49 protein-coding genes and 1 tRNA gene (1 of these 50 only partly in view) are annotated in these 56733 nt (G+C 69.4%); 21 read left to right on the top strand and 29 right to left on the bottom strand.

What is annotated here, in order from left to right; genetic code table 11:
• The 3 genes from EVS83_RS10000 to EVS83_RS09990 all read right to left on the bottom strand — a co-directional run.
• Positions 1–182, bottom strand: the 5' portion of a protein-coding gene (locus EVS83_RS10000; protein ID WP_166636871.1) for an alpha/beta hydrolase. Its footprint begins 550 nt before the window's first position; only the first 182 of its 732 coding nucleotides appear in the window; the start codon lies at positions 180–182; its stop codon lies beyond the left edge, outside the window.
• A 77-nt stretch (positions 183–259) separates the two neighbouring features.
• Positions 260–775, bottom strand: a complete 516-nt coding sequence (locus EVS83_RS09995; RefSeq protein WP_133500904.1) for a c-type cytochrome — start codon at positions 773–775, stop codon at positions 260–262.
• Between the two features lie 128 nt (positions 776–903).
• Positions 904–1797 (bottom strand): pirin family protein, encoded by an 894-nt coding sequence (locus EVS83_RS09990; RefSeq protein ID WP_133500903.1) that lies wholly within the window; start codon positions 1795–1797, stop codon positions 904–906.
• A gap of 150 nt (positions 1798–1947) precedes the next feature.
• On the opposite strand from EVS83_RS09990, the gene EVS83_RS09985 reads away from it, so the two are divergent.
• Both EVS83_RS09985 and EVS83_RS09980 read left to right on the top strand, forming a co-directional pair.
• Positions 1948–2685 carry an ABC transporter ATP-binding protein gene (locus EVS83_RS09985; RefSeq protein WP_133500902.1) on the top strand — a complete coding sequence of 246 codons (738 nt, stop codon included), beginning with the start codon at positions 1948–1950 and terminating at the stop codon, positions 2683–2685.
• Positions 2682–4421 (top strand): putative ABC exporter domain-containing protein, encoded by a 1740-nt coding sequence (locus tag EVS83_RS09980; RefSeq protein WP_133500901.1) that lies wholly within the window; start codon positions 2682–2684, stop codon positions 4419–4421. The genes EVS83_RS09985 and EVS83_RS09980 overlap by 4 nt, the downstream gene beginning before the upstream one ends.
• 11 nt (positions 4422–4432) lie before the next feature.
• On the opposite strand, the gene EVS83_RS09975 is transcribed toward EVS83_RS09980, so the two are convergent.
• Genes EVS83_RS09975 through EVS83_RS09965 form a run of 3 tightly spaced genes read right to left on the bottom strand, consistent with a single transcriptional unit; the run spans position 4433 to position 6326 of the window.
• On the bottom strand, positions 4433–5317 hold the full coding sequence (locus tag EVS83_RS09975; protein WP_133500900.1) for a carbon-nitrogen hydrolase family protein: 885 nt from the start codon (positions 5315–5317) through the stop codon (positions 4433–4435).
• On the bottom strand, positions 5314–5925 hold the full coding sequence (locus EVS83_RS09970; RefSeq protein ID WP_133500899.1) for a GNAT family N-acetyltransferase: 612 nt from the start codon (positions 5923–5925) through the stop codon (positions 5314–5316). Before EVS83_RS09970 ends, EVS83_RS09975 begins: the two co-directional genes overlap by 4 nt.
• Positions 5925–6326 carry a ketosteroid isomerase-related protein gene (locus tag EVS83_RS09965; protein ID WP_133500898.1) on the bottom strand — a complete coding sequence of 134 codons (402 nt, stop codon included), beginning with the start codon at positions 6324–6326 and terminating at the stop codon, positions 5925–5927. Before EVS83_RS09965 ends, EVS83_RS09970 begins: the two co-directional genes overlap by 1 nt.
• A 128-nt stretch (positions 6327–6454) precedes the next feature.
• On the opposite strand from EVS83_RS09965, the gene EVS83_RS09960 reads away from it, so the two are divergent.
• Positions 6455–7006 (top strand): DUF1003 domain-containing protein, encoded by a 552-nt coding sequence (locus EVS83_RS09960; protein WP_133500897.1) that lies wholly within the window; start codon positions 6455–6457, stop codon positions 7004–7006.
• Positions 7007–7015: 9 nt separating this feature from the next.
• On the opposite strand, the gene EVS83_RS09955 is transcribed toward EVS83_RS09960, so the two are convergent.
• The 5 genes from EVS83_RS09955 to EVS83_RS09935 form a co-directional block, all read right to left on the bottom strand.
• Positions 7016–8266: a hypothetical protein gene (locus tag EVS83_RS09955; RefSeq protein ID WP_133500896.1), complete on the bottom strand. Its 1251-nt coding sequence runs from the start codon at positions 8264–8266 to the stop codon at positions 7016–7018.
• Positions 8263–10593 (bottom strand): putative bifunctional diguanylate cyclase/phosphodiesterase, encoded by a 2331-nt coding sequence (locus EVS83_RS09950; protein WP_133500895.1) that lies wholly within the window; start codon positions 10591–10593, stop codon positions 8263–8265. The genes EVS83_RS09955 and EVS83_RS09950 overlap by 4 nt, the downstream gene beginning before the upstream one ends.
• Positions 10594–10597: 4 nt before the next feature.
• A complete protein-coding gene (locus EVS83_RS09945) occupies positions 10598–11248 on the bottom strand; it encodes a carboxypeptidase regulatory-like domain-containing protein (protein ID WP_133500894.1) in 651 nt (216 codons plus the stop codon).
• A gap of 149 nt (positions 11249–11397) precedes the next feature.
• On the bottom strand, positions 11398–11793 hold the full coding sequence (locus tag EVS83_RS09940) for a group III truncated hemoglobin (RefSeq protein ID WP_166636870.1): 396 nt from the start codon (positions 11791–11793) through the stop codon (positions 11398–11400).
• Between the two features lie 115 nt (positions 11794–11908).
• Positions 11909–11985 (bottom strand) — tRNA-Arg (locus tag EVS83_RS09935).
• A 149-nt stretch (positions 11986–12134) separates the two neighbouring features.
• Here EVS83_RS09935 and ubiA point away from each other — a divergent pair.
• A complete protein-coding gene (gene ubiA / locus EVS83_RS09930) occupies positions 12135–13025 on the top strand; it encodes a 4-hydroxybenzoate octaprenyltransferase (protein ID WP_246022858.1) in 891 nt (296 codons plus the stop codon).
• Here the strand turns inward: ubiA and EVS83_RS09925 are convergent, their stop codons facing one another.
• Together EVS83_RS09925 and EVS83_RS09920 are read right to left on the bottom strand one after the other, a co-directional pair.
• Entirely contained in the window at positions 13026–13742 is a 717-nt protein-coding gene (locus EVS83_RS09925; RefSeq protein WP_133500891.1) for a rhomboid family intramembrane serine protease, read from the bottom strand. It lies immediately after the preceding gene.
• A 53-nt stretch (positions 13743–13795) separates the two neighbouring features.
• Positions 13796–14755, bottom strand: coding sequence for a TerC family protein (locus EVS83_RS09920; RefSeq protein ID WP_133500890.1), 960 nt, complete (start codon positions 14753–14755; stop codon positions 13796–13798).
• 213 nt (positions 14756–14968) lie between these two features.
• Here EVS83_RS09920 and EVS83_RS09915 point away from each other — a divergent pair, with 213 nt between their 5' ends.
• A complete protein-coding gene (locus EVS83_RS09915) occupies positions 14969–16135 on the top strand; it encodes a class I SAM-dependent rRNA methyltransferase (protein ID WP_133500889.1) in 1167 nt (388 codons plus the stop codon).
• A gap of 9 nt (positions 16136–16144) precedes the next feature.
• On the opposite strand, the gene EVS83_RS09910 is transcribed toward EVS83_RS09915, so the two are convergent.
• The gene (locus EVS83_RS09910) at positions 16145–16720 is read right to left on the bottom strand and encodes a BLUF domain-containing protein (RefSeq protein WP_133500888.1); all 576 of its coding nucleotides are present in this window, start codon (positions 16718–16720) and stop codon (positions 16145–16147) included.
• 175 nt (positions 16721–16895) lie between these two features.
• Positions 16896–17597, bottom strand: coding sequence for a glycosyltransferase (locus EVS83_RS09905; RefSeq protein WP_133500887.1), 702 nt, complete (start codon positions 17595–17597; stop codon positions 16896–16898).
• A 143-nt stretch (positions 17598–17740) separates the two neighbouring features.
• Here EVS83_RS09905 and EVS83_RS09900 point away from each other — a divergent pair, with 143 nt between their 5' ends.
• On the top strand, positions 17741–19312 hold the full coding sequence (locus EVS83_RS09900; protein WP_133500886.1) for a DNA recombination protein RmuC: 1572 nt from the start codon (positions 17741–17743) through the stop codon (positions 19310–19312).
• Between the two features lie 16 nt (positions 19313–19328).
• On the opposite strand, the gene EVS83_RS09895 is transcribed toward EVS83_RS09900, so the two are convergent.
• From EVS83_RS09895 to EVS83_RS09870, 6 genes are all read right to left on the bottom strand, one after another.
• Positions 19329–20330 carry an MlaA family lipoprotein gene (locus EVS83_RS09895; RefSeq protein WP_133500927.1) on the bottom strand — a complete coding sequence of 334 codons (1002 nt, stop codon included), beginning with the start codon at positions 20328–20330 and terminating at the stop codon, positions 19329–19331.
• A 226-nt stretch (positions 20331–20556) separates the two neighbouring features.
• Positions 20557–20832: an STAS domain-containing protein gene (locus EVS83_RS09890; protein WP_133500885.1), complete on the bottom strand. Its 276-nt coding sequence runs from the start codon at positions 20830–20832 to the stop codon at positions 20557–20559.
• Entirely contained in the window at positions 20829–21476 is a 648-nt protein-coding gene (locus EVS83_RS09885) for an MlaC/ttg2D family ABC transporter substrate-binding protein (RefSeq protein WP_133500884.1), read from the bottom strand. The genes EVS83_RS09890 and EVS83_RS09885 overlap by 4 nt, the downstream gene beginning before the upstream one ends.
• A gap of 4 nt (positions 21477–21480) precedes the next feature.
• Positions 21481–21984 (bottom strand): outer membrane lipid asymmetry maintenance protein MlaD, encoded by a 504-nt coding sequence (gene mlaD, locus EVS83_RS09880; protein ID WP_133500883.1) that lies wholly within the window; start codon positions 21982–21984, stop codon positions 21481–21483.
• Between the two features lie 63 nt (positions 21985–22047).
• Positions 22048–22797 (bottom strand): MlaE family lipid ABC transporter permease subunit, encoded by a 750-nt coding sequence (locus EVS83_RS09875; protein WP_425456094.1) that lies wholly within the window; start codon positions 22795–22797, stop codon positions 22048–22050.
• Entirely contained in the window at positions 22794–23585 is a 792-nt protein-coding gene (locus EVS83_RS09870; protein WP_133500881.1) for an ABC transporter ATP-binding protein, read from the bottom strand. Before EVS83_RS09870 ends, EVS83_RS09875 begins: the two co-directional genes overlap by 4 nt.
• Before the next feature lie 215 nt (positions 23586–23800).
• Between EVS83_RS09870 and recC the strand changes: the two genes are divergently transcribed.
• The 6 genes from recC to EVS83_RS09840 all read left to right on the top strand — a co-directional run bounded on the left by recC (position 23801) and on the right by EVS83_RS09840 (position 35260).
• The gene (gene recC, locus EVS83_RS09865; protein WP_133500880.1) at positions 23801–27118 is read left to right on the top strand and encodes an exodeoxyribonuclease V subunit gamma; all 3318 of its coding nucleotides are present in this window, start codon (positions 23801–23803) and stop codon (positions 27116–27118) included.
• Complete coding sequence (locus EVS83_RS09860; protein WP_133500879.1) at positions 27115–30720, top strand: UvrD-helicase domain-containing protein; 3606 nt, start codon at positions 27115–27117, stop codon at positions 30718–30720. The genes recC and EVS83_RS09860 overlap by 4 nt, the downstream gene beginning before the upstream one ends.
• The gene (gene recD, locus EVS83_RS09855) at positions 30717–32462 is read left to right on the top strand and encodes an exodeoxyribonuclease V subunit alpha (protein WP_133500878.1); all 1746 of its coding nucleotides are present in this window, start codon (positions 30717–30719) and stop codon (positions 32460–32462) included. Before EVS83_RS09860 ends, recD begins: the two co-directional genes overlap by 4 nt.
• A 180-nt stretch (positions 32463–32642) precedes the next feature.
• Positions 32643–33104, top strand: coding sequence for a glycine zipper domain-containing protein (locus EVS83_RS09850; protein ID WP_133500877.1), 462 nt, complete (start codon positions 32643–32645; stop codon positions 33102–33104).
• Positions 33105–33452: 348 nt separating this feature from the next.
• On the top strand, positions 33453–34046 hold the full coding sequence (gene folE / locus EVS83_RS09845) for a GTP cyclohydrolase I FolE (RefSeq protein WP_133500876.1): 594 nt from the start codon (positions 33453–33455) through the stop codon (positions 34044–34046).
• Between the two features lie 92 nt (positions 34047–34138).
• Positions 34139–35260 (top strand): flavodoxin family protein, encoded by a 1122-nt coding sequence (locus tag EVS83_RS09840; protein ID WP_133500875.1) that lies wholly within the window; start codon positions 34139–34141, stop codon positions 35258–35260.
• A 3-nt stretch (positions 35261–35263) separates the two neighbouring features.
• Here the strand turns inward: EVS83_RS09840 and EVS83_RS09835 are convergent, their stop codons facing one another.
• Positions 35264–36412 (bottom strand): aminotransferase class V-fold PLP-dependent enzyme, encoded by a 1149-nt coding sequence (locus EVS83_RS09835; RefSeq protein ID WP_133500874.1) that lies wholly within the window; start codon positions 36410–36412, stop codon positions 35264–35266.
• An 89-nt stretch (positions 36413–36501) separates the two neighbouring features.
• Here EVS83_RS09835 and egtB point away from each other — a divergent pair, with 89 nt between their 5' ends.
• From egtB to EVS83_RS09805, 6 genes are all read left to right on the top strand, one after another.
• Entirely contained in the window at positions 36502–37794 is a 1293-nt protein-coding gene (gene egtB, locus EVS83_RS16080) for an ergothioneine biosynthesis protein EgtB (RefSeq protein ID WP_133500873.1), read from the top strand.
• Positions 37791–38783, top strand: coding sequence for an L-histidine N(alpha)-methyltransferase (egtD, locus tag EVS83_RS09825; RefSeq protein WP_166636868.1), 993 nt, complete (start codon positions 37791–37793; stop codon positions 38781–38783). Before egtB ends, egtD begins: the two co-directional genes overlap by 4 nt.
• Positions 38780–39778, top strand: coding sequence for an NAD(P)/FAD-dependent oxidoreductase (locus EVS83_RS09820; protein ID WP_133500871.1), 999 nt, complete (start codon positions 38780–38782; stop codon positions 39776–39778). Before egtD ends, EVS83_RS09820 begins: the two co-directional genes overlap by 4 nt.
• A gap of 71 nt (positions 39779–39849) precedes the next feature.
• Positions 39850–40341 carry a TspO/MBR family protein gene (locus tag EVS83_RS09815; RefSeq protein ID WP_133500870.1) on the top strand — a complete coding sequence of 164 codons (492 nt, stop codon included), beginning with the start codon at positions 39850–39852 and terminating at the stop codon, positions 40339–40341.
• A gap of 55 nt (positions 40342–40396) precedes the next feature.
• Complete coding sequence (locus EVS83_RS09810; protein ID WP_133500869.1) at positions 40397–41647, top strand: TCR/Tet family MFS transporter; 1251 nt, start codon at positions 40397–40399, stop codon at positions 41645–41647.
• Entirely contained in the window at positions 41604–42902 is a 1299-nt protein-coding gene (locus EVS83_RS09805; protein WP_133500868.1) for a DNA topoisomerase IB, read from the top strand. The genes EVS83_RS09810 and EVS83_RS09805 overlap by 44 nt, the downstream gene beginning before the upstream one ends.
• Positions 42903–42992: 90 nt before the next feature.
• Here the strand turns inward: EVS83_RS09805 and EVS83_RS09800 are convergent, their stop codons facing one another.
• The 4 genes from EVS83_RS09800 to EVS83_RS09785 all read right to left on the bottom strand — a co-directional run bounded on the left by EVS83_RS09800 (position 42993) and on the right by EVS83_RS09785 (position 47324).
• Complete coding sequence (locus EVS83_RS09800) at positions 42993–43307, bottom strand: I78 family peptidase inhibitor (protein WP_133500867.1); 315 nt, start codon at positions 43305–43307, stop codon at positions 42993–42995.
• Positions 43308–43385: 78 nt separating this feature from the next.
• Positions 43386–43706, bottom strand: coding sequence for a hypothetical protein (locus tag EVS83_RS09795; protein WP_133500866.1), 321 nt, complete (start codon positions 43704–43706; stop codon positions 43386–43388).
• Positions 43707–43770: 64 nt separating this feature from the next.
• Entirely contained in the window at positions 43771–44868 is a 1098-nt protein-coding gene (locus tag EVS83_RS09790; protein ID WP_133500865.1) for a ribonuclease H-like domain-containing protein, read from the bottom strand.
• A complete protein-coding gene (locus EVS83_RS09785) occupies positions 44865–47324 on the bottom strand; it encodes a DEAD/DEAH box helicase (RefSeq protein ID WP_133500864.1) in 2460 nt (819 codons plus the stop codon). The genes EVS83_RS09790 and EVS83_RS09785 overlap by 4 nt, the downstream gene beginning before the upstream one ends.
• 110 nt (positions 47325–47434) lie before the next feature.
• Between EVS83_RS09785 and EVS83_RS09780 the strand changes: the two genes are divergently transcribed.
• Positions 47435–49090 carry a putative capsular polysaccharide synthesis family protein gene (locus EVS83_RS09780; protein ID WP_166636867.1) on the top strand — a complete coding sequence of 552 codons (1656 nt, stop codon included), beginning with the start codon at positions 47435–47437 and terminating at the stop codon, positions 49088–49090.
• On the opposite strand, the gene EVS83_RS09775 is transcribed toward EVS83_RS09780, so the two are convergent.
• Entirely contained in the window at positions 49054–49536 is a 483-nt protein-coding gene (locus EVS83_RS09775; protein ID WP_133500862.1) for a hypothetical protein, read from the bottom strand. The two genes, EVS83_RS09780 and EVS83_RS09775, sit on opposite strands and share 37 nt — an antisense overlap.
• Positions 49537–49751: 215 nt before the next feature.
• Here EVS83_RS09775 and EVS83_RS09770 point away from each other — a divergent pair, with 215 nt between their 5' ends.
• On the top strand, positions 49752–50513 hold the full coding sequence (locus tag EVS83_RS09770; protein WP_133500861.1) for a L,D-transpeptidase family protein: 762 nt from the start codon (positions 49752–49754) through the stop codon (positions 50511–50513).
• A gap of 21 nt (positions 50514–50534) precedes the next feature.
• Here EVS83_RS09770 and EVS83_RS09765 read toward each other — a convergent pair whose 3' ends face one another.
• Positions 50535–52433, bottom strand: coding sequence for a beta-propeller domain-containing protein (locus EVS83_RS09765; RefSeq protein ID WP_166636866.1), 1899 nt, complete (start codon positions 52431–52433; stop codon positions 50535–50537).
• A 131-nt stretch (positions 52434–52564) separates the two neighbouring features.
• A complete protein-coding gene (locus EVS83_RS09760) occupies positions 52565–56248 on the bottom strand; it encodes an indolepyruvate ferredoxin oxidoreductase family protein (protein WP_133500859.1) in 3684 nt (1227 codons plus the stop codon).
• A gap of 217 nt (positions 56249–56465) precedes the next feature.
• On the opposite strand from EVS83_RS09760, the gene EVS83_RS09755 reads away from it, so the two are divergent.
• Positions 56466–56733, top strand: a 268-nt coding sequence (locus EVS83_RS09755) for a hypothetical protein (RefSeq protein ID WP_425456093.1), incomplete at its 3' end; no start/stop codon positions are given.

The following is a 56733-nucleotide window of genomic DNA, read 5'->3' as shown; positions in this document are numbered from 1 at the left end:
ACCTTGTTGGTCAGGCTGCCGCCTTCGGTCGACAGCGGGTGGCAGACGATCGCGACGACGTCGCGCGGGGCGACGTCCGCATCCGGCGCATCGACGACGGCTTCGATCGGGCCGGCCGGGCCGTCGAGCGTGAGGGCCTGGGTGCCACCGGGCGGCAGCTGGGGGACTGCGGGATTCGACATGCGCGGCAGCGTACGCGGCGGGGCGTGGAAACGACGACGCCGCCCGGAGGCGGCGTCGTGGCGGAAGGCGCGGGGCCTTACTTGAGGTTGGCCAGCATCCAGTCGACGGTGGCGATGACCTGCTCGTCCGTCAGCGCCGGGTTGCCGCCCTTGGCCGGCATCACGCCCGCCGCGCCCTGGAAGCCCTCGATCGCGTGCTTGTGCAGCGTGTCCTTGCCCTTGGCGAGGCGCGCATCCCAGTGCGAGTGGTCCAGCGTCGGCGCGCCGCCGGCGCCCGAGCCGTGGCAGCCCGAGCACAGGTTGCCGAAGATGACCGAGCCGTCCTTCGTGCCGCCGTAAGCGACCTGCGAGGCGGCAGCGGCTGCAGCGGCGGCGGACGCGGCGGCCTGCTGCGCGGCGCCGGTCTGGCCCGCGTAGACCGCGCCGGTCGGCGCGATGCGCTCGCCGGTGATGCGCACCACCGACGGATCGCGGTCGTGCGGCAGCGAGCCGTTGATGTAGAGCGCCGCGAGGATGAGGCTCAGCATGATCAGCACGAGGAAGCCGATCACCATCGAAAACTTCTTGAGGAACACCAGGTCGTAATTGCGCACGATCCACCTTGTGCGCGCTTGCGGGCGCGCGGGGCCGAAATTGGGTCGGAGCGGTGGACGTCGCGGGGCGCCGCCACCAGGCGCGGCAGTTTATCACCGGCCCCGTGGCGACGGACCTGCACGGTGCCTCAGGACATCGGATTCGCCGGCGGCGGCGGGTCCGGCGGCAGCGGGATGAACTCGCCGTCGTCGAGGTCCGGCAGCTTCATGCGCCCGGCGCGCCAGTCGGCCTTGGCCTCCTCGATGCGTTCCTTGCGCGAGGACACGAAGTTCCATTCGATGAATCGCGGCCCGACCGCCTCGCCGCCGAGCGCCATCACCGTGGCCGGCCCGCGTGCGACGACTTCGGCGGTTCGGCCCGGCGTCAGCACCGCCATCTGGCCGACGCCGAAGCGCTGGCCGTCGATCTCCGCCTCGCCCCGGGCGACATAGAACGCGCGTTCCGGATGATCGGGCGGCAGCACGAAGCGCGCGCCGTCCTCGAGGTCGAGGTGCAGGTAGAACAGCGGCGACGCCCCGGGCACCGGCGCGACCAGCCCCAGCGCCGTACCCGCGATCAGCCGCCCGCGCACGCCGGCCTCGTCGAACGCCGGCAGCTGCGCGGCGTCGACGTGCACGAAGCCGGGGTCGGTTTCTTCGAGATGGTCCGGCAGCGCGACCCACGCCTGCAGCCCGTCCAGCCGGTCGCCCTGCGCGCGCGCCTTCTCGAAGCGTTCCGAATGGGTGATGCCGCGCCCCGCCGTCATCCAGTTCACCTCGCCCGGGCGGATCGCCTGCTCGGAGCCGACGCTGTCGCGATGCATGATCTCGCCGTCGAGCAGGTAGGTGACCGTCGACAGCCCGATGTGGGGATGCGGGCGTACGTCGACGGTGCGCGGGATGCCCGGCGGGAAGTCGGCCGGCCCCATGTGGTCGAAGAAGATGAAGGGCCCGACCATGCGATGCAGCGGCGCGGGCAGCACGCGGCCGACCTCGAAGCCGCCGAGATCGCGACGGCGGGCGGGAATGACGAGCTGGATCATGGGCGCGGCTCCGGTGCGGACGTCGTCGTTATAGGCGCGATGCGCCGTGCCGGCGAGGTCGATGGATGGAACGGGCCGGTGCGGCATTACGACCGGCGGTTGCACGCGGGCGCGTCCGCTCCACAATCGCGTGACTACAGGGGAGCGGACATGATCGAGGTCGAAGGCCTGACCAAGCGCTACGGCGAGTTCACCGCCGTGGACCAGTTGTCGTTCGCGGTGCGCCCCGGCGAGGTGATGGGGCTGGTCGGCCCCAACGGCGCCGGCAAGACGACGACGCTGCGCTGCGTCGCCGGCATCATCCCCGCGTCGCTGGGCACGATCCGCCTCGGCGGCGTCGATCTCGCGAAGGATCCGGTTGGCGCCAAGCGCACGATGGCGTTCATTCCCGACGAACCGCGGCTGTTCGACTACCTCACCGTCGCGCAGCACCTCACCTTCGTCGCGCGGTTGTACGGCGTGGCCGACTACAAGGCGCGCGGCGACCAACTGCTGGCCGACCTCGAGATGGCCGACAAGCAGGACCTGCTGCCGACCGAACTCTCGCGCGGCATGAAGCAGAAGCTCGCGATCGCCTGCGGCCTGCTGCACGGGCCGAAGGCGGTGATCTTCGACGAACCGCTCACCGGCCTCGACCCGCGCGGCATGCGGCGCATGAAGGACATGATGCGCAGCCTCGCCGCGAGCGGCGCGTCGATCATCCTGAGCTCGCACCTGCTCGGCCTCGTCGAGGAAGTCTGCACGCACCTGCTCATCCTGAAGGACGGGCGTGCGATGGCGAATGGGCCAGTCGCCGACATTCGCGCGAAGTTCGCCGGCGACGGCGCCACGCTCGAAGACGTGTTCTTCCTCGCCACCGAAGACGCACCCGGCGCGACGCGCGCATGAACGGCGTCGTCCGTGCGTTGGCCTACATGCAGACGGTGTCGCTCGCCAACCGCGTGCGCCAGCGTGTTCGCCGGCTGAAGCAGCCGAAGTACCTGATCGGTGCGATCGCGGGCGTCGCGTATTTCTACGGCGTCGTGTTCCGCCACATGATCGGGCCGAACAGCAACCACGTGCGTTTCATGGCGATGCCGGACGGCATGGGCACCGTCATCGCTTCGCTCGCAGCGCTGGGCACGCTGCTGTTCATGTTGTCGGCGTGGATCTTCCCGAGCGATCGCGCGGTGCTGCGTTTCAACGAAGCCGAAGCCGCGTTCCTGTTTCCCGCGCCGATCTCGCGCACCGGCCTGATCCACTTCAGCGTGATCCGCTCGCAGCTGATGCTGTTCGTGTCGGTGTTCCTCCTGTCGCTGCTGCTGCAGCGCGGGCGGGCGATGGGCATCAACCCGTTCCAGTACGCGACCGCGCTGTGGGTCATCGTCGCGACGACACGCCTGCACTTCCTCGGCGCGTCGTTCACGCGCGAACGTCTGCTCGATCTCGGCGTGCGGCCGATCTGGCGTCGCATCGCGGGTGTCGCGCTGCTGGTCGCGCTCGTCGCCGTCTGCGTCGTCTGGGCGCGCGACCACGCACCGCTGCCGGGCAACCTCGAGGGGCCGCGCCAAGTGACGGCGTACGTCGCCTCGGTGCTCGACGCCGGCCCCGCGCACTCGGTGCTGATGCCGTTCCGTGCGCTGACCGCGCCGATGGTCGCGACGTCCACCGCCGCGTTCATGCGCGCGATGCCGTGGGCGCTGCTGCTGTTCGCGCTGCATTACGCGTGGGTCGTGCGTTCGCAGGTGTCGTTCGAAGAGGCGAGCATGGCGCTCGCGACGCGCCGCGCCGAATCGGCCGCAGCCAAGCGCGACGGTCGCAATGCGCTGCGTGCGCCGCCCAAGCGTGCGCGCAAGGCGCCGTTCAAGCTCGCGCCGCGCGGCTTCGCGCCGGTCGCGTTCCTGTGGAAAGGCCTGATTGCCGCGGGCCCGTTGTGGCGTGCGCGCTCGCTGCTCATCGCCGTCGTGGTTGTGCTCATCGCGACGCAGGCGTTGAGTGCGAATCCGGTCGGCGCGGCGTTCCTGAAGGTCATCGGCATCGTCAGCCTCGCGATCGCCGGGTGGAGCGCGATGGTCGGCCCGATGTTCGTGCAGGGCAGCCTGCGCACCACGCTCGACCAGCTCGACGTGCTGCGCGCGACGCCGCTGCGCGGCTGGCAGATCGCGCTCGGCCAGCTGCTCGCGCCGATCGCGATGCTGGTGCCGGTGCAGTGGCTGATGCTGCTCACCGCCGAACGCGCGTTCTCGAACGTCGCGTGGTTGACGCCCGGTCTCGTCGCCGCATTCGCGATCGCCGCGATCGTGCTCGCACCGGCGGTATGCGCGGTGATGCTATGCGTGCCGTTCGCGGGCCTGCTCGTCTTCCCGGGATGGAACCCCGGCGGCCGCGGCGGCGGCGTCGAGGTGATGGGCCAGCGCATGATCTTCGGCGGCGTCTACCTGATCACGCTCGCGATTTCGCTGGTGCCGGCGACCATCGTCGGCGGTGCGTTGCTGTGGGGCGTCAAGCTGGTCGCTGGCTGGCCGCCCGCGATCGCCGTGGCCGCGATTGCCGGTGCGGCGGTGCTCGGTGGCGAAGCGATGCTGATGGTGCGCTGGCTCGGCGGCCGCATCGAACGCTTCGACGTGTCGACCGAGCTGCGCTGAGCGATGTGTCCTCAGCGTCCGTCGTCGAGGCGTGCGTGCGTGAGTGAGGGTTTCGATTGCGCGGGCCAGTCGCGATCGTTCGCGACCTGCGCGTCCCGTCGGCTCGCGTCCAGCGCATCGACATCGAGATCCGCGATCGCCCACAGCGCATCGCCGCGCGTGCGCGCCACGATGCCGTCGGCCGGCAGGCCGCGATCCATCGGTGCGTAGAGCGTCGCTTCGCCCGTGTTGACGTCGAGCGCCGGGCTCCATGGCGCCTCGCCGGCCGTCACCGACTGCGCGACGAACATGCGGTTTTCCAGCGCACGCGCAAGGCAACCGACTTCGACGCGACGTGCGCCGGCATCGGTGTCGGTGCAGCTCGGCACCAGCAGCAAGCGGGCGCCGGCTTCGGCCTGCGCACGCACAGGCAACGGGAACTCGCTGTCGTAGCAGACCGCGATACCGGCCCGGACGCCGTCGACGTCGATCACGCGCAGCGCGTCGCCACCGTCGATCACACCGGTCTGCTTTTCGAACGCGGTGAGCTGCAACTTGTCCTGGAACCCGCGGCGACCGTCCGGCGCGAACCACCACGCACGGTTTCGATAACGCCCGTTGCCGATGTCCGTGAGAAACGTGCCGGGCTGGATGACGAGGTCGAGCTCGCGCGACAGCGCGGCGTAAAGATCGAGCCACGCATCGCGATAAGCCTGGATCGCGGCGAGCGATGCATGCAGGTCGCCGGCGATTGACGGTTCGAACGTCGCCGCGAGCTCGAGTGCGAGGTATTCGGGCAGCACGGCGATGCGTGCACCGCCGCGTGCTGCCTCCTCGAGTACCGCGCGCTGTCGTGCCACGAACACCTCGAAGTCGGCCGGCGTGCCGATCGGATACTTGGCGACGGCGACTTTCATGCGGCCTCCAGCGGGCGCAGCCAGAACGTCAGCGGCTTTTCGCTTTCGTGGTGGTCGCCGACTTCTTTCCACGACAGCCGCATCGTCATCTCCGGCTGGCGAACATAACCGCGCTTCGTCCAGAACCCCTCGTTGCCGCGATGGTCGCGGGGACGACGTGGGTCCGCCGCGTCGCGATCGACCGCCGCGAATGCGGTCCAGTCGAAGCGACCCAGCGCGCGCGCATGCGCTTCGCGCCGGTCGAAGAACGCATGGCCGAGCCCACGGCCGCGATACGCCGGCAGCAGCACCGACTCGCCGCAGTAGAAGACCTGCGACGCATCGATCCCGCGCTCTGCGAACGGCGCGAGGAATGCGGGTTCCTCGTCGGCGAGAGGCAGCCCCGTCGACGCACCGACGACGCGGTCGCCATCGACCGCCAGCACGAACACGCTGTCGGTGCTGCGCACGTACGTTGACAGGTACTGCGCCTCGTAGTCTTCGTCGCCGTCGTAGAGATACGGCCAGTCGCGGAAGACGGCGATGCGCAGGCGTGCGACGTCGGCCAGGCGGGCGCCGATATCCGGCCCGCGCACGGCCTCGACGCGCACGTCGCCGACGAACGTCATCAGCCGCCCACCTGCGCGATCCAGTCTTCCAGGTTGTAGTAGTTGGTGACGCGTGCGATGCGGCCGTCGCGGATGTCGAAGAACGCGCCGCCCGGCAGCACGTAGGTCTGGCCCGTCGCCTTCGGCAGGCCTTCGTCGTCCGCCTTGTAGGTGCCGTGCACGACGTACTCGGCGCCCGCGCGCGTGCCGTCGGCGTTCGCGAGCACAACGATGTCGGTCAACCGCTCGCTGTAGCTGCGGTCCATGCGCTGCATGAAGGCGCGGAACGCGTCGCGGCCCACTTCGCGCGCGCCCTGGTTGAGGTGGTGCACGACATCGTCGGTGAGCATGGCGAGCATGGCCTCGCGATCGCCGCGGTTGAACGCGTCGTAATAGGCGTGGATGAGGTCGACCGTCGTCATCGAAACGCTTCGCAGGGGAGACGCCGCAGTCTAGCCAGCACCGGCGTGCGCAGCGGCGACGATCCTGCGACGGCGCATTGCATGCGCGCGCCGGCTACAGTCGGCCTATCGCCCGCCGGAGCCGCGTCATGTCGACCGCCCACACCGACCTCACCGCGCACCGTTGGTTCGGCCGCGCCTATGCGGAGTTGCGCGAAAGCGAGCGACGCGTGATCGACCTGGCGACGGAGCGGCGCCTGCTCAGCGCGGACACGAACCTCGCCTTCGACGGCCGGCTGACGCTGGGCGACCGGCTCGCCGATCGCGTCGCGAAGTTCGGCGGCTCGTGGACCTTCATCATCATCTTCGCGTTGGTGCTCGTCGCCTGGGCCGCGCTCAACACGCGCATGCTCGCGCACCCCTTCGATCCCTACCCCTTCATCTTCCTCAACCTGATGCTGTCCATGCTCGCCGCCGTGCAGGCGCCGATCATCATGATGAGCCAGAACCGGCAGGCGTCGAAGGACCGGCTCGACGCCGCGCACGACTACGAGGTCAACCTCAAGTCGGAGATGGAGATCATGGCGCTGCACGAGAAGCTCGACGCGATGCGCGACGCGCAACTGGCCGATCTGCTGCGGCGTCAGGAGGAGCAGCTGGCGATGATCCGCGCGATCGTCGAACGACTGGACGCGCGCTGAGTCGTTCGCTCAGAACAGCCAGCGCACGTTCGCCTGCACCAGCAGTTCGCGCTGGTGCGGGTCGAGGCCGTCGAAGCGACGCTGGTTGCGCGTGCTGTCGATGTGCAGCACTTCGCCGGTCACGCGCCAGCGATCGTCGGGGCGCCAGTTGAGCGCGAGCGTCACCGCATGGCCGTGTTCGTCACGCGCCTGCGGGCCGCCGCCGGGCGTCTGCTTCGCCTGGAACAGGTCGAAGCGCGCCGCGGGCCGCCATCGCCCAACGTCGCGCGCCGCCAGCACGTAGCCGGCGGCGAAGTGCGTGTCCAACTGGAAGCCCGGCAACGGCTCGATGATCGTGCTGCCGCGCATGACCTGCGCGATGACGACGGTGTCGCCTACGCGATGCTGCGCGCCGACGTTCCAGAACCTCGTGCGCCAGCCGTACAGCTCGCGACCGGCGTAGTCGACTTCGCGCGCGGGATCGGCGCGGTTGTCGTAGACGATCGCAGTGACGCGACTCTGCGCCGGTGACTGCCAGTCCACCGCCGCATACGCGCCCAGGCGATGGTCGAGCTCCAGGTACGGACGGAAGCGGATCGGCGGCGCGGTGCCGAACACGGCCGCGACCGCGTCGGGCTCGCGCAGGCTGCCGTCGAGGCCGGAGACGATGTCGTGCATCGCCCAGCCGCGCGTGGCGAGCAGTTCGCCTGCGGGATCGTTCTTCTGGAACACCGCGAGACTCGCGCTCAACGTGCCGCGCGCGCCGCGATGTTCGACCTGCCCTTCGACGCCGAGCGTGCGCAGTTCTTCGCCCACCCAGGTGTTCACCGCGGACGGCGTGATCGTGTACGGGCTGGTCCAGCCGATCGCGTCGTTCTCCAGCGAGATCGGCGGGAAGAACATGCCGGCCTTGACCGAACCGCGCCATGCGCTCGTAGACACCGGCCGCCACCGCAGCCAGGCGTCGAGCACGTCGAACGGCTTGCGCGATTCCGGCGTGTAGCGCACTTCCGCGGAGGCCAGCAGCGTCGGCGCAAGTTGCCAGTCGGCGAGCAACGCACCATGCACGTCGAAGTGGCCGTCGTCTGCACCGAGGCGCGCCTTCCCGAAGCCGCCATCGAAGCCACTGGCGCTGTCGGACGTCGTGGCGCCGACGCGCGCATCGATCGCGCCCTGCACGTGGAACGACTGTGCGAGCGCTGCGGGGCCGAAGGCGCTCGCGAACACCAGCGCGGCGAGCGACAGCCGGCGCCGGCGAACGATGTGTCTTCCGAACCTCATGCCGACGCCCCCACCGCACGCGTCGCGACGAACGCATCGAACGCCGCCGCGTTCATCGGCCGCGCGATCAGAAAGCCCTGCGCGTGGTCGCAGCCGATGCCGGCGAGATAGTCGAGTGCCGTCGGATCTTCCACGCCTTCCGCGGTGACGTGATAGCCGAGCGCATGCGCGAGCTCGACGATCGACTTTACGATCATGCGGTCCTCGCGCGACTGCGCGAGCGGCGCGACGAACGCGCGGTCGATCTTCAGCTCGCGCACCGGCAGGCGGCGCAGGTAGGCGAACGACGACTGGCCGACGCCGAAGTCATCGATCGACAACGCGATGCCGGCGTCGGCGAGGCGATGCAGAACGGGCAACGCGGCGTCGGGATCGCGCATCAGCGCGCTTTCGGTGATTTCCAGCACGATGCGTTCGGCCGGGACCTGATGCGTCGCGAGCAACGCGGCGATGCGGCGCGGCAGTTCGGTGTCCTCGAGATCGCGCGCCGAGACGTTGATCGCCACGCGCACGGCATGGCCCGCGGCCTGCCAGCGACTGGCCTGCGCGATGCCGGCGTCGAGCACCCAGCGCGTGAGGCGACGGATGTTGCCGGTCTCTTCCGCGAGCCCGATGAACAGGTCCGGCGCGAGCGGGCCGCGGTCGGGATGCGACCAGCGCACCAGCCCTTCCGCACCGTCGATGCGGCCGCTCGCGAGATGCAGCTTCGGCTGGTAATGCAGTGCCAGCGAATCGCCGCCCAGCGCGCGTTGCAGATCGCCCATCAGCGACAGGCGTTCCGGGCGATGTGGATCCGTCGCGGCGTCGTACACGGCGACCGGTTCGTCCGCGCCGAGCGCCGCGATCAGCGCGACATCCGCACGACGCAACAGCGTCGCCGCATCGCGACCGTGCAACGGCGACAGCGCGATACCGACCGCGGGTGCGAGATCGAGCCGCAGTTCCGCTTCGCGATACGGATCCGACAGCACGTCGATCAGGCGCAGCGCGAGATGGTGGACGTCCCGGTGCGAAGCGTTCGGCAGGAACACCGCGAACTGACTGTCGGTGACGCGCGCGATGAGCGCGGCGCCCGCGGGCGCGCGCAGGCGCTGGCCGACGTCGTGCATCAGGCGGTCGCCGACGCCATGCCCGAGCGTCTTCACGATCGCCGGTGCGCGCTCGAGACCGATCATCAGCAGCGCGGCCTCGCCGCCGGCATCGTCGAGTGCGCGCTGGATCGACGCTTCCGCCGCGCTGCGATTGGCGAGGCCGGTGACGGGATCGTGCGTCGCCTGATGGACGATGTGCGCCTCGCGTTCGCGGATCGCCTGCGTCATCGAATCGAACGCCGCGGCGAGCGCGCCGATCTCGTCGTCGCGCGCCGGCGCATCGACCGGCGCGTAGTCGCCCGACTCGATGCGGCGTGCGGACGCGGCGAGGCGTTCGACCGGACGCGATACACCGCGTGCGATCAGCCAGGCGCCGGCAAGGCCGACCGCAAGACCGAAACCGAGCAGGCCGGCCCATGCGATCGCGACCGCGCGATACGGCTGCAAGGCGGCGTCGACCGAATAACCGAGCACGGCTGCGACCGCGGGACTGTCGCGCGAATGATCGAGTGCGACCGCCTGCACCACGTATTCGCGGCCGTCGAGCGTGGCGAGCTCGGGCGACGTCGGCAGCGTGTCGCCGTGCGCCGCGAGAGCGGGCGTCAGCGCACCTTCGCCGCTGCCGTGCGCGATCGTGCGCCAGCGTCCACCGTCGCGCGCGGCGAGTTCGACTTCCTTGGGCAGCGCCGACTGCGCCTGCAGTTTCGCGAGCAACGCGTCGTCGACCGGGATCGCCGCGGCGATGAAGCCCACGAGATCCGGCGCGAACACCGGCACCACCACCATCCAGCTCGCATGTCCGTTCGCTGCGACCACCGCGGATGCCGGCTGCTGCGGCGCGCGCGCGACGAGGTCGGCGTACGGAAATGGCGTGCCTTGGGCAAAGCGTCCCGCGGTGTCGGCTTCGACGCGGCCGTCGAGGCCGACCAGCAGCATCTGCGTCGCACCGACGCGGCGCCCGTGATTGCGCAGCGCGGACAGCACGGTGTCGCGATCGCGCTGCGCGATCGCCGAACGCAACGCGAAGTCGAGCGAAAGCACCTGCACGCTCGACGCGACGCGCGCCGACAGGTCGTCGAGCTGGCGGGCGAACGCACCGGACGCGATGTCGAGCTGGCGACGGCCTTCGTCGATCAGCGCGCGGCGCGTGACGCCGTAGACCAGCCCGGCGGTCAGCGCCTGCACCGCGATCAGGATCGCGACGAGGAACAGCGCGAGGCGCGTGCGGAAAGTCATCGGCTCAGTACCGCGTGCGCTCGCGGTCGAACTGGAAGCGCAGGTCGGGGAGCAGCGTCACCGTGAACGGCGCGCGGCGGCGATCGTCGGCAGCGAGCGCGACGTTGGCCTGCACGAGATCGGGTTTCGCGGGCGGCAGGCGCGGATGCCAGACGCGCACGTCGTAGGCGCCCGCGGGCAGGCCGTCGAACACCACGTGGCCGGTCGCATCGGTGCGCGCGGTCCACGGCGCATCGGTGACGTAGAGGTAGGCGATCATGCCGTCGTGGATGTTGCAGCCGATGGCGACCACGCCCGTGCGCGGCAGCTTCACCGCGGGCGCGCTCGCGTTCGGCGCGATCACGTATTCGAACTGCTTCACCGGCGAGAACGAATAGACGTGGTGGCGCGTCGTGTCGCTGTTGCGGAACACGACCGAATCGCCCGGCCGCGCGACCTCGACGTAGGGCCGGAACATCAGCTGCTTCTGGTCGATCGAATGCGTCGTCGACGCGCCCGGCTTCGGGCCGGCGCCGTCGCGACGCAGCAGCGTGACCACCGCATCGGCAACGGGCTTGCCCTGCCGATCCGCGACGTCCACCGTCAGTTGCGCTGCCATCGCCTGGCCGCCGGCGATCATCGCCAGCAACGCGCCCAGTCCCGCACGAATCCGCATGCCGTCCCCTCCGGCGTCGCTCGGGCCGCAGCCCGCGTCCAGCCTACACCCGCCTCCGGTGCGGCGACGGTTCTCGATCAGGCGTTATCGGCGCGTGGCGGCGAACCTTGATCACGCAAGCGATGCGACACGCGTCGCGGCCAACGCGTTCAGCCGAGGAGGGGCAGGCCCAGCGGGCGCCGGTTCGCGTCCATGCCGAGCCCGTACATCAGCGATCGCGCGATGCGCTGCGCATGCTCGACGAATCGATCCGCCTGCGCCGGCGTGAGTTCCTCGCGCGCGGTGGTCTCCCACAGCGCCAACCAGTCGGCGAAGTGCGACGCCTGGATCGGATGCGGTCGGTGCATCGCCATCGGCCGCCCGCGATAGCGCGAGGTCGTGAGTTCGATCGACGACCAGAAGTCGACCAGCGTCGCCTTGTGCGCGGGCCAGTCGTGGATCGCGGGATTGAACACGGCGCCGAGCGTCGGATGCGCCTGCACGCGCTCGTAGAAGCGGTCGACGAGCCGGGCGATGTCGGCTTCGGTGAGTGCGGTGTCGGTCATCCGGACAGTGTCGCCCGGCGCGGCTGCATCCGGGCTGGATCGAAGCGGCAGGCGAGGTGCGTGGGACATGCACATGCGTTCGACGAATCGAAAGCGGCGAATGCGCACGTGGGAATGGCGCGCCTGGAGGGATTCGAACCCCCGACCAACGGCTTCGGAAGCCGCTACTCTATCCGGCTGAGCTACAGGCGCACTGCGTGACCGCACGCGGCCGGGCCGCGCGGGACGGGCATTCTAGCTGCAATCGCCCGGGCCGGGGCCGCCCGCCGTGAATGCGACATACGCGCCTCGACGCTTACCCTGTCCTGCCGCGAGCGCGGCGTCGCGATGATCCGATGAGCGTGTCGTCTCCTGCCCGATCCGAGCCCACCGGCTGGCGCCGGAAGCTGTCGCTGTACTGGGCGCTGGTGCGTGGCGATCGCCCGATCGGCTGGCTGCTGCTGCTGTGGCCGACGTGGTGGGGCCTGTGGCTCGCGGCGCGTGGTTTGCCGCCGCTGTGGACGCTCGTGGTGTTCTCGCTCGGCGTCTGGCTCACGCGTTCGGCCGGCTGCGTGATCAACGACTACGCCGATCGCTGGCTCGATCCGCATGTCGAGCGCACGAAGAACCGTCCCCTCGCGACCGGCGAAGTGCGCGGTCGCGAAGCACTCGCGGTGTTCGCGGTGCTGATGCTCGTCGCGTTCGCGCTCGTGCTCACCATGAACGGGCTGACGATCGCGATGAGCATCGTCGGCGTCGTGCTCGCCGCGAGCTATCCGTATCTGAAGCGCTACACGTATTTCCCGCAGGTGTATCTCGGGATGGCGTTCGGCTGGGGCATTCCGATGGCGTTCGCGGCGATTCGCGGCCATGTGCCGACGGTCGCGTGGGTGCTGTACGCGGCGAACATCGTGTGGTCGACCGCCTACGACACCTGGTACGCGATGGTGGATCGCGAGGACGACCTGCGCATGGGCAGCAAGTCGACGGCGATCCTGTTCGGTCGGCACGACCTGCTCGCGCAGTCCATCCTGTATGCGCTGTTCTTCGTGCTGCTCGCGGCGGTCGGCGTGATGGGTGCGCTCGGGCCCGCCTACGTCATCGGGCTCGCCGTCGCGATCGCGCTGGTGGTGTGGGAATTCCGCATCGCGCGGCATCGCGAGCGCGACGCCTGCTTCCGCGCATTCCTGCACAACCACTGGGTCGGCCTCGCGGTCTTCGCGGGGCTCGCGCTCGATCTGGCGTCGCGCTGATCAGCCCCAGGTGACGCGCGAGGCGTCGCGATGCGTCGTGTCGACAGGCGCATCGACAGCGTCGTCGATCGTGGCGTCTTCCTCGTCTTCCCAGCTGTAGCGCACGCGCGGCGGCATCGGGTCGGCATGTCGTGCCCACAGTCCGCCGATCACGCCACCCACGGCGCCGCCGAGATGCGACTGCCACGAGATGCCCGGCTCGTGCGGCAGCACCGACATCAATGCGCCGCCAAACAGCGTGAGGCCGAGCATCGCCGCCGCGACGGCCGGACGATCGCGGCGCACGAGTCCGAGCGTCAGCACCATGAAGAGCAGGCCGTTGATCACGCCGCTCGCGCCCAGATGGAACGAGCCGGTCTCGCCCAGCCACCACGCGCCCAGCCCGGAGCCGATCCATGCCAGCGGCACCGTGCGCATCAGCGCACGCGGGTACTGCGCGATCGTCAGCGTGCCGAGCAGCAGCAAGGCGATCGCGTTGCTCGCGATGTGGTCGACCGACCCGTGCAGCAGCGGCGCGGTCAGCACGCCGCGCAGGCCGTCGACGACGTGCGGCCGCACGGTCCACGCGCCGACGTCGAACGTCGACTGCGCGGAATAGACCGCGAGAAGCGCCAGCACGGCCGCCAGCGATAGGTTGAAGGCCCGTCGCCAGCGGCGCCGGTCGAGCTGGCGTTGCTGCGCGGGGTCGACGGGCGGTGCAGGCGTGTGCAGGTGCATTCAGGCGACGTGGCGCCGCCGGCCGGGGTTTGCAAGGCCGGCGGCGCGCTCCGTCAGGCGGCAGGCGTGGAACGCTGTGGGCGCAGCAACGACAGCGCAACCGTCGCACCGATAATCGCGACGACCACGCCGAGCGACACCATCACCGGCAGGTGGATGACGTCGATCGCCAGCATCTTCGCGCCGATGAAGACCAGCACGACCGCGAGGCCATACGGCAGCAGGTGGAAGCGATCGGCGAGACCCGCAAGCAGGAAGAACATCGCGCGCAGGCCGAGCACGGCGAACACGTTCGACGTCAGCACCACGAACGGATCCTTGGTGATCGCGAAGATCGCCGGGATCGAGTCGACCGCGAAGATCACATCGGTCACCGCGATCAGCGCCATCACCACGAACAGCGGCGTGTAACGGCGGATGCCGCCTTCGCGCACGACGAATGCATCGCCGCGGTAGCCGTCGGTGAGCGCAAGGTGGCGGCGCATCCAGCGCAGCACCGGATTCGCCTCGAGGTCGGGCTGCTTGCCCGCGGCCGCCCACATCTTGAAGCCCGTGAGCAGCAGGAACGCGCCGAACACGTAGAGAATCCAGTGGAACTTCGCGAGCAGCACCGCGCCGGCGAAGATCATCACGCCGCGCAGCACGATCGCGCCGAGCACGCCCAGCACCAGCACCTTCTGCCGCTGCGGCTCGGGCACGGCGAAGTAGGTGAACAGCATCAGGAACACGAAGATGTTGTCGACCGCCAGCGACTTCTCGATGAGATAGCCGGTGAGGTATTCGAGCGCGATGCGCTGGCCTTCGGCGTCGCCGTAGCGCTGTGCGGCGATCCACCACAGCCAGCCGCCGAAGGCGAGCGCGACCGCCACCCAGCCGACGCTCCAGCCGAGCGCCTCCTTGAAGGTGACGCGATGCGGCCCGCCGTGGCGCATGAGCATCAGGTCGGCGAGCAGGGCGACGACGACGAGGCCGCCGAAGGCGGTCCACATCAGGGGGGAAGCAATGGTTTCCATGGCGAACTCCGGAACGCGGATCGGACCATGGCGAGGGAATCGACGGACGCACCTTCGCCACGATGGGCGAAGGTCTTGCTCACAGCCTGATGAGGCTGCCGCTGGACCGGAGCGGATGCTCGTATTGACGATCCAGGCGCGTGGGAGCTACTCCCCTTCGGCGCGAAGCATAACCCAACGGGATCAAAACCCGGTGACACCTACAATAGGCGGATGAACGAATTGCCCGTCGTCCGCCTCAAGAACGCGTGGAAGTCCACGCACCCGTGGATCTTCCAGCGCCTGGTCGACAAGCCGGCGCAGCGGCCCAAGCCGGGCGCCATCGTCGATGTGGTCGGCGTCGACGGCGAGTGGATCGGCCGTGGCTTCTACAACGGCCACTCGCGCATCGCGGTGCGCATCCTCGAGACGCATCCGGACGTCGCGGTCGACGAGGGCTGGTTCCGACGCAAGATCGCGGCGGCGGTGTCGCTGCGCCGCGACGTGCTCAAGCTCGACGACGTGAGCGACGCCTGGCGCGTCGTGCACAGCGAGGGCGATGGGCTCTCGGGCCTGGTCGTCGATCGCTATGCGGACCTGATCGTCGTCGAATTCTTCTCGGCCGGCATGTTCCGCCACCGCGAATGGATCTACGCCGCGCTCAGCGAACAGTTCCCCGGCTGCCGCTTCTTCTCGTTCGCCGACGAGCACGTGCAGAAGCAGGAGAGCTTCGACTTCCGCGTGCAGTCGGCGGTGCCGCCGGCGATCATCACCGAGCACGGCATCCGCTTCCGCGCCGATCCGTCCGGCGCGCACAAGACCGGCTTCTTCGCCGACCAGCGCGAAAACCGCCAGTGGCTGAGCCAGCACGTGCACGGCAAGACGGTGCTCGACCTCTGCTGCAACACCGGCGGCTTCGGCGTCTACGCTGCGGTGCGTGGCGCGAGCGAAGTCACCGGCGTCGACATCGACGACGACGTGCTCTCGATCGCGAAGGCGAACGCCAAGCTCAACGACCAGCGCATCAAGTTCGTGCAGGCCGACATCTTCCCGTGGCTGCGCGATGCCGGAAATCGCGGCGACGCGTACGACGTCGTCGTGCTCGATCCCGCGAAGATGACGCGCGATCGCGACCAGGTGATCCCGGCGCTCAAGAAGTACCTCGACATGAACAAGCTGGCGCTCGGCGTGACCAAGCCCGGCGGCCTGCTCGCGACGTTCTCGTGCACCGGCCTGGTCAGCGAGGAGCAGTTCCTCGACATGCTGCGTCGCGCAGCGTTCTACGCGAACCGCACCGTGCAGATCCTGCGCGTGTCGGGCGCCGGCGCGGACCACCCGGTGCTCGCAAGCGTGCAGGAGTCGCGCTACCTCAAAGCGGTGTTCTGTCGCGTGCTCGACTGAGCGGCGCGCTCACCACGCGAGAACCAGCGCGGCGGCCGACGCCAGCAACGCGAGCGAGGCCAGGGCGATCGACAGTCGCGCCATGCGCAGTGCGCGCCCGTTGTCGGCGTCCAGTCGCTCCTGCCTAGGCGCGGCGGCTTCCAGCGGCAGCATCACGTCGCCGCCGTCACGCAACAGCGCCAGCACGCGCGCGACCGTCGCCTCGTCGAAGCGGTACGGATCGAAGGTCGACAGCCCGCGCTCGGCGAGAAGCGCTCGCATCGGTGCGTCCAACGGAACGTATTTCATCGACCAGCTGGCGAATCCCGTGCGCTCGATCGGACGGCGCGACAGCACCTTGAGGTCGGTGTGCCGCGGGTCGTCGAGCAGAGCGGCATACAGGCGGTCGACGTCCGCCGCGCGGCCTTCCAGGCACTGGAAGAAGCAGCCGTCGCCGAAGTAGAGCGCGCCCACCAGCCCGCGTCGCGGATTGTTGATGCGCGACTGGGCGAGGATGCGCGCCACGCTGGGTTCGATGCCGCGCTCGGCGGGCATGACCGGAAAGGTCGAACGGCTGACATAGACGATCTGGATCAGGTCGGACACCGCGCATCTCCGCTTGCTACGCCATGGGCAGGACGACACGACGCGCCGGGCGCCGGGTCGATGACCTGCAACGACACGACGACCCGTCCGGATGCAGTCGGCGCCGGTGCGCGGCGCGGTTTCGTGACGACCTGCCCGATCCGCAGGCGGGCTATCGCCGCCGCGTGGGCGCAGATCACTCCTTTTCGCGCCTCTCGTACCAGAGCCGAAGGTGTTCGCGTGAGCGCAGCACGCGGCGGCCGCGCAGCGCGAGCCTGCCCAACAGCACGAGGTGTTCGCCCGGGCTGAAGGTCTCGAGCTTGCGGGCCGAGGTCCACACCGGCTCGCGCAGCAGGACGAAGCGACCGACCTTCGCGAGCGCGCGGCTCATCGCCACGTCCTCGCCCGCATACCAGCGTTCGTCGAAGCCGCCGGTGGCGACGAAGGCCTCGCGCGTGCAGAACAGGAAGCAGCCCGGCGCGATGCGTGTCAGGCGCACCAGCGCCAGCCCGGCAGCCAGCGCGATGCGGTGGCGCAGCGGCCGCCCGCCCTCGAACCGCACGCGTCCGCCACCACCCACGGCGCCATCGCCCACCGCGGCGAGTGCAGCCGCGACGGTGCCGGGCGGCACGAGGGTGTCCGCGTCGACGAAGACGAGCACCGGACCGCCCGCGGCACGGGCGCCCGCGTTGCGCGTCGCGGCGATGTGCCGGTGCTCTACCCGAACCACGTGCGCACCGCAGGCGCGTGCGACGTCGGCGGTCCCGTCGCGCGATGCGTCGTCGACCACGACGATCTCGTACGGCACGCCGCAGGCGACGGCCGCGGCATGCAGGGCCTCGAGCGTCGCGGGCAGCCGCGGCGCCTCGTCATGCGCGGGGACGACGAACGAGAGCATCGCGCCATGCTGTCAGAATCGCGGTGACGCGATGTCGGCACGGCCGCTCGCCACCCTGTCGCAGACCCGCGTGAACCGCCGTCTCGATGGGTGAGACCCGAAACGATCTACTGTGGCGCCGATCCGCGCCGTGCGAGCCCGCCATGACCGCTTCCGCCTTCGTCGTCATCGCCCTCGCCGCGCTCGCGCTGGCGTTCGTGGCCGTCGCCCTGTGGCGGCTCCAGTCGCGCGGCTTGCAGGACCCGCGCCTGCCCGCACTGCAGGCCGAGCGCGACCGCCTCGCAGTGGAACTGGGACAAGCGCAGGCGCGTGCGCGCGAAGATGGCGAGGCGCTCGGTGCGTTGCGTGCCGCAGTCGCCGCGCACGCGCGCGTCGAAACCGAACTCGTGCAGCTGCGCGAACAGCTGGAGTCCCTACGCGCCGCGCTGGAGGACGAACGCGTCGCGCGGTCCGCCGCCATCGCCGAACTCGACGATCGCAACGCGCAGCTCGAGGTCGCGCGCGCGCAGGCGCAGGCGGTCGACGCGCAGCTGGCGACGTTGCGTGGCGAACATGCGCAGGCCACCGCCCATCTCGAACACGCACGTCGCCAGCACGAGGAGATGCGCACGTTCGTCGACCAGGCGCAGGCCAAGCTGTCCGACGCGTTCGCGCAGATGGCCGGCAAGGTCTTTGCCGAGCGCGGCGAACAGTTCGAGAAGAACGTGCGCCACGCCACCGTGCAGTCGAAGGCCGACATCGAGACGCTGCTCAAGCCGTTCGCCGAGCAGCTCAACCAGTTCCGCCAGCGCGTCGACACCGTCTACAGCGAGGAGGCGCGCGAACGCGCGACGCTGGTCGGCGCGGTCAACGAACTGCGCACGCTCAACCAGGACATGGCCGCGCAGGCCGCCGCGCTCACCAAGGCGCTGCGCGGCAACGCCAAGGTGCGCGGCGACTGGGGCGAACTGATGCTCGAGAACGTGTTGCGTGGTTCGGGCCTTGAGGAAGGCGCGCATTACGAGCGCCAGAAGCAGGGCAGCGACGACGAAGGCCGCGTGCTGCGTCCCGACGTCGTCGTGCGCCTGCCGGGCGATCGCTGCGTGGTCGTCGACAGCAAGGTCAATCTCGTCGCCTGGGAAGAGGCGATGAACGCCGATACGCCGGAGGCACAGACCGATGCGATGCGTCGTCATGCCGTCGGCCTGCGTCAGCACGTGCGCGACCTCGCCGATCGCAACTATCCCAAGCTTATCGGCGAGAACGCGCTGGAAGTGACCATCGCGTTCGTGCCGATCGAGGGCGCGCTGTCGGCGGCGCTCGGTTTCGATTCCGCGCTGCAGTCCGAGGCGTTCGAGAAGGGCGTGGTGTTCGCGTCGCCGAACACGCTGATGGCGGTGCTGCGCGTGGTCGAACGCCTGTGGACGCGCGACCGCATCCAGAAGCAGGCGCGCGAGATCGGCGAAGCCGGCGGCCTGTTGCTCGACGCGCTCACGAGTTTCCTCGCCGAGTTCGACCGCGTCGGCAGCAAGCTCGACGACGCGAGCAAGGCCTACCTCGACGCCCGCAATCGCCTCAGCGACTCACGCCAGGCCGTCATCCCGCGCGCACGCCGCCTCGTCGCACTCGGCGCACGCGGCAAGCGCAAGGTGTCGGAGGAATTGCTGCCCGAACTCGACGAGATCGCGTTCGCGGCGGAGACCGATGCCGTGCGGCTGACGACGGACGAGCGCTGACTAGCGCGAAACGCGATCAGTTGCCCGGTCGCACCGGCATCGCGTTGACCGGAATGATCGGGGCGTCCTTGAGGTAATCCGGCAGGTTGTCGCCGGCCTCGCCGTTGATCTGGTACATGCGGCGCTGCATCCACGCGTCGCGCACCAGCGTGTAGTCGTCCTGCACGCCTTCGCGCAGCGCGTCGGTCGACATCAGCTGCGCGCGCAGGTCGACCAGTTGCAGGCCCTGCAGCGGCACGCGGATCTTGTCTTCCTCGAGCCCACGCATCGGAGACAGAGGCGCGTCGCCGACCATGCCGACGATGTCGCGGAACGTGCGCGGCCCGAACAGCGGCAGCTCGACATATCGCGAGCGCTTCCAGCCCCAGACGCCGAGCGACTGGCCGAAATCCTCGTTGCCGTTTTCGAGATGCGCGTCGGTGGCCGGATCGAAGAGGCCGCCGATGCCGAGCGTCGAGTTCAGCAGGAACCGGCCCGCCGCATGGGCGGCGAGCTTGGGCTTGCCCTGCAGCAGCGCATTCACCGCGGTGATCGGCTGGCCGAGATTGCTGAAAAAGTTGCTGACGCCGCTGCGCACCGGGCGTGGCACCGCTTTGACGTACGCCTTGGCGAGCGGATGCGCGACGTAGCGATCGACCGCGTTGTTGAGGCGATGGATCTTGCGGTTGTACGGCTCCCACGGATCCCACACGACGCCGGCCTGCCCGCGCGCGACGTCGGTGCTGCCGGTCGGGCCGTAGAGGTCGTTGAAGTCGCCTTCCGCGGCGGTCGCGTTCGTCTCGCTCTGCGCTTCGGCGTCCGCGGTCGCGCTCGCGTCCGTCGGTGGCGGCGTTTCGGTCGACACCGCCTCGCCGGTAGGCGGCGGTGTTTCTGTCGTTACAGTCGCGTCCGTCGCAACGGCATCCGTCGGTGTCGACTGCATCGTCACGTTGACGTCGGATGTCGGCTGCGTCGGCGCGACGTCCTGGGTCGTCGGCTCGCTCGCCGTCGTGTCCGTCGGCGGCGTCGCGGTCTGCATCGCCGCAGCTTCGCCGTTGGAAGTCGTTGGCGATGCCGACTGCGACGTCGCATTTTCCGATTGCGTCGATGTCGCGTCCTGCGCCCACGCCGACGCGGTCGCGACCATCAGGGCGACGGCAAGTACGGAGCGGGTCGGCGCGCCGATGCGGCGGCCGCTACGGAATGCGGGGCGGGTCATGCCGGCATTTTAACGGCGGGCCCGGAGCCTGAGGCCCCGGCCGCGTTCAGCCACTGAAACCGAGCGATCCATCGAGGCGATAAGCCGCGCGCAGGTCGGCCAGGCCGGCGGGCTCGCCGTGGACCGCGAGGCCCGAGGCTGCGAGGTCGGCAAGGAGCGCGACACCCGCGCTGTCCACGGACTCGACGCCGGTGACGTCGACCCGCGAGGCGCCGGTACGCTGCGTCTGCAACGCACGCCAGGTCGCAGCGACGGCCGCCCGGTCGAGGCGGCCGTCGATCTTGAGCACGTCGCCGTCGCGGCGGACGCGCGTCTCGCTCATCGCTTGGCCTGCGCCTGCAGCTTGCCGGCCTTGAGGTCGGCGGCGACCTGTGCGATCGACGCGCGCGACAGCGGGCCGTCGAACTGGCTGCGGAAGGTCTGCACGAAGCTCACGCCTTCGACGAGCACGTCGAACACCTTCCACTGGCCGTTGACCTGGTGCATCAGGTAGTCGACCGGCACCGGCTCGCCGCCCTGGCGCAGCATCTGCGTGGAGACGCGCGTGGCCTTGCCGTTCGCGATGCTGGTCTCCGACTTGATGCGCACGGTGAGGCGCGTGTTGAAGTCGAGCAGCGACGAACCGTAGCGCTGCATCAGGTTTTCGCTCAGCGCGTCGGCGAACGCCGAGACGTCGGCATTCGACGCACCGCGGCCGTGCGCGCCGAGCACGAGGCGGGCGGCGTAGTCGCGGTCGAACATCTGGTTGAACTCACCCGACACGAACTGCTTGAGCGCCGTGCGGTTCTTGGTGAATTCGGCGCGGCGCGATTCGAGCGTCGCGAGCACGCGCGTGCTGTTGTCGAGCACGAGCTTCGACGGCGTGCCGAGTTGCTGCGTCGCGGCGGGCGGCGCGGCGGTGGCCATGGCGATGGGCGCGACGGCGAACGCGGCGGACATCAGGACGAACAGGGCAGTGCGCTTCATGGTGTCACTCCTTGGGTGCGGCATCCGGGCCGCTCTCGCTGGCGGCGTCGGTCTTGCCCGCGCCACTGAACATGTACTTGCCGACGAGCTGGATCAGGTCGACGGCAGGTTGCGTGAGGTAGATCTCGTCACCGGGCTTGAGTGCGTCGGGCGCTCCGCCCGGCGTCAGGCCCACGTAACTTTCGCCGAGCAGGCCGTTGGTGAAGATGCCGGCGGCGGTGTCGGACGGCAGCTCCTTGTATTTCCCGTCGATGGAGAGCGTCACGACGGCATCGAATTTTGTGGGGTCCAGCTGAATGTCGGCCACCCGGCCCACGTTCACCCCGCCGATCTTCACTGGCGCATTCGGGCGCAACGCGCCGATCGCAGTGAAACGCGCTTTGATCGGATACGTGTCGCCATTGCCGCCCCAGCGGCCGTTGGTCGACGCGAACGCGAGCGTGAGCAGCGTGGCGAGCGCGAGCAGCAGGAAGGCGCCGACGGCGAATTCGATTCGTGGACTGCGCATGGATTGGGCTTCCGACGTTACGTGGCGCGCACGGCGCCGGATTCAAGGGGAGCAGGCGACCGCTTATCGAAACAGCAGCGCCGACAGCACGAAATTGAACATGAGCACCAGCAGCGAGGCATTGACCACGGCGCGCGTGGTCGCGAGCGAGGTGCCTTCGATGGTGGGTTCGGCGTGATAGCCGACGAACGCCGCGACCCACGCCGCGAGCGCACCGAACACCGTCGCCTTCTCCAGCGCGACGAGGAAATCGCCGTGGAAGTCGACCGCGTCGCGCATCACCTGCCAGAACGGGCCGGCTTCGAGGCCGATCACGTGCACCGCCTCGAAATAGCTGGCGACAATGCCGGCCGCGCAGAAGAAACCGGTGAGCAGCGGCACGCTCAGCACCGCCGCCCAGAAGCGTGGCGCGACCGCCTTGCCGACGGGGTCGATGCCCATCAGGCCGAGCGCGGTGATCTGGTCGGTGGCGCGCATCAGCCCGAGTTCGGCGGCGATCGAACTGCCGGCGCGGCCGATGAATAGCAGTGCGGTCAGCACCGGCGCGAGTTCGCGGTACATGCCGAGGCCGAGCAGCGCGCTGACCTGGTTCGCCGCGCCGTACGTCGTCAGCGCCTTGTAGCCGAGCAGCGTCAGCGACAGGCCGACGAAGGCGCCGCCGACCAAAATGATCGGCAGCGAACGCGCACCGATCTTGTAGACCTCGCGCACGAGTTCGCGCAGGAAGTCGGCGGTCGGCCGGCTCGCGCGCAGCACCGAGAACGAGAAGATCCCGGCCTGGCCGAGCGTGCGGATCGTCGTCGCGAGCATCAGGCGGCGGCTCCCGCCGCGCGCGGCGCGGCATCGAAGGCAATCGGGCCATCCGGCGCGCCGCGCAGGAACTGCTGCACGAACGGATCGTTGGACTGTTCGAGTTCCGCAGGCGTGCCGGCGAACACAATGCGGCCGTTGGCGATGACGAGCGCGCGGTCGGCGACCGGCAGCGTCTCGTGCACGTGGTGCGTGACCACGATCGACGTCAGGCCCAGCGTGTCGTTGAGGCGGCGCACCAGCGACATGACGACGCCTGACGCGATCGGGTCGAGGCCGGTCAGCGGTTCGTCGTAGATCATCAGCGGCGGATCGAGCGCGAGCGCGCGCGCCAGCGCGACGCGGCGCGCCATGCCACCGGAGAGCTCGCGCGGATACGCGTCGGCAGCGGCGCGCAGGCCGACCGCATGCAGTTTCATCTCGACGAGGCGACGGATGATCGCGTCGGGCAGGTCGGTATGCGTGCGCAGCGGCAGTGCGACGTTGTCGGCGACGGTCAGGTCGGTGAGCAGGCCGTTGCCCTGCAGCATCACGCCGATGCCGCGGCGTAGCTCGAGCAGTGCGCGGCCGCCGGTCGGCATCGGCCGGCCCAGCACCTCGACGGTGCCCGCGGCCGGCGCGAGTTCGCCGGTGAGCGCCGACAGCAGCGTCGACTTGCCGCAGCCCGACGGGCCGAGCACGGCGACGACCTCGCCGGGCGCGACCTCGAGGTTCACGTCGTGCAGGATCGTGCGTTCGCCGCGCGCGAGGCGCAGCCCGCGAAGGGCGACGATGGGCGAAGACTGGGTCATGGGGTCGGTCACGTGCACGCGCGCACGAAGGCGGCGCGAAGGCTACGGGCGCGCGGCTGAACAGGCCGGGAGTGCGCAGATTGTCGCAGGGCGGGCGCGGCCGCACCAATGCGGGCGGAACGGCGCGTCCCGCGTTCATCGGCAGACGCCGAATCTCCCGGCGCGTTGAGCCGCGCGTCGCACGGGTTGCGACGTCCTGCGGCAAGATGACGCGCATGGCCGCGGCCTCCGATTTCCGCCTGTACCACTCGAATTCGCTGGAAATCCTCGCCGGGCTGATGGCCGAGGAGCTCCGGCGGCCAGCGGCTGGGCAGGCCTTGCTGGCGCCGGACATCGTGGTGATCCCGCAGCCGTCGATGCGCCGCTGGCTGCAGGCGACGCTTGCGCAGGCGCACGGCATCGCCGCGAACATCGTCTTCCTGACCCCCGGCGAGCTGGTCGCGCAGATCCTCGATGCCAACGTCGATGGCGGCGCGGACGATCTCGACGCGGACGCCCTGCGCTGGCGCCTGTACGCGCTGCTGCAGGACGACCGCACGATGCGCGACCCGGTGCTGCGCCCGCTGCGCAGCTACCTGTCGCCGGAGGTGGGCGAGGTCGACGCGCTGAAGGCGTGGTCGCTGGCCGGCGCACTCGCCACCACCTTCGACCGCTACCAGGCGTGGCGCCGCGACTGGTTGCTTGCCTGGGACGCCGGCGAATCGCCGCGTGATCCGCAGGCCGCGCTGTGGCGTCGCCTCGGCGCCGATCGGCCGCATCGCGCGCGTCGCGTCCAGCGCTACCTCGAACGTTTCGGCGTCGACGGCGACGAAACGCCCGTCGGCCTGCCGCCGCGCCTGTTCGTGTTCGCCACGCTCAACGTCTCGCCCGACACGCTGCGCGTGATCGCCAGCGCCGCGCGCGTCGGGCCGTTGCACTTCTATCTGCCGTCGCCGGTCGCCGCGTACTGGGGCGACGTGCGCACGCTGCCGCATCGCCTGGAACTCGGCGACGCCGCCGCATTCGGCGACGTGCTCGACACCGACGACAACCCGCTGCTGCAGGCCTGGGGTGCGTCGGGCCGCGATTTCATGGCGGTGCTCGGCGGCTACGAGACCGTGCATCCCTCGTTCGACCTGCCGGCCTACGACGATCCGGAAGCGCGCGGCTTCGATGCGTCGAGCGAAACGCTGCTCGCGCGGATGAAGCGCGACCTGCTGCATCGTCGCCCCGTGCCGGCGACGCCGTGGCGCGCGACGCTCGACGTCACCGATCCGAGCCTGCAGGTGCACGCCGCGCCGACGCCGCTGCGCGAGGTGCAGGTGCTGCACGACCAGCTGCGCGCGCTACTGGAAGACCCGCGCTTCGATCCGCCGCTGGAGCCGCGCGACATCGCCGTGCTCGCGCCGGACATCGATCCCTACCTGCCGTACATCGAAGCCGTGTTCGGCGGCGTGCACGGTCGCACCGATTTCATTCCGTACACCGTCGCCGACGCGAGTCCGCTGGCCGACGAACCGCTCGCCGAAGTGTTCTCGCGCCTGCTCGCGTTGCCGACGTCGCGCCTGGGCCTGCACGAAGTGCTCGACCTGCTCGCGACGCCGGCGATCGCGCAGCATGCAGGCCTCGATCCTGCATCGCTCGATCGCCTGCGCGACTGGCTGCAGGCCGCGGGTGCGTGCTGGGGTCTCGACGGCACGCATCGCGCGAAGCATGGCGCGCCGGACGATGCAATCTACACCTGGCAGTTCGCACTCGATCGCCTGTTGATCGGCCACGCGACCGGGTCGGACGCGCTGCTCGGCGACGTCGCCGGATTTCCCGAACTCGAAGGCGGCGACCTCGCCGCGCTGGACACGCTGATCGGCCTGGTGCGCGTGCTCACGCGCTACGAGCGCGTGCTGTCGAACGCGATGACGGCCGAGCAATGGCGCGAACGCCTGCTCGCATTGCTCGCCGCGGTGCTGCCCGAACGCCCGCGCGACGTCGGCGATGAACGCGCGCTCGATCGCCTGCGCACGCTGATCGATGAATTCGCCGACGCCGCGCAGCGCGCGCAGCTCGCGACGCCGATCGAACCGGAGGTCGTGCGCGCGCATTTCGACGCAAAACTCGCCGAGGCCGACACGCGCGCGCCATTGATGGGCGGCGGCGTCAGCTTCGGCCGCATGGTGCCGATGCGCCTGCTGCCGTTCCGCGCGATCTGCATCCTCGGCCTCAACGACGGCGATTTCCCGCGTCGCGATCCCGGCGGCGGCCTCGACCAGCGCCTGCGCGAACTCGAAGGCCCGCATCGGCGTCGCGGCGACCGCACGCTGCGCGACGACGACCGCTTCATGTTCCTGCAGTTGCTCGCGTCTGCGAACGACATCTTCTACCTGAGCTATCTCGGCGCCGATCCGCACGACGGCAGCGCGCGCGAGCCGTCGGTGCTCGTGCACGAACTGCTCGACGTCGCCGCCGGCTATCACGCGAATCCCGGCGAGACGCGTAAGCGCCTCGTCGTGCGTCATCCGTTGCAGCCGTTCTGCGCGGAGGCGTTTGGCGTGGACGGCGACGGTATCGAGCCGCGGCGCTTCAGTTATCGCGGCGAATGGCAGCAGGCCGCACGCACGTCGCCGTTGCGACGTCGCGAGCTGCCGCCGTGGGTCGGTGCGCCGTTGCCGCCGCCGGAGCCGGCATCGCGCGAGGTCGCGCTCACCGAGCTCGCCGCGTTCCTGCGCAGCCCACCCGACGCGTTCCTCCGCCAGCGCCTGCAACTGCGCCTGCCCGATGCCGGCGCACCGCTGATCGACGTCGAACCGCTGGTGCTCGAACATCGCGCGGCCGACCGGCTGCGCGAAGCGGTGTTCGACGCGCAGGTGACGGGCCGCACGCACCAGCTCGCGCGCCGGCTGCGCGCGCAGGGCCTGCTACCGGCGGGCGTGTACGGCCAGCGCGTACTCGACGAGGTTGTCGATGAAGTGCGTCCGTTCGCGGACCTGTTCACCGGCTGGCGCGGCGATGCGGGTGCCGATGATGTCGGCGTCGACCTGGAACTCGATGCGTTGCGCCTGCACGGGCGGCTGCGCGAGGTGCATCCGCATGGCGTCGCGCGCTTGCGCTTCGGCGAATTGAACGGCCCGGCGCAGATCGCGCACGGGCTCGACTGGCTCGCGGCGTGCGCGCTCGAGCGCGCGCTGCCGCTGATGCAGTTCGCGGTGCACGACGGGCGCGTCGCCGTCGTCGAACGCGCGCCGGTGCCCGCGGCGCAGGCGCGAAAGATCCTGTCGATGCTGCTCGCGCTGCGCGACGCCGGGCTCGCCGAGCCGCTGCCGTTCGGCGCGTATGCAGGCTGGGCCTGGTACGACGGCCAGGACGATCGTGCATGGAAAGCCGCGCGCGAGCGCTGGCTCAACGTGCGCGGCTGGGCCGAAGGCGGTACGCCCGCGGTGCAGCTGGTGCTGCGCGGTCGTGATCCTTTCGCGCGCGAGGATGCCGCCGCGCAGTTCCAGGCGCTCGCGCGTCGCGTGTTCGACGCCGTGCTGCATGCGCGCGCGGAGATCGACGCATGAGCATCGTCGAGCTGCCGCCGCCCGCGCTCGATACGCACGACGAGGTCGACGCGTTCCTGGAGATGCCGCTCACCGGCGTACGCCTGATCGAGGCGAGTGCCGGCACGGGCAAGACGTTCACGCTGGCGACGATCGTCACGCGGCTCATCGTCGAGCGTGGACTGCGCATCGGCCAGATCCTCGCGGTGACGTTCACGGAAGCCGCGACGCAGGAACTGCGCGAACGCCTGCGGCGTCGACTGCAACTGCTGGCGCGTGTCGCCGCGGGCGCGGTCGTCGACGGCGATGCATCGGAGATCGCGCTCTGCCGCATGCTGATCGAACGCCAGCAGCGCGTGGAAGATCCGGCCGCGCTGCGTCGTCGCCTGCAGGAGGCCGCCGCCGAGATCGACGCCGCCGCGGTGCACACCATCCACGGCTTCTGCACGCGCGTGCTCGCCGACCACGCACTCGAGACGGGTGCGTCGTTCCACGATGCGGGCACGCCTGGCGACGACCGCCTCCTGCTCGACACCGTCGCGCACGATCTCTGGCGAACGCTCGCGGCGAATGCGGACGATGCCGATCTGCTCGCCACGTGGTGGACCTCACCGGAGGCACTGGCGGCCGACCTCGGCGAGCTGGTGCGCGCGGTCGCGCTGCGGCCGGACGCGCCCGAGATCGGTGAGTCGCCGCTGCCTGCACTCAGCGCCGCTGCGCACGCGTTGCGCGAGGCGTGGCAGTCGCGCGGCGGCGACGTGCGTGCGGCGATCGACGCCGCGCTCGCCGGCAAGGTGCTGAGCGCGACCAGTTACAAAGCGCCGACGCTCACCGCGCTGTACGACGCGATGGCCGCATGGCGCGACGGCGCCGCGGCGCCCGCGAAGATCGAGTTGCTCTCGACCGCCAAGCTCGCCGCGTGCACGAACAAGGGCAAGGACCCGCAGCGCCCGCAATCGCCGCTGTTCGCGCGTGTCGACACCTACCTCGCGCGGCTCGCCGACCACGACGCCTGGATCGACGCGCGCCGTATCGCCCTGCTGCATCGCGTGCGCACGCTGGCCGTGCGTCGCCTCGCCCAGGTCAAGCGCCAGCTGCGCGCGCGCAGCTTCGACGACCTCATCGACGATGTCGCGCGCGCACTCGACGGCCACCACGGCCGAACGCTCACCGCGCAGCTGCGCCGCCAGTACCACGCCGCGCTCGTCGACGAATTCCAGGACACCGACCCGCGCCAGTGGTCCATCTTCCGTCGCGTTTTCGCCGACGAAGGCGCGAGCGCACCGCTGCTGCTCGACGACGAGGTGCGCGCCGCGCCGTTCCTCGCGCTGATCGGCGACCCCAAGCAGGCGATCTACGGCTTCCGCGGTGGCGACGTGCACACCTACCTGCGCGCTCGCGACGTCGCGCAGCCGGCGCCGTCGCTGCTGCGCAACTTCCGGTCGCGGCCGTGCGTACTGCGCGCGATCGATCGCCTCTACGCCAACGCCGGTGAAGGCGCATTCGTCGACGCGCGCATCCGCTTCCAGCGCGTCGAAGCCGGCGGTCGTCGTGCGGATGATGCTTGCCTGCGCGACGGCGTTCCGGCGCCTGCGCTCGTCGTGCATCGCCTGCCGACGACGCCGGACGGCAAGGCGCTCGACGCCGATGCATCGCGGCGCGAGGCCACCACCGCCTGCGCACTGGCCATCCACGATGCACTGGCACGCGGCGCCGACGGCGCGTTCACCGTCGACGGTCGCGCGGTCGAGCCCGGCGACATCGCGGTTCTCGTCCGCAAGCACGACGAGGCGCTGCGCATGCAGCGCGCGCTTGCGTCGCTCGGCATTCCCGCGGTCACCGCCGGGCGCACCAGCCTGTTCGCGACCGCGCAGGCGATGGAGCTGCTCGCGATCTTCGACGCGCTGCTCGCGCCGGCCGACGTGCCGCGGCTCAACGCCGCGCTCGCGACCGTGCTGCTGGGCTTCGACGCGGCGCGCATCGACGCGCTGGCGCGCGACGACGTCGCCCGTGCGCGCGAACTTGCGCGTGCACTCACATGGCGGGAACGGTGGCTGCGTTCCGGCCCGCTCGCGCTGGTCAACGAACTCTGCGCCGCGAACGCGCCGCGTCTGCTCGAACTGGTCGACGGCGAGCGTCGGCTGTCGGATTTCATGCAGCTCGGCGAGGCGCTGCAGGATGCCGCGCAACGCGCGATCGGCCCGCAGGGCCTGGTCGACTGGCTGCGCGCGCGCATCGCGGGCGCCGACGAACGCGATCCCGAGCAGCAGCTTCGGCTCGAATCCGACGCGCGCCGCGTGCAGATCCTCACCGTGCACAAGAGCAAGGGCCTCGAGTTTCCGCTGGTGTTCCTGCCGTTCGCCGCGATCGGCAGCCAAACGAAATCGCCGCGCTGGTGCAGCGTGCACGACGGCGACACGCGTGTGCTCGACGTGCAACCCGACGACGCCTGCAAGCAGCGATGGCGCGAGGACGACGCGGCCGAGGACGCGCGCCTGCTGTACGTCGCGCTGACCCGCGCCGAGCACGCGCTCTGGCTCTGCACCGGGCCCCTTTACGCGCACACGTCGACGCCGCTCGCGAAGCTGCTCGGTGAGGTCGACGCGCTCGCCTGCGCCGACATCGTGATCGACGATCGCGTTCGCGAGCCGGTCGAACGCCGCGCCCTTCGCATCGAGGCACCGACGCAGCCGGCGCGCGCGCGCACGGCCAAGCGCCTGCTCACGCGCGACTGGTCGATCTATTCTTTCAGCGCCCTCGCGCGCCTCGGCAGTGGCAGCGTCGAAACGCTGCTGCCGCGCGGCGAGCGCGAGGACGTCGCCGACGAACCGCTGGTGCCGGGCGCGCCGCTCGACGTCGCAGCGGAACTCGTCGCTGCGGTCGCGACCGATCCACGCTTCGGCGGCGCGCGCTTCGGCGACGTCGTGCACGCCGCGTTCGAGACGGTCGACTTCGCCGCCTGGCGCGACTGGCGTGACGGTGCGCCGCCGGCAGGCCAGCAGCCTGCGCTGGTCGCGGCCTTCCGCGGCGAAGGCTACTCGCAGACGGACACCGACGACGGCCTTCCGCTGCTCGCTGCGTTGGTTGGCCACACACTCACCGTCGCGATGCCCGAGGGCGCGCGCCTGTGCGATGTACCGGACGCGGCGCGCCGCGCCGAAATGGAATTCCACTTCGCGCTCGATCGCGTCGGCGTCGATGCGCTGCTCTCGACCGTGCAGGCGCACGGGCTGCTCACCGCGCGCGAAGGCTTCGGCGCGCGTCGCACGCTCGACGGCCTGATGACCGGCAAGATCGACCTGATCTACGCGCACGACGGCCAGTACTTCGTGCTCGACTACAAGACCAATCGCCTGCCGGACTACGCGCCGGCGACGCTCGCGCGCGCCATGCACGAAGGCGAGTACACGCTGCAGGCGGCGATCTACACGCTTGCGCTGCATCGCTGGCTGCGGTTCCGCCTCGGCGCAGCATACGACTACGAACGCGACATCGGCGGCATCCGTTACGTGTTCTGTCGCGGCGTCGATGCGCGTCGCGCGCCGTCGCCGGGCATCCATGCCGATCGCCTGCCGTTCGCGCTGGTCGACGCGCTCGATCGCTTGTTCGGAGGGGCCGCATGAGCCTGCTCGACGCGCTCCAGCGCAGCGGCACGTTGCGCCCGATCGATCTCGCACTCGCGCATGCGTTGCAGCGGGTTGATGACGCCGTGGCGGAGCCGGTGCTGGTCGCCGCGGCGCTGGCGTCGTATGCGGTGGCGCAGGGGCATGCGGCGTTCGACATCGCGGCGGCGCAGGAGCTTGTCGAAGCGCCCATCGAATGGCCCGACGGCGCGGCATGGCGCGAGGCCTTTGACGCCTGCGCGTGGATCGCGCGGCCTAACGCCGATGCCGAGAGCGATGGCGCATCGCCGCTCGTGGTCGAAGACGGCCGCGTCTACCTGCGCCGCTACCGCGAATACGAACGCCGTCTCGCATTGGCGCTGATGCGTCTCTGCGATGCGCCGGTTCCCGCGATGCACGCGGACGTCGACGCGATGCACGCACGGCTGTTTCCAGGTCGCGACGAAGGCGATGCGCAGGCGGCCGCGGCGCGACGCGCGCTCGACGCGCCCGTGCTGCTCGTCACCGGCGGCCCCGGCACCGGCAAGACCACCACCATTGCGCGCGTGCTCGTGCTGCTCGCCGCGCAGGCGCGCGTGAACGCGCTGCCGATGCCGCGCATCGCACTCGCCGCGCCGACCGGTCGCGCCGCCGATCGCATGGCGGGCAGCGTGCGTCGCATCGCCGACGAGCTGCGCGATGCGGGCATCGATGGCGAGTTGTGCAGTGCGTTGCCGACCAGCGCCTCCACGCTGCATCGCCTGCTCGGTCTCGTACCCGGTCAGACACGCGCGCGCTTCGATGCGAAGCAACCGCTCAAGTTCGACGTGCTGGTCGTCGACGAAGCCTCGATGGTCGACCTGCCGCTGATGTGCAAGCTCGCCGAAGCGTTGCCGCCCGGTGCGCGCCTGCTGCTGCTCGGCGATCGCGATCAGCTGCCGTCGGTGGAGGCGGGCGACGTGCTCGCCGCGCTTGCGGATGCCTGCGACGCCACGCCGTCGTCGCGCGCGCCGCTCGCGGGGCGCCGCGCGCATCTCGATCGCGGCTATCGCCAGACCGATGCGCTCGCGCTCGAGCCGGTGGCCGACGCCGTGCGGCGTGGCGATGTGGACGCCACGCTCGCCGGCCTGCGCGCCGGCCACGCAGGTGTGCAGTTCCACGAGGACGCGCTCGACCCGTTTGCGCCCGGCCTGCGCGAACCGCTGCTCGCGCATTGGCGCGCATTGCGCGACTGCAGCGACCCACGCGATGCGCTGTCGCGCGTCAACCGCGTGCGCCTGTTGACCGCGCTGCGCGACGGTCCGCAGGGCGCGAACGTGCTGAATGCGCGCATCGAAACCGCGCTCGCCGGAACGCAGCGCGACACCTACTTTCCCGGCCGCTTGCTGATGGTCACCGAGAACAGCGCGCGGCACGGGCTATTCAACGGCGACGTCGGCATCTGCCTGCGCGATGTCGACGGCACGTTGCTCGCCTGGTTCGAAGGCGCCGACGGCTTGCGCGCGTTTCCGCCCGGCGCATTGCCCGCGCACACCGGCGCGTTCGCGATGACCGTGCACAAGGCGCAGGGTTCGGAGTTCGACAGCGTCTGGCTGCAACTGCCGGCGGTCGATACGCGCGTGTTGTCGCGCGAATTGCTCTACACCGGAATCACCCGCGCGCGCAGTGCGTTGCATGTGCTCGGTCCGGCAACGTCGATCGCATCCGCGCTCTCGCGTCATGCACGTCGCGTGTCGGGGCTCGCGCGTCGCCTCGGCGCATAACGACGCGATCCGCTTCGCATCAAGGTCGCGTCAACGCGAACGCACGCGCGTGAGCGTTAAGCGGCCATTGTCGAATTCGTCCGGTTTCTTCACTCGCGTTGTACCCGCCGCTGCCCAGAGTCGGCTCACCGCTGCCGGCCGGTCGCCGGCTTCCCCACGAAGAACAATCGGAGTCCAACGATGAGCGACGTCAAGAAAGACCATAACCTCGGGTCCGGCACGGGTGCCGTTGCAGGCGCCGTCACCGGTGCGGCGATCGGCTCGGCCGCAGGCCCGGTCGGCAGCCTCGTCGGCGCCGTGGCGGGTGGCATCGTGGGCTCGAAGGCCGGTGACTCGATCGCCGAAGCCGTGAACCCGACGACGTACGAGAGCCACTTCAAGGACAACTACACCAAGACCGATTACTACAACAGCTCGCGCGACTGGAACGACTACCAGCCGGCGTACCGCTACGGCTACGAGACCTACGGCAACTACCGCGGCAAGGACTTCGACTCGGTCGAGCCGGAACTGCGTTCGGGCTGGGAAACCTCGAAGGCCGACTCGCGCCTGGCGTGGGACGAAGCCCGCGGCGCCGTGCGTGACGGCTGGCATCACATCGAACGCGCCATCCCGGGCGACGCGGACCGCGATGGGCGTTAAGACGCTGCTTGCGCGGCATTGCCGCGCAGCGTCTTAACGCGCGGCGCGCACTGCGCGCCGCCGGAGTTCGAGCCATTGCCGTCGCGATACGAATCATCGAAACGAAATATTCGTCCTCGCGACCGCCCCCTCGAACGCCCCATCCCGTAGCACCCGCACACCGCCGCACGCGCCACGCGCGACGGTGTGCACCTCCACCGCTGCGATTGCTACCCGCAGCACGAAGGCCGGCGTCCGCGTCGGCCTTCTTCTTTGTTGCGAGCCCGCGGGACGCGGCATTCCGCAGGCCTTGCGCGTCACGCACGGCCGCTCGGGTACGATGCGCGCGTTCACGAGCAGGAATGCGCCATGGCCGACATCGAAAAGCCCTCCCGCGAAGAAGCCGAAGCGGCGGTCCGCACGCTGCTGCGCTGGGCGGGCGACGATCCGGATCGCGAGGGCCTGCTCGATACGCCGCGTCGCGTGGTCAAGGCCTATGGCGACTGGTTCAGCGGCTACGACAGCTGCCCGCGGACCTACCTCGAGCGCACGTTCGAGGAAGTCGCCGGCTACGACGAGATGGTCGTGCTGCGCGACATCGAGTTCGAAAGCCATTGCGAACACCACATGGCGCCCATCATCGGTCGCGCGCACGTCGGCTACCTGCCGAACGGCAAGGTCGTCGGCATCAGCAAGCTCGCGCGCGTGGTCGAGAGCTTCGCCCGCCGCTTCCAGGTGCAGGAGAAGATGACCGCGCAGATCGCCGAGGTCATCGATCGCGTGCTGCAGCCCAAGGGCGTCGCCGTCGTCGTGGAAGCCACGCACGAATGCATGACCACGCGCGGCGTCCACAAGCGCGGCGTGAGCATGGCGACGTCGACCATGCTTGGCGCGTTCCGCGACGACGCGCGCACCCGAGCCGAGTTCCTGCAGTTCATCCGTAGCGGCGCGTCGCACCGCTGACGTCGCCGCGGGGCTCCGGTCGCCGCTGAGCCCGCCCGCACCCCGCGTTCACCGCCGGCCGTGTGCACTGGCGCTCCCCATCGGAGCGCGCCATGGACGATCGACCGCCATCCGAGCAGAAGACCGTGCCGACCGCCGGCGAGACGGCGCGCGACATCCGGCGTCGGCAGCCGGATCCGTCACTCGATCGCGAGGCCTTTCGCGAACGCTTCCGCGCGATGTTCGACGACCCGGCGTTCGAGAAGGACTCCGACGCCTTCGCGCGCTTCGAAGCCATCGCCTGGGACGGTTTCCACGAGTACCGCAAATCCCCGCGCACCGCGAAGGCGGGGCCCGGGTTCGCCGATCCCGACTACGACCTGTCCACCGAATGGCGTGCGACCCGCGATGAACTGCTGGAAATCGGGCGCACGCAACGCGACCCGTCGACACCGCGCCGCATCCTGCTGATCTGCGCATCCCCCCGCAGCGAGCACACGTGCCCCGGCGAGACGTCGAAGACGTGGCGTCTGCTCGAGGCCACGCGCGACGTCGTGCGCGATGCGGGCTTCGATGTCGACGTGCTCGAACTCAACCGCCTCACGTCCGAGTACGGCAAGCGCATCTTTCCGTGCAAGGGCTGCGTGTCGACCGCCATGCCGCTCTGCCACTGGCCGTGCTCGTGTTATCCGAACCACGCAATGGCGCAGGCGCCGGACTGGATGGGCGACATCTACAAGCTGTGGATGGCGGCGCACGGCGTGGTCATCGTCACACCGGTGCATTGGAACCAGATGCCGACGGTGCTGAAGCTGATGGTCGACCGCCTGGTCTGCGCCGATGGCGGCAATCCCGATCCGACGCGCACGCAGGGCAAGCAGCCCGCGCTGGCCAAGCAGATCGAACTCGACGGCTGGGACTATCCGAAGCACCTCGCCGGCCGCGCCTACGGGCTCATCGTGCACGGCGACGCGGAAGGCACGAAGGGCGTGCGCCATGCGCTGTCGGACTGGCTGGGCGCGATGGGCCTCGTCGACGCGGGTTCGGCGTCGCAGCTCGATCGCTACATCGGCTACTACGAACCGTATGCGACCAGCCATCGTGCGCTGGATGCGGACGAAGCGGTCGTCGAGGAAGCGCGCAACGTCGCGCGTGCGGTGGTGAGGCGCGTGCTCCAGTTGCGCGACGGCATCGACGAAGCCGACACCGGCCTCGAATCGCCACGCATGAAGTGAGACTCAGCGCGCAGCGATGATCGCGTCGGCCACGCGATCGATGTCAGCCTCGTCGATATGCAGGTGTGGCGCGAGGCGGAACACGCGGTCGCGTTCGATGCAGACCACGCCCGCTGCGGCAAACGATGCCCGGACGGCGTCGACGCGATCGTGCGCGGGCGCCAGGCCGAGCAGATGCGGCGACGAGGGTTCGACGCACCAGGACGCGATGCCGACGTCCGCGAGGCGCTGCTTCAATCGCTCCAGCAACGCGCCGAGTCGCGTTGAAATCGCCCGCGGCGTCCACGCGAGCACGTCGTCCAGCCCCGCGCTCGCGATCGCAAGGCGCAACGGGTCGGCGATCTCGCCGCCGTCGAACCGACGCGCACCGGTGCGGTACGGCGGGGCGTGTTCGCTGTCGAAGCGCCACGCCTGCGCGGGTGAGCGGCCCTGCCAATGCTGTTCTAGCGGGACGAGGCGTTCGCGCCACTCGGGCGACACCCAGAACGCGCAATGGCCCTTGTGCCCCAGCCACCACTTGTAGCCGACGCTCATCGCGAACGCGGGCGTCCAGCGCTCGACGTCGCACGGCAGCACGCCGAGGCTCTGGCTCAGATCGAGCACGACCGGCACGCCGCGCGCCTTCGCCGCCATCGCGACGCGGTCGAGATCGAGCAGGCGGCCATCGCGCCAGTGCGAATTCGACAGCACGAGCACCGAGGGCGAACCGAGTTCGATGAGGTCGAGAAACCCCTGCGTCGCGTTGTCGCGCGGTACCGCATGCAGGCGGGCGCCGGTCGCGATGCAGCGCGCCTGCCACGGCAGCAAGGCCGAGGGAAATTCGCCGTCGACGATACCGACGACGTCATCCGCCTGCAGCGGCCAGCCCGACGCCACGGTCGACATGGCGTGCGCGATCGACGGGACGATCGCGACGGCGTCCGGATCGGGTGAGAGGTCGATGCGGAACAGCTGCGACGCCTGGGTGCGCAGGTGCTCGACGTCGGCCTCCCAGTCGGCGAACGACAGCCGCCACGGCGCGGCCTGTTCGTCCCAGGCGCGGCGCAGCGCGGCGTCGACGCGGCGGGTTCGCGGCGCGTTCGAGGCGGTATCGAGGTAGATCGCGCCTTCGGGGATCAGGAAGGCGTCGCGGACGTCGGAGGGCAGGCTCATGCGCCTACTTTAGATGCGCGGCGAGGCGGGCACCGTCGCGGTCGCCTGCTCGTCACCCGGCCGTCGCGATGGCTTCGTAGGCTTTCCGGATGGGAACGCCGACCGACCTGTCGCCTGCCGCCCGGCAGGCCGCCGGAGTCTGCACCGCCGATGCGCTGGCGGCGCGCTACCGGAGCGTGCGCGAGCGCAGCATCGAGCTGGCGTCGCCGGTGTCGGCCGAGGACGCGATGGTGCAGTCGATGCCCGACGCGAGTCCGACCAAGTGGCACCTCGCGCATACGACCTGGTTCTTCGAGACCTTCGTGCTGGCGACGCTGCCCGGCTATCGCGTCGTCGACGAGGCGTGGCAGGTGCTGTTCAACAGCTACTACCAGAGCGTCGGCCCGCAGCACTCGCGGCCGATGCGTGGCGTGCTGTCGCGGCCGTCGCTCGCGCAGGTGCTCGACTACCGCGCACGCGTCGACGCCCGCATCGCCGACGCGTTCGCGCGCGACGAGTTGGACGTCGCGCTGCGCCAGCGCATCGAGCTCGGGCTGCACCATGAGCAGCAACACCAGGAATTGCTGCTCACTGACATCCTGCATGCGTTCTCGTGCAACCCGCTGCGGCCGGCGTATCGCGACGATCTTCCGGTGTCGCACACCGCGGCCGGCGCGCAGGACTGGCGACGTTTCGACGAGGCGATCGTCGACATCGGCATCGATCGCTGGCCCGAGCAGCCGGCGTTCGCGTTCGACCTCGAATCGCCGCGTCACCGCGCCCTCGTCGGCGCGTTCGCGATCGCGACGCGCCCGGTGACGTGCGGCGAGTACCGTGACTTCATCCGCGACGGCGGCTATCGCACGTCCACGCTGTGGCTCAGCGAAGGCTGGGCGGCCGTGCAGGCCAACGACTGGCAGCGCCCGGCGTACTGGCGCGACGACGAGCGCGCGTTCGGCCTCGGCGGCGTGCGTGCGATCGACGACAGCGCGCCGGTGTCGCAACTGAGCTATTACGAAGCCGACGCGTTCGCGCGCTGGGCCGACGCGCGCCTGCCGACCGAATTCGAATGGGAACGTGCCGCGCAGGGGGTCGAGGTCGACGGTAACTTCGTCGAATCCGGTCGCCTGCAACCCGCCGGTGATGCGCGCGACGGCTTGCGCCAGATGTTCGGCGACGTCTGGGAATGGACGTCGTCGTCGTTCCTGCCGTATCCGGGCTTCCGCCCGTGGGACGGCGCGCTCGGCGAATACAACGGCAAGTTCATGGTCGGCCAGCAGGTGTTGCGCGGCGGCAGCTGCGCGAGCCCGCGGGACCACCTGCGTGCCAGCTATCGCAACTTCTTCCCGCCGCACGCGCGCTGGCAATTCAGCGGACTGCGCCTCGCGAAGGATCTCGCATGAACCTCCTCGATACCCGTCTGCATCGCCTGGCATTCGCACCGACGCTGCTCGACCTCTCGCCGACACCGGACGACCTGCACGGCGACGTGCTCGCCGGCCTGTCGTCGGCCCCGAAGACGCTGTCGTCGAAATACTTCTACGACGAGCGCGGTTCGCAGCTGTTCGAGGCGATCACGCGCCAGCCGGAATACGACCTCACGCGCACCGAAATCGCGCTGTTGCAGCACGTGATGCCACAAGTTCGCGACGCGGTCGGCAGCGATGCGCACGTCGTCGAATACGGCAGCGGCAGCGGACGCAAGACGCAGCTGCTGCTCGCGGGGCTCGATTCTCCGGTCGCGTACACGCCGGTCGAGATCTCGCGCGAGATGCTGCTCGACGCCACGCATCGACTCGCGACGGCATTTCCCGAGGTGCAGATGCTGCCGGTCTGCGCCGATTTCACCAAGCCCGTGCCCGTGCCGCCATCGCTGATGCCCGCGGCACGTTCGCTGGTGTTCTTCCCCGGTTCGACGCTGGGGAATTTCGACGATGCGCAATCGCTCGACCTTCTTCGCGCGATGCGCGAAACCATGGGCGACGACGGCGCTGCGCTGATCGGCCTGGATCTCGTCAAGGATGTCGCGGAGATGGAGGCCGCGTACAACGATGCGGCCGGCGTCACCGCCGAATTCACGCTCAACCTGCTCGCGCGGCTCAACCGCGAGCTCGATGCGGACTTCGACCTCGAGGCGTTCGCGCATCGCGCGGTGTGGTCGCCGGACAACAGCCGCATCGAAACCGCGATCGTGAGCCGTCGCGCGCAGGTGGTGCGCGTCGTGGGCCGTCGCTTCGCGTTCGATGCGGATGAAGCCATCCACGTCGAGATTTCGCACAAGTACACCGACGCCTATTTCGATGAACTCGCACGTCGTGCGGGGCTGCGCGTCGTGCGTCGCTGGAACGCGCCGGCCGACCGCTTTGGCCTGCGCCTGCTCGAGGTGGCATGAACGAACCGAACGATGTCCTCGACTGCCTGATCATCGGCGCGGGCCCCGGCGGGCTCACTGCAGCGACGTATCTGGTGCGCTACCACCGGCGCATCCTCGTGGTCGATGCCGGCAAGAGCCGCGCGCGATGGATTCCGACCAGTCACAACTGCCCCGGCTTCCCGCGCGGCGTCGCGGGCACCACGTTGCTGCAGCAGCAACGCACGCAGGCCGAAGGCTACGGTGCGACCATCGAGGACGGTTGCATCGTGCAACTGCGTCGCGACGGCGATGCGTTCGAAGCGACGGCGGCCGACGGTCGCCGCTGGCGCGCGCATTACGTGATCCTCGCGACCGGCATCGTCGACGTGATGCCGCCGCTGGACGACCTCGAGAACGCGGTCGCCGCCGGCGCCGTGCGGCTGTGCCCCGTCTGCGACGGCTACGAAGCCAGCGACTGCCGCGTCGCCGTGTACGGGCCGGTCGATTCGACCGTCAGCCATGCGCTGTTCCTGCGCACCTTCTCCGACGAGGTCACCGTGATCGCAAGTGACGATGCCGCCGGCGATGAGGAGGCACTCGACGCTGCGCGTCGCGCGGGCATTGCGGTGCAGCCGATGCCCGCCAAGCTCGCGTTCGACGGCAGCAAGAGCGTCGTGCGCTTCGACGACGGGCACGACGAAGCGTTCGACACGCTGTACCCAACGCTCGGCAGCACGCCGAACAACGACCTGGCCGTGCAGCTCGGACTGGAACTCGACGACTGCGGCGAGATCGTCGTCGGCGAGGACCAGCAGACCAGCGTCGACGGCGTGTACGCGGTCGGCGACGTGGTGAGTGCGCTCAACCAGATCGCCGTCGCCGTCGGCCACGCCGCGATTGCGGCGACGAAGATCCACAACCGGCTGCCGCGCAACTGGCGCGAGCGGCCGGAGCTGCAGGCGGAGACTGCGCAGGATCTTCCGTCGCCGCCGGGGACGATCGCCGCGGCCACGCCGAAGGCCTCGCGCGTCTGATAGCAGGACAGGTGCCGACCGCCAGGTCGGCCATGGTGGTCGCACTGCGGATCAGCGAAAAGGAGGGAGCGATGTCCAGCGCAATGAAGAAGCATCCGGTCGTCGGTCTGGTGGCGTGGCTGGTGGTCACGTTCATCGCGGCGGCCGTCGGTGCCGCGGCATCGGTCGATGCCGCGCCGTTCTATGCCTCGCTCGTGCGGCCCAGCTGGGCGCCGCCGTCGAGCGTGTTCGGCCCGGTGTGGACACTGCTGTACACGCTGATGGGTGTCGCCGCCTGGTGGGCGTGGCGACACGGCGCATCGCGTCGACTGCTCGTGCTGTACGTCGTGCAGCTGGTCGTGAACGCGCTCTGGAGCTGGCTGTTCTTCGCCTGGCATCGCGGCGCGCTTGCGGTCGTCGATATCGTCCTGCTGGCGTGCCTGATCGTGGCCACCCTCGTCGGCTTCTGGCGCGTCCGGCCGCTGTCGGGCGTGCTGCTGCTGCCTTATCTCGCGTGGGTCACGTTTGCGTCCGCGCTGAGCTGGGCGGTCTGGCAGCTCAATCCCGGCGTGCTCGGCGCTTAGCGCAGGCGTCGTGCGCCAGCGCTAGACTGCGCGGACCTTTCCGACCCGAACCGCCGTGGACGCCCAACCGTCGCCCGCGCGCCGCGCCGCGCTCGCCTTCATCTTCGTCACCGTGCTGATCGACGTGCTGTCGTTCGGGCTGATCATTCCCGTGCTGCCGCGACTCGTGAAGCAGCTCAGCGGCGGCGACCTCGAACACGCGGCCTATTGGGTCGGTCTCTTCAGCATGGTGTTCGCGGCGGTGCAGTTCCTGTCGTCGCCGATCCAGGGTGCGTTGTCGGATCGTTTCGGGCGTCGTCCCGTGATCCTGATCTCGTGCCTCGGCCTCGGGCTCGACTTCGTCTTCATGGCGCTCGCGCCGTCGCTCGCGTGGCTGATGGTCGGCCGCATCATTTCGGCGATCGCGTCGGCGAGCTTCACCACCGCGAACGCGTACATCGCGGACGTCACGCCGCCGGAGCAGCGCGGCAAGGCGTTCGGCATGATCGGCGCCGCATTCGGCCTCGGCTTCATCATCGGCCCGGTGATCGGCGGGCAGCTCAGCGACGTCAGCCTGCGCGCGCCGTTCTGGTGCGCGGCCTGCCTGTCGCTGATCAACTTCTGTTACGGCGCGTTCGTGTTGCCGGAGTCGCTGTCGCCCGAGAAGCGCGCCAAGCGGTTCGACTGGTCGCAGACGCGTCCGTTCGCGTCGCTGTCGATGATCCGCCGCTATCCGCAGATCACCGACCTGATCGTGATCGTGCTGCTCGCGGCGTCGACGCACTACGTCTACCAGAGCACCTTCGTGCTCTACGGCGACGTGCGTTACGGCTGGGGCCCGAAGGGCGTGTCGTATGTGCTCGCGGTGGTCGGCGTGCTGAGCGTGATCGTCAACGCTCTGCTGGTCGGCCGCATGATCAAGCGCTTCGGCGAACAGCGCGCGATGACGATCGGGCTCGCCTGCGGCGTGATCGGTTTTGCGATCTACGGTGCTGCGGCCAAGCCGTGGATGTTCTGGCTCGGCCTGCCGATCAGCGCTCTGTGGGCGGTGTCGCAGCCGGCGGCGCAGGCATTGATGACGCGCGAGGTCGGCCCGGATGCGCAGGGCCGTCTGCAGGGCGCGATCATGAGTCTCGTCAGCCTGATCGGCGTGGTGGCGCCGATGACGTACGCCGGCACGTTCGGTTTCTTCATCGGCAAGAGTGCGCCGGTGCACCTGCCGGGCGCTGCATTTTTCCTCGCGGCGATCGTGCTCAGCGTCGCGTGGATGATCGCCGTGCGCCATGCGCGCCGCCACGCGGCCGCTGCGGAACCCGCTACCGCCTGAACGCGCGCGACCGGTTGGCGCGTCCTTGACGGGGACGTGCCGATGCTCGGTCGTCATGAGTGTCCCCGCTTCCGCCGTCCCCGATGGCGCGCTCGCCGCGCGCCAGGCCGGGCTGGTCTACGTCAGCGATACGTGGCCTGGCATCCGTCGCCACAAGAAGGGCTACGGCTTCAGCTACACCGATGCCGACGGAAAGACCGTGCGCGACGAGACCACGCTTGCGCGCATCCGCTCGCTCGCCATCCCGCCGGCCTACACCGACGTGTGGATCTGTTCCGATCCGGATGGCCACCTGCAGGCGACCGGGCGCGACGCGCGCGGGCGCAAGCAGTACCGCTACCACCCCGACTGGGCGCTGGTGCGTGGCGACGGCAAGTTCGAACGGATCGTCGCATTCGGCGAAGCGCTGCCGAAGCTGCGTCGCCGGCTTTCCAAGGATCTGAAGCTGTCGGGCTTTCCGCGCGACAAGGTGCTGGCGATCGTCGTCTCGGTGATGGCGCGCACGCTGATCCGCGTCGGCAACGACTGCTACGCACGCAGTAATAAATCCTTTGGCCTGACCACGCTGCGCAACCGGCATGTCGGCTTCCTGCGCGGCGGTCGCGCGAAGTTCCAGTTCCGCGGCAAGTCGGGCCTCGACCACGAAATCGTGCTCGACGACGCGCAGCTGGTGAAGCTGGTGAAGTCCTGCCAGCAGCTGCCGGGGCAGTCGCTGTTCCAGTACATCGACGACGACGGGGCGACGCAACCGGTCGGCTCCGCGCAGGTCAACGACTACCTGCGCGATGCGCTCGGCGAGGCGTTCACCGCGAAGGACTTCCGCACCTGGGGCGGCACGCTCACCGCGATCGAGAAGCTCGCCGCGATCGAAGTGCCGGCCGAGGCCAGCGAACGCGAACTCGCGTCGATCGAGAAACAGGTCGCCTCCGAAGTGGCGGACGTGCTCGGCAATACGCCGTCGGTGTGTCGCAAGGCGTACATCGACCCGGCCGTATTCGCCGGTTGGCGCGACGGCCGGCTGCAGCAGATGACGACGGGCGCGCGCAGCGGCCGCAGCTGGGAGCTCGCGGCGCTGCGATTCCTGCGCGATGCGCGACGGCGCGCCGCGGCGGAATCGCGCGCGGCAAAGAAGGCGTTGCGCACGACGCGCCGTCGCACGCGTGCGGCTGCGGAGAATCCGCCGCTGCGAAAGCGCAGCCGGGTGCGCTCGCCGCAGGCGCCGGTCACGCAGGCGGTCGCGGCGCCGTCCGCATAGACATCTCGCTGCGCGCGCGTGCACTACAGGACGCCGCGCTCCAACGCTGTTCAAAAGACGCGGCGCCTCGCGACGCCGCGTCCATACCCGTCAACCGCAGGCGATCCGCGTAATGACGTTGGCCTTGTCGACGTAGACGTTCAACCGGCCTTCGCGGAATTCCATCGTCACCATCTGGTCGGGCTTGACCACGCGCGCGATCTCCGCGCCGGCGCGCTGGCGGGCGGCTTCGACGTTCTGCGGCGTTGCCGGCTGGCCGACATACGACTGCGCGGCGTCGGCATGGCACTGCGCGGCGGTGGGCGGCAACGGATCGGACATGGGCGGCGCCGTGGGCGTGGACGTGCACGCCGCGAGCGCGGCGACGAGGGACAGCGGAAGGATCGTACGGGCAGTGCGGCTCATGCGGGACTCCGGCGGTCGACGATGCCGCACAGACTGCCCGGTCGCGTCGAACGCCGCGTCAACGCGCGGCGGCCGCGTTCATCCGCAGGTGGTGCGCGTGATCAGCGCGCGCTGGTCGAGATAGAGGCTGAGGCGGTCTGCGCGCATGTCGCGGTCGGCCGATTCGTTCGGCATGACCAGTCGCACCTCGCGGCTGCCGCTCGACATGCGGGCCTGGTCGACGATTGCCGCGCTCGCTGCACGGCCGATCCACGCATCGGCATTGCCGGGGCGACAGACGCTGGCCGTGCCAGCATCCGCGGGCGGCATCGCGCTGCACGCAGCGACCGAGGCCAACAGCACCGAAATCGGCAGGAAGAGGCGCGACCACTCATTACGCAGTGAAGCATTGAACGGCATGCCGGGTCTCCCGACATCGTGGGATTTTCAGGCTCCGTTGCGCAGTGTCGTCATTACGTCAACGTCATTCATCGCATTCAGAGCTGTCGTCGCACAGACGCACGAGAAGTTGCGCGAGCGTCGCGACGTCCTGCCGGTTGTGTTCCGCGACACGGCGCAGGTTCGTCGATGCGCCACCACGCAGATATGTCAGCCATGCGGCGGGTGCCTGTGATCCGGGCAGATCATCCTCGCGCAGAATCCGCAGCGCTTCGCGTTCGATGGTCGCGAGCCGGCAGTTCTCCCAGCGGCCGCGCCAGCGACGCCGCGACGGATGCAGCAGGTCGAGATGATCGAGCCCGTGCAGCGGATCCTTCTGGCGCGCGAGCCGATAGCGCGTGCGCAACAGCGGCGCGTCGTAACTCCGGCCGTTGTAGCTTGCGAGCACGGTGTCGGGCGACAGCCACGACGCGAACGTGCGCAGCATCGCGCTCTCCGCCGCCATGTTCGCGATGAAGAGCTGACGCACGCGCAGTGCGCCGTCGAACCAGTCCGCCGCACCGATCATGAAGGCGCGCGTGCCGGTGCCGCCAGCGAGGCCCGTGGTCTCGGTATCGAAGAACAGTAGGTGGCCCGCGTCGACGTGGCCGTCCCGACGTGCGAACGCGAGCGGCAACGGCGCGTCCGGCCTCGGATGCGCGACCTGCGATTCGATCAGCCACAGGCCGTCGGCGATCTCGGTGCCGGGCAGGCCGCGATCGACGAAGCGCGGGCGCGGCGCGGGCGACGGCGCGCGTTCGCGCAGACCGAGCAGGCGGCGCAAGGCGTCGATATCGACGCCGCGGCGCGTGGGCGAGGTGTCGGGTGGCGCGAAAGCATCCGCCGACGTTGCGTCGACCGGCTGCGAGCTCGCTGGAGCAACAGGAGCGTCCGTATCCAACACGTCGGTCGATGGAATCGTCGCATCGGCATGTGCAACGGCGTCGAGCGACGCATCGTTGGCTGCCTTGCGTGTTGTCGCATCGTCCTGGAGCACCGCGTCCCAAGGCGCGACCGTGCGCGTCGCAACGTCGCGCACCGGCTCGCGCAGCGACGACGGCACCGATGACGCAGGCGGGGCGGGCGTATCCGTCGCACCGGCCTGTCGCTTCAGTGCGCGCAGCTTGTCGAGCGTGAGTGTCATGCGTCGCGCTCCAGCGCACGCGGTGCATCGGCGAATGCGATCGCATCGGACGGCTTGGCGAGCAGCGTGAGTACGCGACGCGCAAGCGCCTTGGGCGATGCCGACGCATCGCGTTCCTCGTCGGCGGCGAGCACCGGGCCGACGCAGGCCGGGCAGCCGGCGCGGCAGTCGCAGCGCTCGACGAGTTCGATCGCGCGTTCGACCAGCTCCTTCTGCCGCATCCACAGCGGCTCGGACAGGCCGACGCCGCCGGGGAAGTTGTCGTAGAGATAGATCGTCGGCACGAACTGCTGCAGCTCGAACGGCATCAGTTCCTCGCCTTCGACGCCGCGCACCTGGCCGCGGCCGTTGGCATCGGCGGTGGCGAACCATGCGCCATCGCCGTTGCCCACGGCCTTCTGCAGGTCGCGCGCCTCGGCCATGACCGCGAGCGTCGCGACCACGTGCAGCGCATAACCCGCGCCGAGGAAGCCGTCGAGCGCGTCCTGCCGCGACGCGAACCACGCCAGCAGCTGCGGCTGCGGCAGCTGCCACCACGCGGCGGTGGTGTGGAGTTCCTGGTCGGGCAGGTTCACCGGCCCGTAGCCGATGTTCTCGTGCGTGTAGTAGCGGATCTTCTTGTAGCCGGCGACGCGTCGCACGACGTGCACTTCGCCGTGGTGCGCGCTGCCGTCGCCGGCGATCGCACGATCGAACTCCGCGAGCACCTTGAGCTTGGTGTAGTCGATGGAGTCCGTGTAGTAGTCGACGAACGTGCGCGTGACGTAGGCCTTGCGGCCTTCCCAGTCGAGGCGTTCGACCTGGTACGGCGTGGACTGCACCATGTGGATCGCGCCTTCGTAAAGCGTCAGCGCAGCGGCGGAGTAATCCACCTCCGCGATGATCTGCTGGCGTCCGTCGGTGCGGTCGACCACGACGAAGTTGCCGTCGGCGACGCTGCGCAGCGACACCGCGTTCGCCGGATAGCTGTCGGCGATCCACTCCCAGCGGTCGCCCTCGCGATGCACGACGTCGGTTTCCGCCAGCGCCTCGAGATAGAGCTCGGGTTCGATCGGGCCGAAACGTTCGTCGGCCACGAAGGGCAGTTCGAACGCGGCGCAACGGATGTGGTCGAACAGGATCAGCGGCTGGTCGGGTGCGATGCGCGCGTGTTCGGGCGTCGCGTCGATGAAGAACTCGGGATGGCGCACGACGTACTGGTCGAGCGGCTGCGAATTCGCGACCAGCACGCCGAGCGACTGCTGCTGGCGTCGGCCCGCGCGACCGAAGCGCTGCCACGTGCCGGCCACGCTGCCGGGATAGCCGTTGAGGATCACGACGTCGAGCGAGCCGATGTCGACGCCGAGTTCCAGCGCCGACGTGCTGACGATGCCGTCGACGTTGCCGGCGCGCATCGAGCGCTCGACTTCACGGCGCTCGGTCGGCAGGTAACCGCCGCGGTACGCGCGGATGCGCGGCGGCTTACGGGGATCGTGATCGAACACGTCCTTCAGGTACTTGGTCAGCACCTCGACCATGAGACGCGTCTGCGCGAAGACCAGCGTCTTCAGGCCGGACTTGATCGCGATGCGCGCGATGCGGTTGCTCTGCGAACGCGCCGATGCGCGCAGGCCGAGGTCGGGATTCACCACCGGCGGATTCCACAGCAGCACGTGCTTGTCGCCGGTCGGCGCGCCGGATTCGGTGATCGCGGTGACGCCGGCCTCGATTAGCGCCTCCGCATGCTGCTTCGGGTTGCCGATGGTCGCGCTGCACAGGATGAACTTCGGGTTCGAGCTGTAGAACGCGCAGATGCGCTTGAGCCGGCGCAGCACGTTGGTGACGTGCGAGCCGAACACGCCGCGATAGGTGTGCACCTCGTCGATGACGACGTATTCGAGGTTCTCGAAGAACTGCGCCCACTTGGTGTGGTGCGGCAGGATGCCTTGATGCAGCATGTCGGGATTGCTGACCACGATGTCGCCGTGCAGGCGGATCGCCTGGCGCGCATCGCCGGGCGTGTCGCCGTCGAAGGTGAACGCCTTGAGGCCGAGATCGCCGGCGCGCGAAAGATCCAGCAGCTCGGCGACCTGGTCCTGCGCGAGCGCCTTGGTCGGGAACAGGTAGAGCGCCTTCGCGCCGCGCTGCATGGCCGCGGTGACGACGGGCAGCGTGTAGCAGAGCGACTTGCCGGAGGCGGTCGGCGTCACCACGACGGTGTGCTCGCCGCGCTGCGTCGCGGCCCAGGCCTCGGCCTGGTGCGAGTAGAGACGATCGATTCCGCGCGACTTCAGCGCTTCGATGAGCGCCGGCGGAAGGTCCGACGGCAGTTCGACGTAGCGGCCTTCGCGGCCCGGCACGGTGAAGTGACCGGTGATGCGGTCGCCGTAGCGTCGCGCAAGTGCTTGAGTCAGTTCGACGCCGCTACGTGACTGTGAGGCAGGAACGCCGATGTGGGCGGTCGAAAGAAGCGGCATGGCCTGTGACGTTCGGTGCTGGCGGCGTAGTCAACGCCGGTCCAGTCTCACAATTTGAGAAACGCGCTCACGCGCGAAGGTGCCGAGCGCGCTACGTTATGTGGTCCAAGATGGACGATATGCAAGCCAAGGCAACTCCTGATGTTTGGTGGCTGGGCTCGCTGAGCCACGATGGCTACCGCGCGTGGCGCACAGCGGGGCGCGCCGTGCGCGCGGCGCCCGCGATGTCGAGCGACGATCCCGTGGCGCTGTCGCCGTGGGACTGGCTCGCAGCCTGTCGCGAGCAGGCGGACGGCGCGAGTCCGCACGCGTGGACGCGCGCGATCCTTCGTTTCGTCCATCACATTGAGGCGGGGTCGATTGTAGTCGCGGGATCGGGCGATACGTACGCCGTCGGCAAGGTGCTGGACAGTGATGCGCGCTTCGACGGCGACACCTTGGTGCGCGACGTCGATTGGCAGCATGAGATTCCCGCGTTCCGGCTGGCGGCGGCGCGCCCCGAGCGATGGCGCGACTATGTGGCCCCGGAGCGACTCCACGCGTCGCACGCGCGCGTGGTGCTGGGGTGGGCACCCGTGCTGCCGGATCGCGTCGATCTAAGCGTGAATCGAAGAGAGCTGCGACTCGTCAAACCCGCCGAGCCCACGATTCCGATCCTGTTCCAGTCACCGTACGCGGAACGCATCCTGCGAGAGTTCCGCTGGCGCGAGTATCTGCACGCCAATCCGGATGTCGCGGCGACGGAGTACTCGGAGGCATTCGCGCGCAATCACTTTATCAATCAGGGATATTGCGAACGACGGATCTTCGATCCACAACGGATGCACGGATTCGACGCGCCGTTCTACCGGCAGCGATACCCCGAGCTGCAGCTGAATACCGACGCCGATGCTTGGGTCCATTACTGCTATGTGGGCTACTACGAGGACCGGATTGCCAATCGTGATACGGCGTGGTTCTACGATGCGCGGCTGCACATCTTCCAGATGGGCAAGGTCGCTTCCCACACGATCGCGCACGCGATTGAAGGTCGTTACAACGGCGGCGTCGTACATGCACATTGGGTGACCGACATTCCGGTCGCCTATCCGTCTACGCGGCTTCCGTATTCGCGCTTGCTGGTGCATCCGCGAGAACAGCCGGTGCAGGTGATTTCGGCGGCGCGAGAACTCGTGTCGTGGGCGCTCTCAGCGATCGCCCATTCCCACGCCGCGGCGTGCACGTCGTTCGACGAATTGATGAGCACGGTCGAAAACGAGTTCTGGACGCGATGCGGCCATGGTGCGCGCTGGTTCGACCATCGGTATTTCTGCGATCTCGACGTCACGCGCCACGCGTTCAATCATGTCGCAGGCTGCAGCCGCATCGCGCATCCAGGTATGGACCTGTTGATCTACCGGCAGGAGAATCTCGACCAACTTGCGCGGCCGCTCTCCGAGTTCCTCGGCATCACAATCGATCGGCTGGATGCACGCAACACCGCAGAATCCAAGCGTCACGGCGTCCTCTACCGAAAGGTCGTCGAAGAATTCAGCGTGCCGACGAACGATCTGGTGCGCCTCTACGAAACGCCATTCATGCGCACCTTCTACTCGGACGACGAACGTGGCGACTTCGTCCGGTTCTGGCGATCCGGTACTGTCCGGCGCAGCAATCGCAGCTGGCCAGTCGGCGGCCGGCGATCGCGTTCCGCGGCGCCGTCGGATTCGGGCGTGTATCGATCGTCCGATCAGGCAGGGATAGAGCGACCCCACGCCTTCAACTGAGAGCAGGTGGCGATGCCGATGCCCTTGGCCTTGCGATGCGTGTACAGCGTCACGTGCGCGGGCGGCACGGCGAGCTGGCGGCCCAGCAGGTCGCCGAGCCAGCGGTAGTACCAGTCGAGTGCGGGCAGGTCGACGAATTCGATGACGCTGGCGACGTTGCCGGGCTTGCCCTCGTCCGCGGTGTCGGTCCGTTCGATCAGGCGACGCTCGCCGGTGCGCGCAACGGTCCAGTCCAGCGCTTCGAACGCGGGACGGGTCGCGACGTCGAGGCGGTCGCCGAGCGCGCGCCGCAGTTCCGCGCCGAGCTCGCGGCCGACCAGAGTGACGTGCAACTCCTTCTTGGCATCGAAGTGCCGACCGTCGAGATCGAAACCCTTCGCGGGCGGTGTTTCGTCGAGCGGGAGCACGAGGGTGTTGTCGTTCGACCAGCCGGGCCACGTCGTCATCGCGATGCTCCGTCGAAGGGTGGAAGGAGTGGAGCACGAGCGCGTGTCGAAAGCGTGGCAAAAGCGGACACGCCTCGAACGTTCAGCCGACGTGTGGCGATCTGCACGAGCGATCAAGAAAACCCGCATTAAGGCGGCGAAATTGCACGCGGTATTAAGCGTGCAGCGGGAATGATCAAATCGACGCTGATCGGGCGCTCGATAGCGTGAGCCCCATGAACACTCCTGCCCTCGTTGCTCGCCGCCGCGCCTCGCGCGCCCTCCTTTCGATCGCCCTTGCGCTGGCCGCGTCGTCGGCCTTCGCCGCAAACGTCACTGCGTCGTCACCGGACTCGACCGCTTCGATCGCATCGCTCGACAACGAGTCGATGCTGAAGCCGGGCACGTTCGAATGGGCGGCCGACGCGGAATCGGGCACGGGTCCGGTCACGATCGTCGTGTCGTTGCCGGCGCAGATGGTGCACGTGTATCGCGGCGACACGCGCATCGCGCGGTCGACGATCAGCAGCGGTCGTCCCGGCTACGACACGCCGCCGGGCGTGTACGAGATCCTCGAGAAGGATCGGGTCCACCATTCGAACAAGTACGACAACGCGCCGATGCCGTACATGCAGCGCCTGACCTGGGACGGCGTGGCGCTGCACGCGGGCCACATTCCGGGCTATCCGGCCTCGCACGGCTGCGTGCGCCTTCCGATGGCCTTCGCCGAGCAGCTGTTCAAGATCACCGAAAAGGGCGGCCGCGTGATCGTCGCGGACGAGAGCAACTTCAGCGAGGCCGTGCTCTATCCGGGCGCGCGCGTGCCGGTCGATCCGTGGACCGGGCTGGAGCGTGGCGCGGAAACGACGGCGGACGTTGCGACGGTGAACAACGAGGTGTCGACGCCGGCCGTGTCGACCGAAGCCGGCGTCACGACGTCGGTAACGACCGCGACGGCGCCCGACACTGCGAACGCACCGGCGCTCGCCGGCAACTGACCGGCGAGCGCTTCGCGTCCGCTATTGCGTGACCGCGGGCGCGGTGGCGTTGACCGCCACCTTGCCCGGCGGCGCGAAGTCGACGCGGCGACGCTCGTGGATCGCGTCGCCATCGACACTGCCTTCCACGAGCTCGTAGCCCAGCAATGCGAACACGCGGTCGCCGAGGAAGATCGGCCGCGCATTGCCGTACCAGTCGACGCAACTGGCCTGGCAGGCGTCGTCCACGTTGCTCGCATGCGAATCCAGCGTCCCGAGCGCGGAGAGCGCGAGTGCGCGATTGCGCAGGTAGAGCACCGACGCGCCGGCACGCTCGCCGCCGTGCAGGATCGGCAGGCCGAGCACGCCGCTGTCGGCGTCCTGCGGGCGATAGAAGAAACCATGCGTGCGGTCGTCGCCCTGCGTCGCGTCGGGACGCCGGTAGCCGCCGTCGAGTGCCGCGGTGTCGCCGCGCAGGCGCAAGCCGGTGAACACGAGGTCGTTGTCGTCGTTGCCGACCAGCACGCCGTCGGCGCCCAGCGCGTCGATGCGATCGAGCCGGTGCACGAGCTTGAACGTCTGCACGGGTGACGTCGCCGCGTAGCGCAGCACGTGCACCTCCTGCTGGCGATCGCCCCAGACGCCGTCGCCGTAGACCAGCCAGTCGCCGATGAAGCGCTGGTGGAGGTTGTAGGCCGACGTGCCGGGCAGCACGCGGAAGTTGTCGCGCGTGGCTTTCGCGCGCAGATCGCCGAACGCGGTCAGCGGCACGCGCATCAGCGCGAGGTCGCCGCCTCCGCTCTCGCCGCGCCACATGCGGTCGCCATCGCCGTCGCGCGCCACCAGCACGTTGAGCCAGCCGTCGCGCTGCAGGAACGCCATCTGGTCGTTCGGGCTGCCCCAGGTGCGCAGCATGGACGGCGCGCCGCCGTCGAGCGGCATGCGCAACACGCTGGCCGACGGCGTGCCGCGGTCGTTGCGTGCGCCGGTCGTCCACACGTAGACGGCATCTTCCGACACGTAGAACGTGCCGCCGGATCCACCGAGCACCGCGGTCGCGTTGCAGTCCATCTCGGGCGTGGCGAGATCGCAGACCGAAACGGTGTGCAGCGCGACGTCGTCGTCGAGATCGTCGAGGCCGCGATAGATGCGTTCCGCCGGCAGCATGCGATGGAACGACGCGGGCGTCGCGCCCGGCGTCCAGCGCCGATACGCGGGTAGCGCGGCACGCCAGTCCGACCACGGATTGAGGTCGCTCGGCGTGTAGAACACGAGCTTGTGGCCGACGAGGCGGCTCGCGTAGTTGCGCGAGGAGTAGTAGTCGCTGCTGCGCAGCTGATACGTCGCGCGGTAGTGCAGGCCGCCGTCGCGCGCGAGATCGAACAGGCCGACTTCGGTGCCGCCGCGCGAATAGCTGTAGCCGATCACGGCAATGGTGTCGGCGCTGACGAGCATCTCGTCGTACCACGTGCCCGACGGATCGACGTCCGGCCCGAACGCGTTCGCGCTGGCGACGGGTTCGAGGTGGTCGTCGCCGACGCGTACGGTGAAGAGGCGTCCGCGTCGCAGCACGACCAACACGTCGCCGGCGCGCTTGACGATGTCGCCTTCGTCGACGCCCTGCACCTGGTTGTTGGTAATCGATTCGTTCGCAGGCGCCACTTTGGCCGGCGCTGGTGCGCTGTCGGCCATCTGCATGGGTGCCGACAGGACCGCCTGCGCCGCCGGGGCCGGCGCGGGCGGCGGTGGAATGGGCTGCTCGCGACGTCGCTTCTCGGCTTCGCGCAGCGCGCGTGCATGCCAGTGATCGAGCGTGCGCTCGAACTGAAGCTCGCTGCGGAACGGTTTGAGGGTGGCGGGTCGCCCGGCGGCGGGTGCGGCGCAGGCGACGAGAGAAACGACGAGCGTGGCAACGAGCGCAGTGCGGAGCGGGCGCGTCATGGCGGGGATCCCGGTGGCGGTGTGCACGGTCGAACGCGCGACCGCACCCGGCGGGGTTGGCCGCCGGCGGAGCATGCGCCAAAAAAAGAAGCCCCGCCGGAGCGGGGCTTCACATCGTCAGGCGAGCCGGATCAGGCGACCCGGACGAGCCGCAGCGGGTTGTCCCATTCGCGCAGCAGTTCGGCCTCGCGCGCCTTGGCCTTCTCGAGGTGCTGTTCCTTGACGTGCCCGTAGCCGCGGATGTGTTCCGGGATGGACGCGATCTGCGCCGCGAGGTCCACGTTGCCGGCGTCGAGGCTGCCGAGCAGGCCTTCGACGGTGCGCATGTAGTCGGCGATCAGCTGGCGCTCCGTGCGGCGCTCGTGCGTCTTTCCGAACACGTCGAGCGCGGTGCCGCGCAGGCCGCGCAGCTTCGCGAGCAGCTTGAACGCGGTGAAGACCCATGGGCCGTAGGCCTTCTTGACGCCGCGACCCTGCGCGTCCTTCTTCGACAGCATCGGCGGCGCGAGGTGGAAGCGCAGCTTGAAGTCGCCCTCGAACTGCTCGCGCACGCGACGCTCGAACTCGCCGCTGGTGTACAGGCGCGCGACTTCGTATTCGTCCTTGTAGGCCATCAGCTTGAAGGCGTAGCGGGCGACGGCTTCGGCGAGGTCGGTGCTACCCGGCGCCTTCGCTTCCTCGGCGCTGCGCACCTTCGCTACGAAATCGCTGTAGCGCTTCGCATACGCCGCGTTCTGGTACTCGGTGAGGAACTTCACGCGACGCGCGATGACTTCGTCCAGCGAACGCGACAGGCGCGCGTCGTCGAGCGGCATCGCGATGACGTTGTCGTCGCCGTGCGACGGCATGTGGCGCAGGTCGTCGTGGTCGCGCAGTGCGCGCGGCGCGGTGGTGCTGCCGAACTCATGGCCTTCCCACTGCGCGGGCGGCAGCATCGGCAGCGCGTGCGGCGTGGCTTCCGCCTGCGTGCGGCGATTGGTCTTGAGGCCCGCGGCCTCAGCGACCGCCGCCGGATCGATCGCGGCGAAACGGCCCCATGCAAACGCGGTCTTGTTCATCTCGACCGCCGCGCCGTTGAGTTCTACCGCGCGCATCAGCGCATCGAACGACACCGGCACCAGGCCCTGCTGCCAGGCGTAGCCGAGCATGAAGAGGTTGGTCGCGATGGCATCGCCCAGCAGCGCGGTGGCGAGCTGCGTCGCATCGACCACGTGCGGTTCCCCGCCGTCGAGCGCGCGACGCACGGCGTCGACGATGTCGGCGGCCGGGAAGTCCATGTCCGGGCGCGTGGTGAACGTGCCGGGCATCGCCTCGTAGCTGTTGAGCACGACCTGCGTGCGACCCGAGCGCACCTTCGACAGCGCCCAGTAGTCGTTGACGACGACCATGTCGCAGCCGAGCACGAGGTCTGCTTCGCCGGCGGCGATGCGCACGGCGTGGATGTCGGCGGGCCTGTTCGCGATGCGGATGTGCGTGGTGACGGCGCCGCCCTTCTGCGCGAGGCCGGTCTGGTCGAGCACCGACGCGCCCTTGCCTTCCAGGTGCCCGGCCATGCCGAGCAGCGCGCCGATCGTGACGACGCCGGTGCCACCGACACCGGTGATCAGGATGTTCCAGGGCTTGTCGAGCGCGGGCAGCTGCGGCATCGGCAGATCGGCGAGGCGATCCTTCGCGCTCGAACCCTTCTTCTTGCGCAGCGTGCCGCCTTCGACAGTGACGAAGCTCGGGCAGAAGCCCTCGACGCAGCTGAAGTCCTTGTTGCAGTTGCTCTGGTCGATCTCGCGCTTGCGGCCGAACTCGGTCTCCTTCGGCAGCACTGACACGCAGAACGACTTCTTGCCGCAATCGCCGCAGCCTTCGCAGACCAGCGAGTTCACGACGACGCGCTTGGCCGGATCGACCATCTTCCCGCGCTTGCGGCGACGACGCTTCTCGGTCGCGCAGGTCTGGTCGTAGATCAGCACCGTCACGCCCTTGATCTCGCGCAGGCGCTTCTGGACGTTGTCGAGTTCGCGGCGGTCGAGGAATTCGACCCCGGCCGGGAAGATCGAGTGGTCGCTCCACTTCTCGATGTCGTCGGACAGCAGCACGATCGTCTGCACGCCTTCTGACCGCAGCTGGTGCGCGATCTGCGGCACCGACAGCGTGCCGTCGACCGGCTGGCCGCCCGTCATCGCGACCGCGTCGTTGTAGAGGATCTTGTAGGTGATGTTGACGCCGGCGGCGATCGACTGGCGGATCGCCAGCGAACCGGAGTGGAAGTACGTGCCGTCGCCGAGGTTCTGGAACACGTGCGGCGTCTCGGTGAACGCGGCCTGGCCCGCCCACGTCACGCCTTCGCCGCCCATGTGCGTGAACGTGTCGGTGTTCCGATCCATCCACGTGACCATGTAGTGGCAGCCGATGCCCGCCATCGCGCGCGAGCCCTCCGGCACCACCGTCGAGGTGTTGTGCGGGCAGCCCGAGCAGTAGTGCGGCACGCGCGGGAACGCGGCGCGCGGCAGGGCGAGCTCGGATTCCTTCTGCTCCATCCACGCCAGCACGTCGCGGATGTGCGACGAGTCATGGAAGCGCTGGATGCGGCGCGCGATGACCTTGGCGATGCGCGCGGGCGTGAGTTCCGACGTCGACGGCAGGATCCACTCGCCGCTCTCGTCGTACTTGCCGACCACCGACGGGCGCTCGGCCCAGTTGTACATCTGCTCCTTCATCTGGCTCTCGATGAAGGACAGCTTCTCCTCGACGACGAGGATGTCGCTCAGGCCGCGCGCGAACGCACGCAGGCCGACGGGTTCGAGCGGCCACGTCATGCCGACCTTGTAGACGCGGATGCCGAGATCACGGCAGGCGCGCTCGTCGAGGCCGAGGTATTCCAGCGCCTGCAGCACGTCGAGATACGACTTGCCGGTGGTGATGATGCCTAGGCGCGCCTCCGGCGAATCGATGACCACGCGATCGAGGCGGTTCGCGCGCGCGAACGCCTGCGCCGCCTTGACCGCGTACTGGTGCAGGCGCATTTCCTGCTCCAGCGGCGGATCGGGCCAGCGGATGTTCAAGCCCGAGGGCGGCATCTCGAAGTCGTCGGGCGTGACGATGTTGAGCGCCAGCGGATTGGCGTCGACCGAGGCCGAGGACTCCACCGTCTCGGCGATCGTCTTGAAGCCGACCCAGCGGCCCGTGTAGCGGCTCATCGCCCAGCCCACGAGGCCCATGTCGAGGATGTCCTGCACGCCGGCCGGGTTCAGCACCGGCATCAGCGCACTGACGAATTCGTGCTCGGACCCGTGCGGTAGGGTCGAAGAGCGACACGCATGGTCATCTGCCGCCAGCGCGAGCACGCCGCCGTGCTTCGCGGTGCCGGCGGCGTTGGCGTGCTTGAACACGTCGCCGCAGCGGTCCACGCCCGGGCCCTTGCCGTACCACATGCCGAACACGCCATCGACCTTCGCGCCCGGAAACAGGCCGGTCTGCTGGGTGCCCCAGACCATGGTCGCGCCGAGGTCCTCGTTGAGGCCCGGGGTGAACTTCACGCCCGCGCCTTCGAGGTGCTTCTTGGCACGCCAGAGCTCGAGATCGAAACCGCCCAGCGGCGAGCCGCGGTAGCCGGACACGAAGCCGCCGGTGTTCAGGCCCGCGGCCTGGTCGCGCAGGCGCTGCATCAGGGGCAGGCGCACGAGGGCCTGCACGCCGGACAGATAGATGCGCCCGTCGACGCGGCTGTACTTATGGTCGAGGGTGTAGTCGGGGTCGACGACGGAACGCGTCAGGCCCGTGTCGGCCGAGGCGGGCGACGAAAGTTCGGCGGTGCTGGTCATGCAGGCGGCTCCGGCGCAGCCGGAAGGCCGCGGGGTGGCGTCGTGGGGAAGGGCCGGCGGAGAGGTTCGACGCGCCGGCAGCGGGCGAATTCTACCAGTGGCGCGGGTTTCACCCCGTTCGGCTGCGTACGGAGTCGGCGCGTCTGGCACCGGATTTGCTTGCCCCGGGCGCGGCCTTGCGCCGCTCCCCCGTTCGTTCCCGAAGGCCGCACCGCCCATGACCCGCACTCTTCTCGCCGCCGCGCTGCTCGCGCTGGCCGGCATTGCCTCTGCCCAAGCTCCGGGCCTGCCGCGCCAGGTCGAGTTCTATTTCGACGCCGACGCCTCGTCGCGGCGCCCCGTCCTCGAGTTGAAGGACCGCAGCCAGCCCGGCATCGACCGACTGACGCGTGCGATCGAGCGCAACGCCGAGCACACCCTCGAAGCCGCGCAGCTCGGCCACTACGCCATGCAGACCGGTCGCACCGACCTGGGTCGCAATCTCT

The organism is Cognatilysobacter terrigena (assembly GCF_004361065.1).
Lineage (GTDB): Bacteria > Pseudomonadota > Gammaproteobacteria > Xanthomonadales > Xanthomonadaceae > Cognatilysobacter > Cognatilysobacter terrigena.
This window is presented reverse-complemented; position numbering and strand designations above follow the sequence as displayed.

What these genes read in the sequence shown, in the direction of transcription:
- EVS83_RS09770 (WP_133500861.1), top strand. Translation starts at nt 49,752, where the DNA reads ATGAACACTCCTGCCCTCGTTGCTCGCCGCCGCGCCTCGCGCGCCCTC.
- EVS83_RS09915 (WP_133500889.1), top strand. Translation starts at nt 14,969, where the DNA reads ATGAACGAATTGCCCGTCGTCCGCCTCAAGAACGCGTGGAAGTCCACG.
- EVS83_RS09775 (WP_133500862.1), bottom strand. Translation starts at nt 49,536, where the DNA reads ATGACGACGTGGCCCGGCTGGTCGAACGACAACACCCTCGTGCTCCCG.
- EVS83_RS09945 (WP_133500894.1), bottom strand. Translation starts at nt 11,248, where the DNA reads ATGCGGATTCGTGCGGGACTGGGCGCGTTGCTGGCGATGATCGCCGGC.
- EVS83_RS09790 (WP_133500865.1), bottom strand. Translation starts at nt 44,868, where the DNA reads ATGACACTCACGCTCGACAAGCTGCGCGCACTGAAGCGACAGGCCGGT.
- EVS83_RS09965 (WP_133500898.1), bottom strand. Translation starts at nt 6,326, where the DNA reads ATGACGACGGTCGACCTCATCCACGCCTATTACGACGCGTTCAACCGC.
- EVS83_RS09860 (WP_133500879.1), top strand. Translation starts at nt 27,115, where the DNA reads ATGAGCATCGTCGAGCTGCCGCCGCCCGCGCTCGATACGCACGACGAG.
- EVS83_RS09815 (WP_133500870.1), top strand. Translation starts at nt 39,850, where the DNA reads ATGTCCAGCGCAATGAAGAAGCATCCGGTCGTCGGTCTGGTGGCGTGG.
- EVS83_RS09980 (WP_133500901.1), top strand. Translation starts at nt 2,682, where the DNA reads ATGAACGGCGTCGTCCGTGCGTTGGCCTACATGCAGACGGTGTCGCTC.
- EVS83_RS09835 (WP_133500874.1), bottom strand. Translation starts at nt 36,412, where the DNA reads ATGAGCCTGCCCTCCGACGTCCGCGACGCCTTCCTGATCCCCGAAGGC.
- EVS83_RS09885 (WP_133500884.1), bottom strand. Translation starts at nt 21,476, where the DNA reads ATGAAGCGCACTGCCCTGTTCGTCCTGATGTCCGCCGCGTTCGCCGTC.
- EVS83_RS09765 (WP_166636866.1), bottom strand. Translation starts at nt 52,433, where the DNA reads ATGACGCGCCCGCTCCGCACTGCGCTCGTTGCCACGCTCGTCGTTTCT.
- EVS83_RS09960 (WP_133500897.1), top strand. Translation starts at nt 6,455, where the DNA reads ATGTCGACCGCCCACACCGACCTCACCGCGCACCGTTGGTTCGGCCGC.
- EVS83_RS09925 (WP_133500891.1), bottom strand. Translation starts at nt 13,742, where the DNA reads ATGCACCTGCACACGCCTGCACCGCCCGTCGACCCCGCGCAGCAACGC.
- EVS83_RS09805 (WP_133500868.1), top strand. Translation starts at nt 41,604, where the DNA reads ATGCGCGCCGCCACGCGGCCGCTGCGGAACCCGCTACCGCCTGAACGC.
- EVS83_RS09800 (WP_133500867.1), bottom strand. Translation starts at nt 43,307, where the DNA reads ATGAGCCGCACTGCCCGTACGATCCTTCCGCTGTCCCTCGTCGCCGCG.
- EVS83_RS09905 (WP_133500887.1), bottom strand. Translation starts at nt 17,597, where the DNA reads ATGCTCTCGTTCGTCGTCCCCGCGCATGACGAGGCGCCGCGGCTGCCC.
- EVS83_RS09820 (WP_133500871.1), top strand. Translation starts at nt 38,780, where the DNA reads ATGAACGAACCGAACGATGTCCTCGACTGCCTGATCATCGGCGCGGGC.
- EVS83_RS09975 (WP_133500900.1), bottom strand. Translation starts at nt 5,317, where the DNA reads ATGAAAGTCGCCGTCGCCAAGTATCCGATCGGCACGCCGGCCGACTTC.
- EVS83_RS09970 (WP_133500899.1), bottom strand. Translation starts at nt 5,925, where the DNA reads ATGACGTTCGTCGGCGACGTGCGCGTCGAGGCCGTGCGCGGGCCGGAT.
- EVS83_RS09870 (WP_133500881.1), bottom strand. Translation starts at nt 23,585, where the DNA reads ATGACCCAGTCTTCGCCCATCGTCGCCCTTCGCGGGCTGCGCCTCGCG.
- EVS83_RS09955 (WP_133500896.1), bottom strand. Translation starts at nt 8,266, where the DNA reads ATGAGGTTCGGAAGACACATCGTTCGCCGGCGCCGGCTGTCGCTCGCC.
- EVS83_RS09760 (WP_133500859.1), bottom strand. Translation starts at nt 56,248, where the DNA reads ATGACCAGCACCGCCGAACTTTCGTCGCCCGCCTCGGCCGACACGGGC.
- recD (WP_133500878.1), top strand. Translation starts at nt 30,717, where the DNA reads ATGAGCCTGCTCGACGCGCTCCAGCGCAGCGGCACGTTGCGCCCGATC.
- EVS83_RS09985 (WP_133500902.1), top strand. Translation starts at nt 1,948, where the DNA reads ATGATCGAGGTCGAAGGCCTGACCAAGCGCTACGGCGAGTTCACCGCC.
- EVS83_RS09850 (WP_133500877.1), top strand. Translation starts at nt 32,643, where the DNA reads ATGAGCGACGTCAAGAAAGACCATAACCTCGGGTCCGGCACGGGTGCC.
- EVS83_RS09890 (WP_133500885.1), bottom strand. Translation starts at nt 20,832, where the DNA reads ATGAGCGAGACGCGCGTCCGCCGCGACGGCGACGTGCTCAAGATCGAC.
- EVS83_RS09900 (WP_133500886.1), top strand. Translation starts at nt 17,741, where the DNA reads ATGACCGCTTCCGCCTTCGTCGTCATCGCCCTCGCCGCGCTCGCGCTG.
- egtB (WP_133500873.1), top strand. Translation starts at nt 36,502, where the DNA reads ATGGGAACGCCGACCGACCTGTCGCCTGCCGCCCGGCAGGCCGCCGGA.
- recC (WP_133500880.1), top strand. Translation starts at nt 23,801, where the DNA reads ATGGCCGCGGCCTCCGATTTCCGCCTGTACCACTCGAATTCGCTGGAA.
- EVS83_RS09940 (WP_166636870.1), bottom strand. Translation starts at nt 11,793, where the DNA reads ATGACCGACACCGCACTCACCGAAGCCGACATCGCCCGGCTCGTCGAC.
- EVS83_RS09840 (WP_133500875.1), top strand. Translation starts at nt 34,139, where the DNA reads ATGGACGATCGACCGCCATCCGAGCAGAAGACCGTGCCGACCGCCGGC.
- EVS83_RS09990 (WP_133500903.1), bottom strand. Translation starts at nt 1,797, where the DNA reads ATGATCCAGCTCGTCATTCCCGCCCGCCGTCGCGATCTCGGCGGCTTC.
- EVS83_RS09785 (WP_133500864.1), bottom strand. Translation starts at nt 47,324, where the DNA reads ATGCCGCTTCTTTCGACCGCCCACATCGGCGTTCCTGCCTCACAGTCA.
- folE (WP_133500876.1), top strand. Translation starts at nt 33,453, where the DNA reads ATGGCCGACATCGAAAAGCCCTCCCGCGAAGAAGCCGAAGCGGCGGTC.
- EVS83_RS09795 (WP_133500866.1), bottom strand. Translation starts at nt 43,706, where the DNA reads ATGCCGTTCAATGCTTCACTGCGTAATGAGTGGTCGCGCCTCTTCCTG.
- EVS83_RS09950 (WP_133500895.1), bottom strand. Translation starts at nt 10,593, where the DNA reads ATGACTTTCCGCACGCGCCTCGCGCTGTTCCTCGTCGCGATCCTGATC.
- EVS83_RS09780 (WP_166636867.1), top strand. Translation starts at nt 47,435, where the DNA reads ATGGACGATATGCAAGCCAAGGCAACTCCTGATGTTTGGTGGCTGGGC.
- mlaD (WP_133500883.1), bottom strand. Translation starts at nt 21,984, where the DNA reads ATGCGCAGTCCACGAATCGAATTCGCCGTCGGCGCCTTCCTGCTGCTC.
- egtD (WP_166636868.1), top strand. Translation starts at nt 37,791, where the DNA reads ATGAACCTCCTCGATACCCGTCTGCATCGCCTGGCATTCGCACCGACG.
- EVS83_RS09895 (WP_133500927.1), bottom strand. Translation starts at nt 20,330, where the DNA reads ATGCAGACCGCGACGCCGCCGACGGACACGACGGCGAGCGAGCCGACG.
- EVS83_RS09920 (WP_133500890.1), bottom strand. Translation starts at nt 14,755, where the DNA reads ATGGAAACCATTGCTTCCCCCCTGATGTGGACCGCCTTCGGCGGCCTC.